This is a genomic window from Rhodococcus wratislaviensis (genome assembly GCF_041228765.1).
Classification (GTDB): domain Bacteria; phylum Actinomycetota; class Actinomycetes; order Mycobacteriales; family Mycobacteriaceae; genus Rhodococcus_F; species Rhodococcus_F wratislaviensis.
The window spans coordinates 8,453,763-8,511,433 of sequence record NZ_CP150488.1 but is presented as its reverse complement, the minus strand read 5'-3'; the positions used below and the strand labels follow the sequence as shown (position 1 = coordinate 8,511,433).

At 68.4% G+C, this 57,671-nt stretch carries 54 protein-coding genes and 1 riboswitch (1 of these 55 only partly in view); of the genes, 38 read left to right on the top strand and 16 right to left on the bottom strand.

Going from position 1 to position 57,671, the window contains the following annotated elements; all coding sequences use genetic code 11:
• Positions 1-5: 5 nt before the first annotated feature.
• A complete protein-coding gene (ehuA, locus tag WKC72_RS38910; RefSeq protein WP_112302053.1) occupies positions 6-767 on the top strand; it encodes an ectoine/hydroxyectoine ABC transporter ATP-binding protein EhuA in 762 nt (253 codons plus the stop codon).
• Positions 768-774: 7 nt separating this feature from the next.
• Here ehuA and WKC72_RS38905 read toward each other — a convergent pair whose 3' ends face one another.
• Complete coding sequence (locus WKC72_RS38905; protein ID WP_037242402.1) at positions 775-1,779, bottom strand: bile acid:sodium symporter family protein; 1,005 nt, start codon at positions 1,777-1,779, stop codon at positions 775-777.
• A gap of 83 nt (positions 1,780-1,862) precedes the next feature.
• Here WKC72_RS38905 and WKC72_RS38900 point away from each other — a divergent pair, with 83 nt between their 5' ends.
• Positions 1,863-2,723, top strand: a complete 861-nt coding sequence (locus tag WKC72_RS38900) for a LysR family transcriptional regulator (protein WP_370181417.1) — start codon at positions 1,863-1,865, stop codon at positions 2,721-2,723.
• Positions 2,724-2,759: 36 nt separating this feature from the next.
• Here the strand turns inward: WKC72_RS38900 and WKC72_RS38895 are convergent, their stop codons facing one another.
• A complete protein-coding gene (locus WKC72_RS38895) occupies positions 2,760-4,331 on the bottom strand; it encodes a hypothetical protein (protein WP_370181416.1) in 1,572 nt (523 codons plus the stop codon).
• 314 nt (positions 4,332-4,645) lie between these two features.
• Between WKC72_RS38895 and WKC72_RS38890 the strand changes: the two genes are divergently transcribed.
• The gene (locus WKC72_RS38890; protein ID WP_370181415.1) at positions 4,646-6,028 is read left to right on the top strand and encodes an MFS transporter; all 1,383 of its coding nucleotides are present in this window, start codon (positions 4,646-4,648) and stop codon (positions 6,026-6,028) included.
• A 3-nt stretch (positions 6,029-6,031) separates the two neighbouring features.
• Here WKC72_RS38890 and WKC72_RS38885 read toward each other — a convergent pair whose 3' ends face one another.
• Entirely contained in the window at positions 6,032-7,723 is a 1,692-nt protein-coding gene (locus WKC72_RS38885) for a PucR family transcriptional regulator (protein WP_370181414.1), read from the bottom strand.
• 178 nt (positions 7,724-7,901) lie between these two features.
• Between WKC72_RS38885 and WKC72_RS38880 the strand changes: the two genes are divergently transcribed.
• From WKC72_RS38880 to WKC72_RS38835, 10 genes are all read left to right on the top strand, one after another.
• Complete coding sequence (locus tag WKC72_RS38880; protein ID WP_005262083.1) at positions 7,902-8,348, top strand: heme-binding protein; 447 nt, start codon at positions 7,902-7,904, stop codon at positions 8,346-8,348.
• Positions 8,349-8,500: 152 nt separating this feature from the next.
• Positions 8,501-9,220 carry a TenA family transcriptional regulator gene (locus tag WKC72_RS38875; protein ID WP_037242390.1) on the top strand — a complete coding sequence of 240 codons (720 nt, stop codon included), beginning with the start codon at positions 8,501-8,503 and terminating at the stop codon, positions 9,218-9,220.
• Between the two features lie 68 nt (positions 9,221-9,288).
• Positions 9,289-9,645, top strand: coding sequence for a Rieske (2Fe-2S) protein (locus tag WKC72_RS38870; protein ID WP_037242388.1), 357 nt, complete (start codon positions 9,289-9,291; stop codon positions 9,643-9,645).
• Between the two features lie 16 nt (positions 9,646-9,661).
• The gene (locus WKC72_RS38865) at positions 9,662-10,903 is read left to right on the top strand and encodes an NAD(P)/FAD-dependent oxidoreductase (RefSeq protein ID WP_370181413.1); all 1,242 of its coding nucleotides are present in this window, start codon (positions 9,662-9,664) and stop codon (positions 10,901-10,903) included.
• Entirely contained in the window at positions 10,900-12,342 is a 1,443-nt protein-coding gene (locus WKC72_RS38860; RefSeq protein ID WP_370181412.1) for an aldehyde dehydrogenase family protein, read from the top strand. The genes WKC72_RS38865 and WKC72_RS38860 overlap by 4 nt, the downstream gene beginning before the upstream one ends.
• A gap of 29 nt (positions 12,343-12,371) precedes the next feature.
• Positions 12,372-12,734, top strand: coding sequence for a non-heme iron oxygenase ferredoxin subunit (locus WKC72_RS38855; RefSeq protein ID WP_005245019.1), 363 nt, complete (start codon positions 12,372-12,374; stop codon positions 12,732-12,734).
• Positions 12,731-14,323, top strand: a complete 1,593-nt coding sequence (locus tag WKC72_RS38850) for a gamma-glutamyltransferase family protein (RefSeq protein WP_370181411.1) — start codon at positions 12,731-12,733, stop codon at positions 14,321-14,323. Before WKC72_RS38855 ends, WKC72_RS38850 begins: the two co-directional genes overlap by 4 nt.
• Positions 14,316-14,756 (top strand): RidA family protein, encoded by a 441-nt coding sequence (locus tag WKC72_RS38845; RefSeq protein WP_112302043.1) that lies wholly within the window; start codon positions 14,316-14,318, stop codon positions 14,754-14,756. Before WKC72_RS38850 ends, WKC72_RS38845 begins: the two co-directional genes overlap by 8 nt.
• 40 nt (positions 14,757-14,796) lie before the next feature.
• Positions 14,797-15,444: a GntR family transcriptional regulator gene (locus tag WKC72_RS38840; protein WP_268791835.1), complete on the top strand. Its 648-nt coding sequence runs from the start codon at positions 14,797-14,799 to the stop codon at positions 15,442-15,444.
• Complete coding sequence (locus WKC72_RS38835; RefSeq protein ID WP_370181410.1) at positions 15,441-16,697, top strand: MFS transporter; 1,257 nt, start codon at positions 15,441-15,443, stop codon at positions 16,695-16,697. The genes WKC72_RS38840 and WKC72_RS38835 overlap by 4 nt, the downstream gene beginning before the upstream one ends.
• Positions 16,698-16,704: 7 nt before the next feature.
• On the opposite strand, the gene WKC72_RS38830 is transcribed toward WKC72_RS38835, so the two are convergent.
• On the bottom strand, positions 16,705-18,021 hold the full coding sequence (locus WKC72_RS38830; RefSeq protein ID WP_174233891.1) for a M1 family metallopeptidase: 1,317 nt from the start codon (positions 18,019-18,021) through the stop codon (positions 16,705-16,707).
• Positions 18,018-21,908, bottom strand: coding sequence for a Pls/PosA family non-ribosomal peptide synthetase (locus tag WKC72_RS38825; protein ID WP_370181409.1), 3,891 nt, complete (start codon positions 21,906-21,908; stop codon positions 18,018-18,020). The genes WKC72_RS38830 and WKC72_RS38825 overlap by 4 nt, the downstream gene beginning before the upstream one ends.
• 220 nt (positions 21,909-22,128) lie before the next feature.
• On the opposite strand from WKC72_RS38825, the gene WKC72_RS38820 reads away from it, so the two are divergent.
• Together WKC72_RS38820 and WKC72_RS38815 are read left to right on the top strand one after the other, a co-directional pair.
• The gene (locus tag WKC72_RS38820; RefSeq protein ID WP_037242369.1) at positions 22,129-22,830 is read left to right on the top strand and encodes a YciI family protein; all 702 of its coding nucleotides are present in this window, start codon (positions 22,129-22,131) and stop codon (positions 22,828-22,830) included.
• Positions 22,830-24,065 (top strand): RNA polymerase sigma factor, encoded by a 1,236-nt coding sequence (locus WKC72_RS38815; protein ID WP_370181408.1) that lies wholly within the window; start codon positions 22,830-22,832, stop codon positions 24,063-24,065. The genes WKC72_RS38820 and WKC72_RS38815 overlap by 1 nt, the downstream gene beginning before the upstream one ends.
• Here the strand turns inward: WKC72_RS38815 and WKC72_RS38810 are convergent.
• The 4 genes from WKC72_RS38810 to WKC72_RS38795 are packed head-to-tail and all read right to left on the bottom strand — an operon-like array spanning position 24,062 to position 28,232.
• Positions 24,062-25,087: an agmatine/peptidylarginine deiminase gene (locus WKC72_RS38810; protein ID WP_370181407.1), complete on the bottom strand. Its 1,026-nt coding sequence runs from the start codon at positions 25,085-25,087 to the stop codon at positions 24,062-24,064. The genes WKC72_RS38815 and WKC72_RS38810 overlap by 4 nt on opposite strands.
• Positions 25,084-26,082, bottom strand: coding sequence for a nitrilase-related carbon-nitrogen hydrolase (locus tag WKC72_RS38805; protein ID WP_037242364.1), 999 nt, complete (start codon positions 26,080-26,082; stop codon positions 25,084-25,086). The genes WKC72_RS38810 and WKC72_RS38805 overlap by 4 nt, the downstream gene beginning before the upstream one ends.
• Positions 26,083-26,084: 2 nt before the next feature.
• A complete protein-coding gene (locus WKC72_RS38800) occupies positions 26,085-26,723 on the bottom strand; it encodes a TetR/AcrR family transcriptional regulator (protein ID WP_112302037.1) in 639 nt (212 codons plus the stop codon).
• A 27-nt stretch (positions 26,724-26,750) separates the two neighbouring features.
• Positions 26,751-28,232 carry a cytosine permease gene (locus tag WKC72_RS38795; protein ID WP_037242518.1) on the bottom strand — a complete coding sequence of 494 codons (1,482 nt, stop codon included), beginning with the start codon at positions 28,230-28,232 and terminating at the stop codon, positions 26,751-26,753.
• Positions 28,233-28,600: 368 nt separating this feature from the next.
• Between WKC72_RS38795 and WKC72_RS38790 the strand changes: the two genes are divergently transcribed.
• The 4 genes from WKC72_RS38790 to WKC72_RS38775 all read left to right on the top strand — a co-directional run bounded on the left by WKC72_RS38790 (position 28,601) and on the right by WKC72_RS38775 (position 31,905).
• A complete protein-coding gene (locus WKC72_RS38790; protein WP_370181406.1) occupies positions 28,601-29,590 on the top strand; it encodes a mammalian cell entry protein in 990 nt (329 codons plus the stop codon).
• Positions 29,591-29,670: 80 nt separating this feature from the next.
• A riboswitch (SAM riboswitch) is annotated at positions 29,671-29,785 on the top strand.
• A gap of 51 nt (positions 29,786-29,836) precedes the next feature.
• The gene (locus tag WKC72_RS38785) at positions 29,837-31,132 is read left to right on the top strand and encodes an aminotransferase class V-fold PLP-dependent enzyme (RefSeq protein ID WP_037242361.1); all 1,296 of its coding nucleotides are present in this window, start codon (positions 29,837-29,839) and stop codon (positions 31,130-31,132) included.
• Positions 31,133-31,136: 4 nt separating this feature from the next.
• Positions 31,137-31,229, top strand: a complete 93-nt coding sequence (locus tag WKC72_RS38780; RefSeq protein ID WP_368681489.1) for a putative leader peptide — start codon at positions 31,137-31,139, stop codon at positions 31,227-31,229.
• Between the two features lie 49 nt (positions 31,230-31,278).
• Complete coding sequence (locus WKC72_RS38775; RefSeq protein ID WP_037242358.1) at positions 31,279-31,905, top strand: hypothetical protein; 627 nt, start codon at positions 31,279-31,281, stop codon at positions 31,903-31,905.
• Between the two features lie 5 nt (positions 31,906-31,910).
• Here the strand turns inward: WKC72_RS38775 and WKC72_RS38770 are convergent, their stop codons facing one another.
• The 3 genes from WKC72_RS38770 to WKC72_RS38760 all read right to left on the bottom strand — a co-directional run bounded on the left by WKC72_RS38770 (position 31,911) and on the right by WKC72_RS38760 (position 34,199).
• On the bottom strand, positions 31,911-32,420 hold the full coding sequence (locus tag WKC72_RS38770) for a flavin reductase family protein (RefSeq protein WP_370184656.1): 510 nt from the start codon (positions 32,418-32,420) through the stop codon (positions 31,911-31,913).
• Positions 32,421-32,599: 179 nt separating this feature from the next.
• Positions 32,600-33,073, bottom strand: a complete 474-nt coding sequence (locus tag WKC72_RS38765; RefSeq protein ID WP_005244991.1) for a YbaK/EbsC family protein — start codon at positions 33,071-33,073, stop codon at positions 32,600-32,602.
• A 34-nt stretch (positions 33,074-33,107) separates the two neighbouring features.
• Complete coding sequence (locus WKC72_RS38760) at positions 33,108-34,199, bottom strand: hypothetical protein (RefSeq protein ID WP_370181405.1); 1,092 nt, start codon at positions 34,197-34,199, stop codon at positions 33,108-33,110.
• A gap of 124 nt (positions 34,200-34,323) precedes the next feature.
• Here WKC72_RS38760 and WKC72_RS38755 point away from each other — a divergent pair, with 124 nt between their 5' ends.
• Positions 34,324-34,902 (top strand): TetR/AcrR family transcriptional regulator, encoded by a 579-nt coding sequence (locus tag WKC72_RS38755; RefSeq protein WP_037242354.1) that lies wholly within the window; start codon positions 34,324-34,326, stop codon positions 34,900-34,902.
• A gap of 2 nt (positions 34,903-34,904) precedes the next feature.
• On the opposite strand, the gene WKC72_RS38750 is transcribed toward WKC72_RS38755, so the two are convergent.
• A complete protein-coding gene (locus WKC72_RS38750; RefSeq protein WP_037242352.1) occupies positions 34,905-35,972 on the bottom strand; it encodes an alpha/beta fold hydrolase in 1,068 nt (355 codons plus the stop codon).
• Positions 35,973-36,047: 75 nt separating this feature from the next.
• Entirely contained in the window at positions 36,048-37,367 is a 1,320-nt protein-coding gene (locus WKC72_RS38745; protein WP_370181404.1) for an FAD-dependent oxidoreductase, read from the bottom strand.
• A gap of 81 nt (positions 37,368-37,448) precedes the next feature.
• Here WKC72_RS38745 and WKC72_RS38740 point away from each other — a divergent pair, with 81 nt between their 5' ends.
• Together WKC72_RS38740 and WKC72_RS38735 are read left to right on the top strand one after the other, a co-directional pair.
• Positions 37,449-38,279, top strand: coding sequence for a crotonase/enoyl-CoA hydratase family protein (locus WKC72_RS38740; protein ID WP_037242348.1), 831 nt, complete (start codon positions 37,449-37,451; stop codon positions 38,277-38,279).
• A gap of 117 nt (positions 38,280-38,396) precedes the next feature.
• The gene (locus tag WKC72_RS38735) at positions 38,397-40,094 is read left to right on the top strand and encodes an MDR family MFS transporter (protein ID WP_370181403.1); all 1,698 of its coding nucleotides are present in this window, start codon (positions 38,397-38,399) and stop codon (positions 40,092-40,094) included.
• Positions 40,095-40,157: 63 nt separating this feature from the next.
• Here WKC72_RS38735 and WKC72_RS38730 read toward each other — a convergent pair whose 3' ends face one another.
• Entirely contained in the window at positions 40,158-40,649 is a 492-nt protein-coding gene (locus tag WKC72_RS38730) for an inorganic diphosphatase (protein ID WP_037242345.1), read from the bottom strand.
• A gap of 131 nt (positions 40,650-40,780) precedes the next feature.
• Between WKC72_RS38730 and dacB the strand changes: the two genes are divergently transcribed.
• From dacB to hpt, 4 genes are read left to right on the top strand one after another with little or no spacing between them, the layout of a single operon-like run.
• Entirely contained in the window at positions 40,781-42,166 is a 1,386-nt protein-coding gene (dacB, locus tag WKC72_RS38725; RefSeq protein WP_112302027.1) for a D-alanyl-D-alanine carboxypeptidase/D-alanyl-D-alanine-endopeptidase, read from the top strand.
• Positions 42,166-43,212, top strand: a complete 1,047-nt coding sequence (locus WKC72_RS38720; RefSeq protein WP_037242339.1) for a zinc-dependent metalloprotease — start codon at positions 42,166-42,168, stop codon at positions 43,210-43,212. The genes dacB and WKC72_RS38720 overlap by 1 nt, the downstream gene beginning before the upstream one ends.
• Before the next feature lie 22 nt (positions 43,213-43,234).
• On the top strand, positions 43,235-44,212 hold the full coding sequence (tilS, locus tag WKC72_RS38715) for a tRNA lysidine(34) synthetase TilS (protein ID WP_037242337.1): 978 nt from the start codon (positions 43,235-43,237) through the stop codon (positions 44,210-44,212).
• 4 nt (positions 44,213-44,216) lie between these two features.
• A complete protein-coding gene (gene hpt / locus WKC72_RS38710; protein WP_005244976.1) occupies positions 44,217-44,771 on the top strand; it encodes a hypoxanthine phosphoribosyltransferase in 555 nt (184 codons plus the stop codon).
• A gap of 15 nt (positions 44,772-44,786) precedes the next feature.
• Here the strand turns inward: hpt and WKC72_RS38705 are convergent, their stop codons facing one another.
• Entirely contained in the window at positions 44,787-46,889 is a 2,103-nt protein-coding gene (locus WKC72_RS38705; RefSeq protein ID WP_037242335.1) for a serine/threonine-protein kinase, read from the bottom strand.
• 164 nt (positions 46,890-47,053) lie between these two features.
• Here WKC72_RS38705 and WKC72_RS38700 point away from each other — a divergent pair, with 164 nt between their 5' ends.
• The 12 genes from WKC72_RS38700 to WKC72_RS38645 all read left to right on the top strand — a co-directional run.
• Positions 47,054-48,400 (top strand): amidase, encoded by a 1,347-nt coding sequence (locus WKC72_RS38700; RefSeq protein ID WP_112302024.1) that lies wholly within the window; start codon positions 47,054-47,056, stop codon positions 48,398-48,400.
• A gap of 211 nt (positions 48,401-48,611) precedes the next feature.
• Positions 48,612-50,882: an ATP-dependent zinc metalloprotease FtsH gene (gene ftsH, locus WKC72_RS38695; RefSeq protein ID WP_370181402.1), complete on the top strand. Its 2,271-nt coding sequence runs from the start codon at positions 48,612-48,614 to the stop codon at positions 50,880-50,882.
• A 60-nt stretch (positions 50,883-50,942) separates the two neighbouring features.
• A complete protein-coding gene (gene folE / locus WKC72_RS38690) occupies positions 50,943-51,560 on the top strand; it encodes a GTP cyclohydrolase I FolE (protein WP_025431746.1) in 618 nt (205 codons plus the stop codon).
• Entirely contained in the window at positions 51,557-52,414 is an 858-nt protein-coding gene (gene folP, locus WKC72_RS38685; protein ID WP_081792704.1) for a dihydropteroate synthase, read from the top strand. The genes folE and folP overlap by 4 nt, the downstream gene beginning before the upstream one ends.
• The gene (gene folB / locus WKC72_RS38680) at positions 52,407-52,769 is read left to right on the top strand and encodes a dihydroneopterin aldolase (RefSeq protein ID WP_037242509.1); all 363 of its coding nucleotides are present in this window, start codon (positions 52,407-52,409) and stop codon (positions 52,767-52,769) included. Before folP ends, folB begins: the two co-directional genes overlap by 8 nt.
• Positions 52,766-53,278, top strand: coding sequence for a 2-amino-4-hydroxy-6-hydroxymethyldihydropteridine diphosphokinase (gene folK / locus WKC72_RS38675; protein WP_112302022.1), 513 nt, complete (start codon positions 52,766-52,768; stop codon positions 53,276-53,278). The genes folB and folK overlap by 4 nt, the downstream gene beginning before the upstream one ends.
• Positions 53,279-53,298: 20 nt before the next feature.
• Complete coding sequence (locus WKC72_RS38670) at positions 53,299-53,766, top strand: DUF3180 domain-containing protein (RefSeq protein ID WP_370181401.1); 468 nt, start codon at positions 53,299-53,301, stop codon at positions 53,764-53,766.
• Positions 53,767-53,835: 69 nt separating this feature from the next.
• Entirely contained in the window at positions 53,836-54,804 is a 969-nt protein-coding gene (locus WKC72_RS38665) for a DUF6779 domain-containing protein (RefSeq protein ID WP_370181400.1), read from the top strand.
• A 147-nt stretch (positions 54,805-54,951) separates the two neighbouring features.
• Positions 54,952-55,878, top strand: a complete 927-nt coding sequence (locus WKC72_RS38660; protein ID WP_037242324.1) for a Rossmann-like and DUF2520 domain-containing protein — start codon at positions 54,952-54,954, stop codon at positions 55,876-55,878.
• A gap of 5 nt (positions 55,879-55,883) precedes the next feature.
• Complete coding sequence (gene panC, locus WKC72_RS38655; protein ID WP_370181399.1) at positions 55,884-56,822, top strand: pantoate--beta-alanine ligase; 939 nt, start codon at positions 55,884-55,886, stop codon at positions 56,820-56,822.
• 18 nt (positions 56,823-56,840) lie between these two features.
• Complete coding sequence (gene panD / locus WKC72_RS38650; protein ID WP_005262154.1) at positions 56,841-57,287, top strand: aspartate 1-decarboxylase; 447 nt, start codon at positions 56,841-56,843, stop codon at positions 57,285-57,287.
• Between the two features lie 3 nt (positions 57,288-57,290).
• Positions 57,291-57,671, top strand: the 5' end (the start) of a protein-coding gene (locus WKC72_RS38645) for a type III pantothenate kinase (protein ID WP_370181398.1). Its footprint extends 435 nt past the window's final position; 381 of the gene's 816 nt are visible here — the first part of the coding sequence; the start codon lies at positions 57,291-57,293; its stop codon lies beyond the right edge, outside the window.

Below are 57,671 nucleotides of genomic sequence, written 5' to 3'. Positions count from 1 at the left end.
CCCCGATGATCCGATTCGACGACGTCGTGAAGCAGTTCGGCGACCACGTAGTGCTCGACCACCTGGACTTCCAGGTCGCGCGCGGCGACCGGGTGACCCTGATCGGTCCGAGCGGTTCGGGCAAGACGACGATCCTGCGACTGCTCATGACCCTCGAGAAGGTGAACGACGGCGTCATCTGGGTGGACGGGACACCTCTGACGCACGAGGAGAAGGGAAGCAAACTCGTGCCGGCGTCGGAGAAGTACGTGCGCCGGATACGACGCCGGATCGGCATGGTCTTCCAGCAGTTCAACCTGTTCCCCAACATGAACGTCATCGAGAACATCACCGAGGCGCCGATCCATGTGCTCGGGATGGACAAGGCCGCGGCCGTGCAGCGGGCACGCGAGTTACTCGAGACGGTCGGTCTTTCGGACAAGGAGACCGCGCACCCGACGCAACTGTCCGGCGGCCAGCAGCAACGGGTCGCGATCGCGAGGGCGCTGGCCATGGATCCCGACATTCTGCTGCTCGACGAGGTCACGTCGGCGCTGGATCCGGAGTTGGTGGCGGACGTCCTCGACGTGCTGAGGAACGTCGCGCGCACCACGGACATCACGATGCTGATCGTCACGCACGAGATGCAGTTCGCGCGGGACGTGTCGAACCGGGTGATGATGTTCGACGCCGGGCGGATCGTGGAGGAAGGCGACCCGGCAACGATCTTCACTGCGCCGAAGAACGAGCGGACCAAGACCTTCCTGAAGGCCGTGCTGGCCGACTGATTCCCGGCTAGCTCGAGCTGGTCGCGAGTTCCGTCTCCTCGGTGGCGGCGCGTCGGGCCAGCCGGCCCGCCATCCACGCGCACACCAGCAGTTGCAGTTGATGGAACAGCATGAGCGGCAGCACGATCAAGCCGATCGGCTGGCTGGCGAACAGGACGGTGGCCATCGGAAGACCGGTGGCGAGGCTCTTCTTCGACCCACAGAACGTGATCGTGATCTGATCGGCCCGGTCGAAACCGAGTCGCTTCGACCCGAACCAGGTGACGGACAGGACGATCGCGAGAAGCACCGCGCACACCGCGAGCAACGCGAGGAGCCGGCCGACGGACAGCGTGCCCCAGATGCCCTCATTCATTCCCTCACTGAATGCGACGTAGACGACCAGCAGGATCGATCCCCGGTCGACGAGCTTGAGCGGTGCGCCGTGCTTCTTCACCCAGGGACCGATCCACCGCCGCACTGCCTGGCCGGCGATGAACGGGAGCAGGAGCATGACGAGGATGCCGATCGCGGAGGACGCGTCGAAGCCTGCCCCCTCGCTCGTCATCAGCAATGCCACGAGGAGTGGGGTGACGAAGATGCCGAGGATGTTGGAGAACGAGGCGCTGACGATCGCGCCGGGCACGTTGCCTCGGGCGATCGACACGAAGGCGATCGACGACTGGACCGTCGACGGCAGCAGGCAGACGTAGAGGAGACCCAGGTACAGCGGCTGGGTCAGGATCGTCGGGACCAGCACGCGCGCAGCCATTCCGAGTAGCGGGAAGATGACGAACGTCGCCGCGAGGATGGTGACGTGCAGACGCCAGTGACGCAGGCCGTGCAGCGCCTCCTGGGTGGACAGTCGGGCGCCGTAGAGGAAGAACAGAAGTCCGACGGCTACCTTCGTGGCCCAGGTGAACGCGGTCAGGGCCGTGCCGTCCGCGGGGACCAGGCTGGCGATCCCGACGGTGATCAGGATGCCGAGAATGAAGGGATCGAGTCTTCCGAGCAGCGGGATCTTCGTCAGCATGGTTCGACCGTAAGCAACACGCGCATATTCCGAAAGGCGATAGGCGCGTTTACTGTAATGCCGAATCGTGATAACAATGGGTGATGTTCGATCCGGTCCATCTGCGAAGCTTCCTCGCAGTCGCGCGCACCCGGAGCTTCACCGCCGCGGCCCGGCGCCTGAACCTGCGGCAATCCACCGTCAGTCAGCACGTGGGGAAACTGGAACTGGCTGCCGGGCGCCGCCTGTTTCTGCGGGACACACACTCGGTCGAGCTGACCGCGGACGGCTCCGTGATGGTGGGTTTCGCGACGTCGATACTCGAGCGGCACTCGGACGCCGAGCGTTACTTCACGCAATCCGGCGTGCGCGGACGGGTCCGGTTCGGGGCGTCCGAAGATCTGGTTCTGCACGAGCTTCCCCGGATTCTGGGCGAGTTCCGCCGCAGCCATCCGCTCGTGGATCTCGAACTGACGGTGGCGTTGAGCGAAGTGTTGTTCCGACAACTGCACGAAGGCCGGCTGGACCTGGTCTTCGGGAAGCGTCGCCGAGGGGACCGGCACGGCGAACTGGTGTGGACCGACCGGTTGGCGTTCTTCTCGGCCCCAGACTTCGTTCCGGATGCAGAGGGGCCGGTGCCCTTGGTGACGTATCCGCCGCCGTCGATCACGAGGGAAGCGGCGCTCGACGTCCTGGAGAAATCCGGGCGCGGTGCGCGGGTGGCCTGTGTGACCGACAGTTTGAACGGGTTGCGGGCCGCCTGTCTCGCGGGGCTCGGCGTCGTGTTCCATGCCGAGACGCTGCCGCCCGCGGGACTGGTGCCGGTGCGGATACGGTCGCGGGACGAGTGGGTGGATGCCGTCGACGTCGAATTCGTGCTGGAGGCCCGCCGGAGTGTTCTCAGCGAACCGGAGCAGGCGCTGCGTGCCGCCATCCTCGAGAATGCGGATCGACTGCGCGCGTGACCTCGGTGGGAAATGCCCACCGAGGCCGTCGAGCTGTCAGAAGATCAGTACGGACACCGCGGTGGAGAGCACCAGACCGGACACCACGGGCACGAAACACTTCCTGGCGAGTTCGAGGACGGGAACCCGGGCGAAGCCGGCCACCGCGATCAACGACGACCAGGCGACCAGCGTTCCACCGCCGGACCAGATGTTCCCCATCTGACCGATCGCCGCCAGGGTTGCGGGGTCCATCCCGACAGCAGGCCCGAGCGCACCCGCGAGTGAACCGGTGAGCGGCAGCCCGGTGAATCCGGAGCCCTCGAGGCCCGCGATCATCCCGATGGCGAGAATCCCGAACGACGTCACGAACGCGTTCTGCGGCAGGTGGGACTGCGCGGCGTTCACCAGGTCGAACAGCAGCGTCGGACCGGTCGCATCCGCGGGAAGCCCGAGAATGGCGGCGGAGAAGTCGCCGTTGCCGATGAAGAAGAATCCGGCGATCGGGATCACGATGCCCATGGCCTTGAATGCGAAGACCAGGCCGTCGATCAGATGCTCGGACGTCGTCTCGAGGAAACCCTTCTTGTCGTTGGTCGCGGCAGCGGCGAACAGGATGAGCGCGGCGATGCCGCCGACCATCGCCGCGGCGTCGCCGCCCTTGAGGTCGGGCACCAGGTCGGTGAACTTGCCGACCATGAGGTAGACGATGAAAGCCAAATAGGCGGTGGGGACGAGGACTGCGAAAGTCTTTGCGGCACGGATGCTCTTGAACGGGTCGTCGATGACTTGCCGCGCGGAGGCCGTGACGGGTTCGGCGAGAACAGCCGTCGACGTCGGGGGCGCCGCACTCGTCGCCGCTTCGGCGGGTACGCGAGCGATCGCGCCGCCGCCGGTGGGGGTCGCACCGCTGTCGGGAGCGTCGACGGGCTTGCCGAAGTCGCTCTCCGCACGTGACTCCCAGTCGGAGAGTAGTTCCGGTGCGGGTCGGCGCATGTGCCTGCGCTGTGTGAAGTAGGCGATGAGCAGGGCGGTGATGCCGACGATCAGGGACATCACCAGGGCGCGGTCCGCGACAACGTCCGGATCGACGCCCGCCGACTTCGCCGACAGGCCCGGCGCCACCTTGATGATGTAGTCCGAGGACAGCGCCATACCCTGCCCGCAAATGGCGATCGCCATGCCGACCGCCATCGGGGGAAGGCCGGCGCGGATGGCGACGGGGATGAGGACCGCTCCGATCAACGGAACCGCGGGGGTCGGCCAGAAGAACAGCGAGATCGTGTAGGTGACGACGGCCAGGACGATGAAGCTGCTGGTGCCGCCGCGCATGACGCGCCGGAACGGGGCGACCATCAGCCGGTCGGCCCCCATCTGCCGGAGGGCGCCGAGCATCGCCGTCACCAACGAGATGATCAGGAAGATGTTGAACAGCTCGCGGGCGGCGACGAGGCTCGCATTGAAGATCGACGCGAGACCGGTGACGAGGCTGTCGGAGAACACGAACGCGGTCAGGAAGGTGCCGATGACGGCGGGGACGACGATGTTCTTCCGCATGAGCATCGTCGCGAGGATGACAATGATTCCTCCGAGATACACCCAATGTGCGGCGGTGAGACTTACATCCACAGTGCGCCCCTTCGAAATAGGTACAGACTAGTGGCACTAGTCACAGTGCAGTGATACTGCGCGGGGCGTTTTCCAGGGTCAACGTCCAGAGTGCACATCGATAACCAGCGTATTTGTGCATTGTGCCCGGCATTTTTCGCCGGGATTGCTTGTTGTCACGCGCAAGTAAAGGAATGCTCGGCAGAAGCCATTTCACGGAATCTTGTGTTCATAATTAGGCTTGCCTAACCAAAGTTTGACGGGCGGGTGCGGCAAGGGTTTCCGGTGCGAACTGGCATCGCCGGAACGCGAACTCTCGGATGAAAGTGGACTCTATGAACACGGCGGTCGGTCAGGCTCAGAGTGCAACCGCGGGTGACGAACGCGGACCCGGCACGTCGCTCGCGCTGGCGGCGCTGCTCGCCGGAACGTTCGTCGGCACCGTCAGCAACAACATCGTCAACGTCCCGTTGAACGCGATCCTCACGGACTTCGACGCCGGCCTCGGCAGCGGCATCTTCGTCGTCGTCGGATTCCTCCTCACCTTCGCGGCGACGATGCCGCTGGCCGGGTGGATCGGGGACCGGTTCGGTCGCAGGCGCGTGTACTGCGCCGCCCTCCTGGGGACGGCGGTCTGTTCGCTCGGCGCGGCCCTCGCGCCGTCCCTGCCCGTGCTCGTGATCTGGCGGTCGCTCGGCGGGATCGCCGCGGCCGCGTTCGCGCCGGCGGTCATGGGACTGATCGCGTGGCTGTTCGGGCCTGCGCGGCGGGCGCGCGCCGTCGGCGCCTGGGCGGCGGTGAACGGAATCGGTCAGGCCGTCGGTCCGTCCATGGGCGGAATCGTCAGCGACTGGTGGGGCTGGCGGTGGGCGTTCGTGCCGCTGGTGCCGGTCGCGCTGATCGGGTTCGCCGCGACCCTCCGCTACATCCCGCGATACCCCGGCAAGAAGATGCGGCTCGACGTGATCGGGGCGTTCGCTGTCACGCTCGGCGCCGTCCTGCTGATCCTCGGCCTCACGACCGTCTCGCAGGAGCAGGTTCCCGCCTGGGTCAGCATCGCGACCATCGGCGGCGGAGTCGTCGTCACGGCGGGATTCGTGGTCCACTGCCGGCGGGCGGCGAACCCGTTCGTGCCCATCGACCTGGTGATCGAATCGCGGTTCCTGCGTAGCGCGCTCGCCGCCTTCACTCAGATGTTCGCGCTGGGGGCCCTGCTACTCGCGCTTCCGCTCTACCTGACGGGCTCGGGCAGTTCGACCACACAGGCGGGGCTGATGCTCTTCGTGCTGCCGGTCGTCATGACGTGCGTGGCGCCGGTCGTCGGGCGTCTCGTCGACAGGATCGGCGCCCGAGTGGTGATGCGGTCCGGGCTGGGTGTCTTGATCAGTAGTGAAGTGGCACTGGCGATCACGTTGTCCGCCGACGTCCGGAACCCGGTCGCGATCGGCGCTGTGCTCGTCGTCGCCGGAGTGGGGATCGGCATGGTCCAGACACCCGCCGCGGCCGGTTCGACCCGATCGCCCGCGGGCGCTGTCGGAACCGGTCTGGGACTGTTCAACCTCATCCGCTTCGGTGGCTCCGCGGTGGGCGCCGCCTGGGTGGGCGTGGCCGCGCACCTGGCGGCCGATCCGTACGGACTGCTGTTCGTGGTGGCGGCCGTCGTCGTGCTCGCCGGATTGGCCGGGACGTTCGCCGGCGAGGACCCGGTGGCCGTCTGAGGGTCAGCGGGTCACGATCTCGTGGTTGACGGTGTCCTGCACCTGGGAGAGCAGATCGAGACGGAGCGCCAGCCACAGGGTGAACTGGTTCTCGGGTTCCCGGATGTCCATGCCGATGAGCCGCGACGTGCGATCGAGCTTGGCGATCATCGTGTTCCGGTGGATTCGGAGGCGCCGTGCGGCGGCGTTGATGTTTCCGCCCTCCTCGAGGTAGGCGAACAGCAACTCCTCGGTGTCGGCATGCGAACTCGACGCTCGAAGGGGCCCGAGGACGTCACGGATGAGCCGTCGGCTCTCGTCGGTGTCGGTGGCGCGGGCGAGCACACTGAACCCGCGCAGGTCGTTGTACGCCACCGAACCGGACAGCCCGAGCCGCTGGGCGATGCCCAGAGTGATGCGGGCCTCGCGGTAGCTTTCCCCGATATCGCGGGCGCCCGCCGCGGGGCGTCCGTGGGCCACCGGAATCCGCTGACCCAGACGGGTTTCGAGATCGAGCGACATGGCGTGCGCATACTCGCTGATCTCGGATTCGACGCCGGGCGTGTCGACGGAGCTCAACGATCGGATCACCACGAGCACGTCGCCGATGACGGTGACGTGTGAACGGACGCCCGGGCGTGGGAGGACGCCGGCGGCGTACCGGGCCAGCCGGACCATGCTCGCTCCGGGCCGTCCCGACGCCCGGTCGACGAGGCCGGGTGCGACGAACACGATGTAGTGCAGGTCCAGATCGATCTCGTGCAGCGCCGCCCGGGTGCGCAGGTCGTGGTCGTTGGCGAAATTGCCGTGCACGAGGGCCTGGACGAAATCGCCGCGCGCCCGCTCCTCGGCCTCGTCCACGCTCCGCTGCCGGAGCATCTCGGTGCCGATGATCGTCCCGGCCTGTTCGACGACCACCCGGTGCTGTGCGATGTCGTGCCGACGCGGGTTCGCCCCGGGCACGACGACCACGATCCAGCCCTCGTAGCGGCCGGCGAGTTGCATTGCCCCGGCGACCGCCGTCGTGGGCGCGAACAGTCCGTCCGGATGCTCCAGGCGGAGCACATGAACGTTGTGCATCCGTGCCGGTGGTGATTCCTCGAGCCGCGGCAGCGCGTTCGCGAGAGCCTCCAGGAGGGCGACGGTCCCCGCGTCCTCGGCGTCCGGGAGACCGGCGTGCGCGAGGAGGCGCCCCCGGACATCCAGGGCGACGGCAACGTCCGAGGTCAGCGCCGCGACCTCGCGGATCAGCATCGGCAGGCCCGCTCCACGGTGCAGCAACCCCGCCAGCGACTGGTGCACGGTGAGGGCATAACGCATCACGTGCGCTTCCTGGGTGAGTGCGCGCTCGGCGAGGAGCCGGTTGAGTGCGGTGAACCCGACGGGAAAACCCAGCTCCACGACCGTGAGTCCGGTCGGCCAGACCGTGTCCGCGGGCGCCGACCCGTCGACGAGAAGGACGCCGGCTCCCCGTGCCACCAGGGATTCGAGTTCACGTCCGTGCGCGGACAGGGTTTCCGGCCGGGTGTACACAGCGACCTCGGCGAGGGAGTCGGGCCGGCTCATCACCTCACCCCACGGCAGGCACCACGTCACCGGACCGCTCAGGGCGTCTGTGCCGGACAGCAGCCGGGCCGACGCGAGCAGGGGCTCTTCCAGCAGGCCGCGTAACGACAACCGCTCGTCCTCCGCGTTCGGTGTCGTGGTGTCGTCCACTACGGACCCTCCTCGGGAGTATCGGATGTGCAGTATGGCGGAGCGCACGCCTGCATTACCTATGCACTATGCCCTGAATTCGCCGAGATTGCCGGATAGTTTGACCATGGTTCCTCCGGTCATCCCGGTGATAGAAATCGGTGCATCACTTCCTCCCGAAAACGCAACGGAGAAGACAATGCATCAGGTTCACCGAATCACCCTCGACGACGCACTCCCACTGCTCGCCGCGGGACGCGCGAAGGCCGAGGAAATCGGCGTCAAGCAGACCCTGTGCGTCTGCGACGACGGTGGCAACGTGCTGGCCCTGCATCGGCTGCCCGGAGCGCGCCTCACCGGCGTCGACATCGCGATCGCCAAAGCGTTCACCGCTGCCGGTCACGAGCGGGCGACACATCTGTTCAACGAGGCTCCCGACGGTCCGGCGTTGCCCGGGAACGAAGCCTTCGGCATCAGCCAGATGCTGCCGGGCAAGTTTGCGGTGTTCGTCGGCGGATTTCCCCTCGTCTTCGACGGCCAGATCGTCGGCGGCATCGGCATCAGCGGAGGAAACGGCAAGCAGGACAAGGCAGTCGGAGCGGCGATGCTGGCCGAGTTCGAAGCCCTCGCCGCGGTACCCAGCTGAAACTCCACGATGTGCCGACAACGTGCACATCGAAACCATTCCAACGCAGTCACTTCGACCGTGGTCGGGCAGACCTCGAGTCGATAACGTCGAATTCACTCCAGTCGGAGCATCCCCAACCATTCTCACACTCGAGGAAGACGAGGCACATCATGACCGAACTTCTAGGCAGGGACGAATTCCGCACAGCTCTGGAGAACGCCATCAAGGGCCGCGAGGCGAAGAACGCGTCGTTCAGCAAGGCGTGGGCCGAGGGCAAGCTCGAGAAGCACCATTTCGCGCGGTGGGCGGAGAACCACTACCACTACGTCGGACCCTTCGCCGACTACCTCGCGAACATCTACTCCAACACCCCCGACACCTTCACCAACGCAAAGGATTTCACCCTCCAGAACATGTACGAGGAGGAACTGGCCGACATCCGGCACACCGACCTCCTCATCAAGTTCGCCGAGGCGTGCGGCACCACGAAGGAGCGCGTCGAGGACCCGTCGAACATGAACGCGATCACCCGCGGACTGCAGTCGTGGTGCTACGCGGTGTCGCAGCGTGAGCACTTCGTCGTGGCCACCGCCGCGCTCGTCGTCGGACTCGAGTCGCAGGTACCGAGCATCTACAAGAAGCAGATCATCCCTCTGCGCGAGGTGTACGGATTCACCGAGGACGAAATCGAGTTCTTCGACCTGCACATCACGTCGGACGTGGTGCACGGTGAGCGTGGATACCAGATCGTGCTCGACCACGCGGATACCCCGCAGCTGCAGCAGCGTTGCCTGCAACTCGTGCAGTGGGGGGCCGAGATGCGCTTCTCGTACACGAAGGGGCTCTACGACACGTACGTGGCAACCGACCTCGAGCTCGCGACCGCCTGACCGTGCGAAGGGAGGGGCCCGCATCGGGCCCCTCCGGACGCAGGCATCCCGCCCGACAGGAGAGAACGATGGAGACGAATTGGACCCGGCTGGTCACCGTGCGTGAGCTCGGCCGCCGCCGGAAGTTTCGCGTCGAGGTCGGGGACACCGCGGTCGCCCTGTTCCAGGCCGACGACCGGATCTATGCCTTTCGTGACCTGTGCATCCATCAGGATCGGTCACTGGCGAAAGGCACCCTGCTGCACGGGCGGGTCATCTGTCCGGGCCACCAGTGGGCGTTCGACCTCGACACCGGCTACGAGGAGGACCAGGACCTGTGCCAGCCGACCTACGCGGTGAAGGTCGAGGACGACGTCGTCTACGTGGATCTCACCCGCAGCCCCGATTACGCCGAGACCGTGACTTCGCCGGCCGAAGTCGACTGAGAGAGCGAGTGACCCCATGACGCTGAACACCATCGTCACCATCGGCGCCGGCCAGACCGCTGCCGTCGCGGCGCGCACGCTGCGGCGCCGAGGGTTCGACGGCAGGATCCTCCTCGTCGGCGACGAGCCGCACGCGCCGTATCAGCGCCCACCGCTGTCCAAGGAATTCCTTGCTGGGCAGGAGGATCGCGAGTCGCTGATGCTGCTGCCCGACGCGTGGCGAGACACGCAGAACGTCGAACTCCTCACCGGCACGACGGTGACCCGGATCGACGCGAGTGGCGGTTCGGTCGAACTGTCCGACGGCCGAAGCCTTGCGGCCGACGCGGTACTCGTCGCGACCGGCGGCAGGCCGCGCACGATACCGGTGAACGGTCCGGCACCCGAACGGGTGCACTACCTGCGGACGATCGACGACGCCGAACGGCTCGCCGCCCACCTCCGCCCCGGCGTCGGTCTGGTGCTGATCGGCGGGGGCTTCGTCGGACTCGAAATTGCCGCCACCGCAAGAACCCTGGGAGCGGACGTGACCGTCCTCGAAGCGGACGCGTTACCTCTCGCCCGAATTCTCGGACCCGAGATGGGTGAGGTCTGCACTCGGCTGCAGCGGGACAACGGAGTCACCGTCCGCGGCGGCGTCCGGGTCGACACCGTGACGACCCGGACGGACGGCGTGCTCATCGCCCTCGAGGGCGGAGAGGTGCTTCAGGCCGACGTCGTGGTGGTGGGTATCGGCATCGTCCCCAACGTCGAGGTCGCGCAGGCCTCCGGACTTGCCGTCGACGGCGGAATCCTCGTGGACGCACAGGGGCGGACATCGGTTCCGCACGTCTACGCCGCCGGCGACGTGGCAGCGCGATTCTCCGACGCAGCAGGACGACACGTTCGCGTCGAACACTTCGACAACGCGAGCAAGCAGGGGGCGGCGACCGCGAACCTCATGCTCGGACGCGTCGGGGTGGTGGACCCCGCGCACTGGTTCTGGTCCGATCAGTTCGGCAAGAACATCCAGTTCACCGGCACCGCCCGCTACACCGACCTGGTTCTCCGCGGCAGCGCCGGCGACGGCGAGTTCACCGCCTTCTATCTGGACAGCGGTGTCGTGCGCGGCGCCTTCACGCTCGACCGCGGCGACGAGATCAGCGCAGCCAGAGAACTGATCGGCCGGTCGATCGCGCCGGCCCGGTTGGCGGATCAGGACGTCGACCTGTTCGACCTGATGGACGAGGACGACGAGGAATTGGTGACGGTGTCATGATCGAGGGTCTCAATCTCATTGACGGGCAGTGGGTCCCGTCGTCCACCGGAGCGACGTTCGAGCGACGAAATCCTGCCGACCACGACGACGTGATCGGCGTGTTCCCGGACTCGACCGCGGCGGACGTGGATGCCGCCGTCAGCGCGGTGGCCAAGGCGGCGCCGCAGTGGGCCGCGACGCCCCCGGAACGCCGCGCGGCGATCCTGGAAGCCGCGGCCGCGCACCTCGAGGCGCGGGCAGACGACCTCGTCGGCGAACTCGTCCGGGAGGAGGGCAAGACCCGGGCAGAGGCGGCCATGGAAGTCGGCCGCACGCCGATGAACCTGCGCTTCTACGCGGGCGAGGCGCTGCGCACCACGGGCAGCACGTATCCCACGCCGGGGGAGGGCCTCGTCATCACCCTGCGCGAACCCGTCGGAATCGTCGGGGCGATCACCCCCTGGAACTTTCCGCTCAACATTCCGTCGCGCAAACTCGGACCGGCCCTGGCCGCCGGAAATGTCGTGGTGTTCAAACCGTCCGAGCTCACGCCGTTGATGGGACAGCGGCTGGTCGAGGCACTGCTCGCCGGGGGACTTCCGGCCGGGGCCCTCGCCCTGGTCCAGGGCTCCGGTCGTGCCGGTGCCGCGGTCGCGGCGGACGAGCGCGTCGATGCCGTGACGTTCACGGGCTCCACCCAGGTGGGCCGCGCGATTCACGCGGCGGTTGGTCCGTCTCGTCGCAGTCAGCTCGAGATGGGCGGCAAGAACCCCGTCGTGGTTCTCGACGACGCCGACGTCGACAAGGCCGCTGCGCTGATCGTCAAGGGCGCCTTCGGGTTGTCGGGGCAGGCGTGCACGGGTACCAGCCGGGTGATCGCCGTGGACGAGATCCACGACCGGTTGCTGGACCGCGTGGTGGAGCTCGCCGAAGGGATCACCGTGGGCCCGGGCGCGGACCCTGGTGTGGGCATGGGGGCTCTCGCGAGCGAGGGGCAGCTCGCCAAATTCCTCGAGTACGTGCAGATCGGCCGCGACGAAGGGGCCGAACTGGTCTGTGGTGGAGTACGTCTCGACAGTGGGACCGGCTATTTCGCCGTCCCGACCGTGTTCGCCGGCGGCAGCCCGGACATGCGGGTGGTCACGGAAGAAGTGTTCGGCCCACTGCTGGTCTTCCTGCGGGCGTCCGGCTTCGACGAGGCGGTCGCACTCGCGAACGACACGGAATTCGGGCTCAGCGCGGGAATCGTCACCAACGACGTGACCAAGGCGCTCGCGTTCGCGGGCCGTTCCGAATCGGGTCTGGTGAAGATCAACCAGCCCACCACCGGCATGAGCATGAACGCGCCGTTCGGCGGATACAAGGCATCGAGTACGCAGACCCACAAGGAACAGGCCGGGGACTCGATGATGCAGTTCTACCAAGCCGAAAAGACCGTCTACCTCAGCCCTTCGGCCTGAGATCTACCTGTCGACAGAGGGAGAAGACCATGGAATTCACTCGCGTTGCGCGCTCCGGACAGGTTTCCGAAGGCATCGTGCGCCGCTTCTTCGCCGGCGAACACGAGTTCGCCGTGGCCCGCCTGAACGGGAAGGCCTACGCCACGTCCAACTACTGCACACACCTGGACTGCCTGCTCTCGTCCGGGAAACTCGTCGACGACGGCATCGGATGCTCCTGCCACGGAAGCGTGTTCGATCTCGAGACCGGGGAACCCGTGTGCCCACCGGCGACGGTGGCCATCAAGACCTACCCGGTCGAGGAACGTGACGGCGAGATCTTCGTCGGCATCGACCCCGACGACACCAGCTCCATCCCGCGCCGGCGGGCCGCCCGGGGGTGCATGAAGTGAACCCGCGACCGTCCACTCTCTCCGCCGACGGCATGGTCTCGTCCAGTCATCCCGCGGCGAGCACCGTAGGTGCCCGAGTACTGGCCGACGGCGGCAACGCCATCGACGCGACGCTCGCCATGGCCGCGATGACCTGGCTGACGTTGCCGGGGCAGTGCGGGATCGGCGGTGACGCGTTCGCCGTCGTCCGCGAACCGGACGGATCGGTGTGGACGGTCGGGGGCAGCGGGTTCGGGCCCGACGGCGGTGACGTGGACTTCTACGCAGAACGTGGGCTGCGGTCGATTCCCCTCGACGGGGCGCTGGCGGTGGCGGTTCCCGGAGCGCCGGCGGCCCTCGGCGCGCTGCACGCGGGCGGCGCCACCCGCTCGCTGACGGATCTGTGGGCGCCGGCGGTGCGCGCGGCGGAGAAGGGGCTTCCCTGCTCGGCCAAGACGCGTGACGACGTGAGAGAAGCGCAGACCGCGATCGCCGCCGACCCCGGCCTGCGCGCGGTGTATCTCCCGGGCGGACGGTTGCCGCAGGTCGGGGAGCTGCTGCCGCAGCACGACCTGGCCCGGTCCATTCGTGAGCTCGCGCGCGACGTGCACGGTTTCTACACCGGCTCGTTCGCTCGGCGGGCTGTCGAGGCCCTCCGCGCCGGTGGGGCGCCGTTCGGCGGGGACGAGTGGTCGGCAGGCGCCGACGCGCGACCGGAGTCGGCGATCACCGGGCACTACGCCGGTGCAGTCGTTCACCAGACACCCCTGCCCACGCCGGGGTGGATGGTGCTCCAGCAGGCGGCGCTGAACGACGGCGTCGTCGGATTTTCCCCCTGGCTCACCGCTCCGGCAGTCGATCGCATGGCGAGGGCGGCGCGTCTGGCCTTCGAGGACCGGTTCGCGACCTGCGGCGCCGGCAACGACGGGTGGAAGGCCGTGCTCGAGCCGGCCGCGATCGGGGCGGCGAGAGACCGGCTGGACGGCCGCCGGGCGTCGGCGGGCGCCTTCGGTGTGAGCGCCGGAGACACCACCTCGACCGTCGCGGTGGACTCCGACGGCCGTGCCGTCAGTTTCATCCACTCGCTCGCCTTCACGTTCGGCGCCAAGATGACCGTTCCCGGCACCGGAGTTGTGCTGAACAACCGATACGGCCGCGGGGCCTACCTGATTCCGGGACATCCCAACGCCGCGGCGCCGCGGCGTAAACCGCTGCACACCCTCAACGCGTGGGTGATCACCGATACGGCCGGGAATCTCCTGCACGTCGGAAACACCCCGGGCGGGGACGGGCAGGTGCAATGGAACATGCAACTGATCTCGCACCTGCTCGATCACGGGCTCGACCCGGCGGAGGCCGTCGCGGCACCCCGCTTCACGGTCTTCCCCGGCAGCGACGCCGATGTGGTCGGTCGCCCGGCGGAACTGCGGTGCGAGTCCCGCATTCCGGAAGAGGTGCGCACCGAGTTGGGGCGTCTGGGTCACGACGTCGCACTGCATGGTCCGTGGGCAGCCGGTGGAAGCGCGCAGATCATCTCCCTCGACGCAGCGCGCGGGCTGCTGTCCGGCGCCGCCGACCCCCGCCAGGAAGGAATTGCACTCGGTGTCTGAGCAGGAATCCGTCGCTACCGCTCCACGGCCCCAGGGCCGCTACGTTCCCGCTGTCGTGCACGACGGGATCGCGTACAGCGCCGGGATGACGCCACGCCGTGACGGTGTGCTGACGGTTACCGGTGTCGTCGGACGGGACCTGGACATCCCGCGGGCCCGGGAGGCGGCCGGGTTGGCGGCGAGGAATGCCGTCGCCGCCGTCGCCGCGGCCGTCGGCGGCACGGCGGCCATCTCCAGGTGCCTGCGCATGAGCGTCTTCGTCGCGTGTACCCCGGACTTCCGCGAACTGTCCGCGGTGGCCGACGGCGCGTCGGATGTGCTGGTCGAATGCCTGGGACCCGACGCGCTGCCGGTGCGCAGCGCGATCGGTGTGTACGCCCTGCCGTCCGGCGCACCTGTGGAGATAGAGCTCACAGTGGCTGTCTCTGCATAGACCCGAATCCGTCTCCGGAGTATAAATACATCTTGTGTCTATGTTGTATTCCGCCGCGGAGCAGGCCTATCGCGAGGTCAAAGAGCTCATCCTGTCGGGCGGTCTGCCCGGCGGTGAGCTGATCAGCGAGGGCGAGATCGCCGGACGCATGGGGCTCAGCCGCACCCCGGTGCGCGAAGCGTTCCTCCGGCTCGAGGCCGAGGGCTGGATGCGGCTCTACCCGAAGCGCGGCGCGCTCATCGTGCCCGTCGCCGACGGCGAGGCAGAGCACGTCGTCGACGCCCGGCAACTCGTCGAGACGCACAGCGTCCGGGTGCTGGCCGACCAGCCACACGCCCGTGAACTCCTCGTCGCCCGCCTGCGCGAGAACCTCGCGGAGCAGCGGACGATCGCCGAGCGCGGCGACGTCGCCGCCTTCAGCGCGGCCGACGCCGACTTCCATCGGATGATCGTCGAGGCCGGCGAGAACCCGCTGCTCGCGACGTTCTACTCCAGCATTCGCGAGCGTCAGCGCCGCATGACGGCACACTCGATCACCCGCGACCCGGGACAGCTGCCCAGGATCATCGCCGACCACGAGCAGCTGACCGAACTCGTCGAGGCGGGTGACGTCGCCGGGTACGACACCGCCGTACTCGTCCACATGCGCCAGGTCCACGCCCTCAACCCGAGAGGAGTTGCGCGATGACCGTCGTCCGCGAATCCCCGAGGGAGGCGCCGGAGGCCCTCGCGTCGCCCCGCGCCTGGCTGCTCGTGGCCGCGACCATGTTCGCGGTCGCGTGGGGCGGCAACGAATTCACGCCGCTCCTCGGCATGTACCGCGCCGACCACGGTTTCTCCCCGGTCACGGTCGATCTGTTCCTGTTCGCCTACGTTGTCGGGATCGTGCCCGCCCTGCTCCTCGGCGGACCCCTCTCCGACCGGCTGGGACGGCGGCCGATCCTGCTCCCGGCACCGTTCCTGACGATCGCCGGTTCCGCGCTCCTGGCCCTCGGCGCCGACTCCGCGGCGATGCTCATCGTCGGCCGCGCCCTGTGCGGTATCGCGCTCGGCCTCGGCATGGCCGTCGGTGGCAGCTGGGTGAAGGAACTGTCGTCCGCGCCGTGGGATCCCACGGTCACGGACGGTGCCGGTGCGCGACGGGCAGCGATGAGTCTGACCGGCGGCTTCGGCCTCGGCGCGGGCGTCGCCGGCGTTCTCGCGCAGTGGGCGCCACTGCCGAGCGTCCTGTCGTACGTCGTGCACAGCGCGATCGCCGTCGCCGCTGCCGTCGCACTGTGGCGGGCCCCGGAGACCCGCGCGGCCCAGCCGGTCGCCGAGCGCGTCTCGCTCGCCCGCGACCTCGCGATCCCGTCCGCCGCACACAAGCGATTCCTGTTCGTGATCGCGCCGCTCGCACCGTGGGTGTTCGGGACGGCGGCCGCCGCCTACGCGGTGCTGCCGTCGCTGATGTCCGGGAACACCGGTGGGCTGCCGCTCGCGTTCTCGGCGCTCATGTGCGCGGTCGGCCTCGGGGCGGGATTCGCGATCCAGGCACTCGGCCGCAAAATCGACACCCCCCGCAACGCGCGTGCCGTCGTGGTGTCACTCGTCGTCGTCCTCGCCGGAATGGGCGTCGCCGCCGTCGCAGCGTCGGCGCTGACCGTTCCGCTCGCGCTCGCCGCCGCCGTCGTGCTCGGCTGCGGATACGGCATGGCCATGGTGTCCGGACTGCAGGAGATTCAGCGGATCGCAGGACCGGACGACCTCGCCGGACTGACCGCCGTCTTCTACTCGCTCACCTACCTGGGATTCGGGACACCCGCCGTGATGGCCTACCTGTCCGAGACGTTCCCGGCGGTGACGTACCCGAGAATGTTCGTCTTCGGCGCGGTCGCAGCCGCCGGCTGCCTCGCGCTCGCACTCACGAAGTGGCGCGCGCACCTGCCGAACCCGCAGTGACCGCAGCTCACATCGGCGGCAGGGTCTTCTCGCCGAGCCAGGAATCCCACAGCCGGCGCAGCGGCTCGTCGGTGTAGTGGGTGGCCAGGTCGGTGAACTGCTCGCTCGTGACGGTCGAGTGGCGATGGGCCAGCGTCCACTGCCGAAGCAACCCGAAGAACTTGTCGTCGCCGAGCCGGCGTCGCAAAGCGTGGAGTGTGAGAGCGCCGCGCTTGTAGACGCGGTCGTCGAACATCAGCTGCGGTCCCGGATCGGCGATCACCAGGTCCTGCGGTTTGCGGGACAGGCCCTGATGCGCCTGCAGGGCGAGCTGGTGCGCGGAATGTCCACCGGAGTTCTCCGACCAGATCCACTCCGCGTAACAGGCGAAGCCTTCGTGCAGCCAGATGTCGCGCCACTGGCCGAGCGTCAGGCTGTTGCCGAACCACTGATGAGCCAGTTCGTGCGCCACCAGGCGTTCGGACCAGCGCCGGCCGGTGCAATGGTTGGCGCCGAAAATCGACAGCCCCTGCGCCTCGAGCGGGATCTCCAACTCGTCGTCCGTCACGACCACCGTGTAGTCGGCGAACGGGTACGGGCCGAACAATCGGGAGAACACGTCCATCATCTGAGGCTGCCGGCCGAAGTCCACGTCGAACGGCGCGCGCAATCGAGGCGGATGGACGGCGAACATGGGGACACCGCCGGAACCGAGGCTCCGGCGTTCGTACGGCCCGATCTGGATGGTGGCCAGATAACTCGCCATCGGCTCGGTCTGCTCGTACACCCACGTCGTCTGGCTGGCCCGAGTCTGCTTGCTGACCAGCGCACCGTTGGCCACCGTGTAGTACGGCGAATCGGTCGTGATCGCGATGCGGTAACTGGCCTTCGAACTCGGGTGGTCGTCGCACGGGAACCAGGACGCCGCCCCGTTGGGCTGACTGGCGACGAGCGCGCCCTCGGACAACTCCTCCCAGCCGACCTCACCCCACACACTGCGGATCGGTTTCGGCGAACCCCCGTACTGGACGGTGAGCACGAGGGCGCCGCCCGCGGGGACGGTCTGCGCGGGCGTGACGATCAGCTTGCCGTTCCGGTGCAGCCACTTCGTGTTCCGGGAACCGTTGGTCGCGACCTTCGTGACGTGCAGGTTGGCCGCCAGATCGAGGGCGAACCGCGAGCGAGCCTCGGTGGTGACCGCGGTGATCGTGGCCTTGCCTGTCAGCCGGTTGCTGTGAACCTTGTAGGTGAGGTCGAGTTCGTACCGGGACACCCGGTATCCGCGGTTGCCGTTCTGGGGGAGGTACGGGTCGACCGGCTCGTCGATCCCCTTCTCGGACTTCACCTCGCCGCCCAGGGGGCGATCGGATTCCCCTGCCAGCGCGTGGACTGCGGCACGGTGTCGCCGCGCATGACGAGTGAGGCAGGGCCGACCGTGGCGCCTTCGCCGATCCGGGCGGCGGGCAACGCGACACAATGCGGCCCGAGGGTGGCGCCGGCCCCGAGGATGACGGTGTCCATGGACATGATCCGATCATGGAACAGGTGAGTCTGCACGACACACCCCCGTTCCACGGTCGCGCCGTCGCCCAGCGTCACGAGATCCGCCTCGGGGAGCCAATAGGTTTCACACCACACGCCCTTGCCGATGGTGGCGCCGAGACCCCGCAACCAGACGTTGAGCACGGCGGTGCCGGTGGCGGCACGGGCGAACCAGGGTGCGGCGACGGTCTCCACGAAGGCGTCCGACACCTCGTTCCGCCACACGAACGAACTCCACAGCGGGTGCTCGATCTTCCCGATCCGACCCACCACCAGCCACTTCGCGATCACGGAGATCAGCCCGGCGACCGCGCCCGCGACGAGGAGGACGACACCGCTGGCCAGCGCCGCGAGCCAGAAGCCGATGTGGTGAGCCATCACCTGCAGCGCGAACAGCACGCCGAGGCCGATTCCGAACGTCACCGTCACCGGGATGAGGCGGCACGTCTCCACGACCGCACGGGCGATCTTGAGCCGGACCGGGGGACGGAATGTGCGGGAGGCGTCGGCGTCGCCGGGCGCCCTGCGGAGCCGGACCGGGGGACTGCCCAGCCAGGAGGAACCGGATTTCGCCTTCGACGGCGTGGCCGAGAGCACGGCGACGAGGCCGTTCTTGGGCACGCGCCGACCGGGTCCGGTCATCCCGGAGTTGCCGAGGAAGGCGCGCTTGCCGACCTTCGCGTGTTCGATGTGCATCCAGCCGCCGCCGAGTTCGTAACTCGCGATCATCGTGTCGTCGGCGAGGAACGCGCCGTCCGCCACGGTGGTGAACTTCGGCAGCATGAGGACGGTCGACGCTTCGACGTTCTTGCCGATCCGGGCGCCGAGCAACCGCAGCCATCCCGGCGTCAGGAGACTCGCATACAGCGGGAACAGGAACGTGCGGGCGGAGTCCATGAGTCGTTCGGTGGCCCACACCTGCCAGCCGATGCGACTGCGGACCGGGTGGTAGCCCTCACGCAGCCCGATGGACAGCAGCCGGACGGACACGACGGTGAGGAGGGCGAACACGGCGAGGCTGACGAGCGTCGCGACGGGAAGGATCACCAGCGACTGGAGTACGGCGGATCCGATCGTGCCTGCGTCGCGGATCCACCAGCCGATGACCACGATGCCGGCGACGAGGGCGAAGATCGGCAGTCCGGCGATGAGCATCGACGTCACGCCGAACGCGGGAACCCAGTAAGCCGCGCGGCGCGGGGTCTCCTCGGGCCACGGGTGGACGGCCTTGCCGACCTTGACCGCCGGTGAACCGGCCCAGTGCTGATTGGCCTTGACGCGTCCGAACACGGCGGAACCGGCCTCGACTTCGGCGTTTCGGCCTATGGTGGCGCCGGGAATCAGCGTGGACCGGGCTCCCACCGACGCACCCGGACCGATCTTGATCGCACCGATGTGGACGACGTCGCCGTCCACCCAGTGCCCCGACAGGTCGACCTCGGGTTCGATGGAGCAACCGTCGCCGAGTTCGAGCATGCCGGTGACCGGCGGGAGCGTGTGCAGGTCGACCCCCTTGCCGACCTTGGCGCCGAGCGCCCGCGCGTAGTAGAGCATCCACGGCGCGCCAGACAGGTTCGCGGCGCCGCTGGCCTCGGTCAGGCGCAACGCCACCCACAGTCGCAGGTGTTCGCTGCCGCCTCGGGGATACGTTCCCGGCTCGAGTCCGCGCAGCAGGATCCGTGAGCCGATCACCGAGATCGCCATCCGGCCGACCGGGCTGATGAACACGAAGAACGCGAGCAGAATCCACCACCACGACACCGTGGGCGCCCACGACACCGTCGTGAACCACGAGAAGGCGTTGTTCGCGATGGCCAGCCACGTGACCCACTGCAGGCCAGTGAGCGTGGTGAGCGGAACCGTGGCCGCGATCTGCGCGAGCTGGCTCCGACGCGGAGTCGGCGTGACGATGCGGGGTTCGGCGGCGTCGATCGGCGCCAGCTCGTCGAGGTATTCCGCGAGCGAACCGAGCCTCGGATGGTCGTAGAGCTGCGCGACCGTCACTTCGGGGAACCGTTCGCGCAGTGCCGTGACCAGCTGGGCTGCCGAGAGGGATCCGCCGCCGAGCTCGAAGAAGTCGTCGTCGGGGCCCGTGATCTCGGCACCGAGGATCGCCGTCCACAGCCCCGCGACCCAGGCCTGTGTGCCCTCGAGGCCCAGTTTCTCCGCGGCATCGTCGATACCCGGCGGGGGCCAGGGCAGGGCGTTCCGGTCGACCTTGCCCGACGTGCGGGTGGGCAGTTCGTCGACGAGGACCAGCCGGGGAACCAGCGCCGCCGGGAGTTGCTCCGTGAGCGCGGTGTGCGCCGCCTTGAGGTCGAAGTCGGGGTTGGTGCTGGCCAGATAGCCGACGAGGATCTGGTGCCCGGCTCCGGTCCGGCGCACGGCCGCGGCGGCGCCGCCGACGCCGGGAAGGTTCTGCAGGGCGTTGTCGACCTCTCCCAGTTCGATCCGCCTGCCACCGAGTTTCACCTGATCGTCCGCGCGACCCTGGAACAGCAGTCCGCGGCGGTCGAGGCGGACGAGGTCGCCGCTGCGGTACGCGCGGTCCCAGCCGAGTGTCGGCATCGGGGCGTACTTCTCGGCGTCCTTATCCGGGTCGAGGTACCGGGCCAGGCCGACGCCGCCGATGACCAGTTCGCCCACCTCGCCCTCCGGGACGGGTTCACCGGTTCCGTCGACCACTGCGAGGTCCCAGCCGTCCAGCGGGAGACCGATGCTGACCGGACTCCTGCCGTCCATCAGGGCGCCGCAGGCCACGACGGTCGCCTCGGTGGGCCCGTACGTGTTCCATACCTCGCGTCCGTCGACGGCGAGTCGCTCCGCGAGCTCCGGTGGGCAGGCCTCGCCGCCGAAGATCAGCAGGCGCACGGCCTCGAGGGCCTCGGCGGGCCACAGCGACGCGAGGGTCGGCACGGTCGAGACGATGCTGACGTCGCGCGCGACGAGCCACGGGCCGAGGTCCATGCCGCTGCGCACCAGGGACCGGGGTGCGGGCACGAGGCAGGCGCCGTGACGCCACGCGAGCCACATCTCCTCGCAGGATGCGTCGAACGCGACCGACAGTCCGGCCAGCACCCGATCGCCGGGCCGGATCGGGTCTTCCTGCAGGAACATCCGGGCTTCGGCATCCACGAACGCCGCCGCGTTGCGATGGTTCACCGCGACCCCCTTGGGGGTGCCGGTGGAACCGGAGGTGAAGATGATCCAGGCGTCGTCGTCGACGGTCGGCGGACGGGCGCTCGGCGACTCGGCCCTGTCGGGGGCGGTGCCTGCGGTGATCCCGGCGCCGGTCATCACGCACCGGACCTGCGCCTCACCGAACACGAGTTCGGCGCGTTCCTCGGGGTCGTCCGCGTCGACCGGCACGTAGGCGGCGCCGACGGCGAGCGTCGCCAGGATCGCGACGTAGAGCGAGCAGGATCCGGACGGCATGCGGATTCCGACGCGATCGCCGGCCCCGACTCCCGATTCGGCCAGGACCTCCGCGGTCTGCCGGATCTCCTCGAGCAGTTCCTGGTAGGTGAGCGACGTCGAGCCGTCGTCGATCGCCGGGGCTTCGGGGTTCGCCTCGGCCGTCGCGACCAGGATGTCGACGAGTGTGCGCGGCGCCGGTGCGAATTCACGGCGGAGGAATTCCCGGGGTATACGGAGCGACAGGTCCGAATCCGTCGGCGACTGGAGAGACAATCCAGAATTCCTTCTCTGAGCGGGTGGTGGTGCGTACGGCTCGTTATCTCACGATCAAGTGGCCAGATGGTGAACAGTTGGTGGTCGGTAGGGCTTCTTCGACCATTCTTCACCCGCAGTTGCCGGTTCTCGCACCGCGCATGTAGAAGTTCGCTTCTCTTCTTCGTCGTCTGGTCAGAAGGAGCACCCGGGTTCCTTCGATTAGAGGAAGGATGACCTCATGTACTACCTGGCATTGCTGGCGGACGAGAAGAACGCCACCGAGTGGGCACCGGACAGTCCGGAGTTCGCGGTGGCCGTTGCGCGCCACCAGGCGTTCACGGAAAGAGCGGGCTCCGCGATCGTCGGAGGTGGTGCCCTGTATCCGAGCGCGGAGGCGGCGACCATCCGGAACGAGGGCGGCCGCACACTGATCACGGACGGTCCGTTCGCGGAGACCGCGGAGGTGATCGGTGGTTTCTACGTCCTCGAGGGACCGGACCTGGACGAGGTGCTGAATGTGGCGCGGCACATCCCCGAGGCGATCATCGAGTTGTGGCCGATGTTCGAGTGGATGCCCGTGACCGATCAAAAGGGCTGCTGGATGGCGCTGCTCCGCGAACCGGTGGCGGCGGCGGTGGCGCCGGGCACACCCCAGTGGGACGAGGGAATGGCCGAGCACGAGAAGTTCGGTCGCCTCGCCGGGTCCGCGGTGCGTGGCGGCGGCGCCCTCTATCCGCCGGACTCCGCGACGACGATCCGCGTCCGGGACGGGGAACTCCTTCTCACCGACGGCCCCTTCGCCGAGACAGCCGAGGTCGCGAACGGCCTGTACGTGCTCGCGGCCGACGACCGGGAGAGCGCGATCGCGTTGTCGGCGAAGATCCCGGTGACGCCGAAGGGCTGCATCGAACTCCGGCAGATCGTCGCCTACACCGAGTAATGGACGGCGACACGCTGGGCCGCGTCTTCCGGGAGGAGTCCGGTCGGGCGCTGGCGACCGTGGCACGGATGGTCGGCGACCTGTCCCTCGCGGAAGATGCGGTCCAGGAGGCGTTCGCCGAGGCGATCCGCAGCTGGCCGGAGGCGGGGCTGCCGAGGAACCCGGGAGCCTGGATCACGACCGTCGCACGCAACCGGGCCCTGGACCGGTTGCGCCGGGAGTCGTTGCGCGGCGACAAGGAGCACGATGCGGCGCGGCTCGTTCCGCCTCCGGACGAGGAAGAGGTGTGGCCGGTGCGTGACGACCAGTTGCGGCTCATGTTCACGTGCTGCCATCCCGCGCTGTCCCCGGAGTCGCAGGTCGCGTTGACCCTCCGCCTGGTGGCCGGGCTGAGGCCCGCGGAGATCGCCCGGTTGTTCCTTGCCCCGGAACCGACCGTGTCCCAACGGCTCAGCCGCGCGAAGTCGAAGATCCGGACCGCCGGTATCCCCTTCCGGGTCCCGCCCGACCATCTGCTGCCGGAGCGCACCCCGCAGGTGCTCGCCTGCATCTATCTGGTGTTCACCGAGGGCTATTCGGCGACGTCGGGCGACACCGCGATCCGGGACGAACTCTGCGAGGAGGCGCTGCGGCTCGGCCGGTTGCTGTGCGAGCTGATGCCGGACGAGGGTGAGGCGTGGGCGCTGATGGCGCTCATGCTGTTTCACGACAGTAGGCGCGCCCAGCGAACGGACGGCGCTGGCGATCTCGTCTCCCTCGAGGACCAGGACCGTCGGCGCTGGGACCGGGCGAAGATCGAGGAAGGCGTCGTGTGCCTGCGGGCCGCACGGCGCAGGGGAGGCGGTCCGTACAGCGCGCAGGCCACGATCGCGGCCGCCCACGCGACGGCGCCGAACTGGGCGGCCACCGAGTGGAACGCCGTCGTCGCCGGATACGACGAACTCGGGACGTACGGTGACTCACCTGCAGTCCGTCTCAATCGCGCTGTCGCAGTGAGCTTCCGCGACGGCCCCGACGCCGGCCTCGCCGAGTTGGACGCACTCGCCGGGGAGCCGAGGCTGGCGCGGACGCACACCGTGCACGCGACGCGCGCCGACCTGCTGCGCCGAGCGGGCAGGCCCGCGGAGGCGAGAGCGGAGTACCGCGCCGCGATCGGCCTGGCGGCGAACGAACCGACCCGGCGATTCCTGGCGAGGCGGCTCGCGGAAGTGGACAGTGAGAACAGTGCCCGCTAGATCCGGCCGCGAGGCTGGTGCTGGGTGATGCAGTGGATGCCGCCGCCCCGCGCGAAGATCTGCCGGGCGTCGACCGTGACGACGCGGCGACCGGGGTAGACGCTCGACAGGATGTCGCGGGCGAGGGCATCGTGGGGGTCGTCGAAGCCGCACGCGATGACGCCGCCGTTGACGACGAGATGATTGATGTAGCTGTAATCCACCCAGCCCTCCTCGTCACGCAGGACCGTCGGGGCAGGCACCTCCACGATCCGCCACGACGCACCGGAACGGTCACGGCTGTCGGAGAGAACTTTCAGGATCTCGGCGGTCACCTCGTGGTCGGGGTGGGATCGGTCGCGCTGGGAGTGCACGAGAGCCACCCCGGGTGCGGGCAACGCCGCGACGATGTCGACGTGGCCCTTGGTGCCGAACTTCTCGGAATCCCGCGTGAGGCCGCGGGGGAGCCAGACGACGTGCTCGGCGCCGATCGTGCGCGCGAGTTCGGCCTCGACTCCCGCCGCGTCCAGGCCGGGGTTGCGCAGCGGGTCGAGTTGCACGGTCTCGGTGACGAGCACGGTGCCGTGACCGTCGACCTGGATCCCGCCGCCCTCGTTGACCATCGACGACGGGACCGGCTGGGCACCGGACCACCGGGTGACGGCCGCGCCGATCGACCGGTCGCAGTCCCAGGTGGCCCACTCCTGTTGTCCCCAGCCGTTGAACGTCCAGTCGACGGCACCGAGGCGGTCGTTCTCGTCGAGGACGAATGTGGGTCCGATGTCGCGCATCCAGGCGTCGTCGAGGGGAGCCTCGACCACATCGACGTCCGGGGACAGGTACTGCCGGGCGACGTCCCGGTCCGCCGGATCGACGACCATGGTGACCGGTTCGAATTCGGTGATCGCGTGGGCGACGGCCGTCCACGCGGTCCGCGCCTCGTGCGCGTCGTCCGCTGTCGCGGTCATCGAGGCCCCGAGGGGCGGGAACGCCATCCACACCCGTTCCTGAGGTTCGGTCTCGCTGGGCATACGCCAGGTCATGACCGGGTCTCCGCGGCCGATACGGTCGTCGGGAGCCCGTAGGGGTGCTCGTGGTCCACGGGATCCGTCAGCCGGGTGTACGTGTCCGGCCTGCGGGTGGTCAGGAACGGGAAGAGATCGAGCCAGTCCTTCCGCTGATCGAGGTCGAGATCGGCCACCAGGACCGCCTCCTCGTCGCGGGGCGCCGACACGAGCACCCGGCCGTACGGGTCGGAGATGAACGAGGAACCGTAGAAGTCGATGCCGCCCTCGTTGCCGCAGCGGTTCGGGACCACCATGAATGTGCCACTGGTGATGCCGTTTCCGACGATCACGTGCTGCCAGATCGGCTGGGTGTCGAAAGACGGGGCGCTCGGCTCCGACCCGATCGCGGTGGGGTAGACGAGGATCTCGGCGCCGCCGAGTGAATACATCCGCGCGACTTCGGGGAACCACTCGTCCCAGCACGTCGGCAAACCGAGTGCGGCACCGTTCAGTTCGGCGGGGCGGTAGACGGGATAGGCGTCGTCGGCGGGACCGCCGCGGAAGTAGGTGTCCTCGTAGTAGCCGGCGCTGACGGGGATGTGCAGCTTGCGGGTCCGGGAGAGCAGTTCACCGGACGGGGACACGAGGATGGCGGTGTTGAAGCCGAGACCGTCCGGGCCGTCGGCTCGTTCGTAGAGGGAGGCGTGGACGCAGACCCCGTGCCGGGCAGCGGCGGCGGCCGCGAAAGTGTAGGTGGGCCCGGTCGTGAGGTTCTCGGCGTCGCGGCCGGGGGTCCCGGTCGCGCGGGTGTCGGCGGGGTACTTCGACAACGTGAGTTCCGGCAGGAACACCACGGCAGCGCCGAGGGCGGCGGCCTCGCCGATCGCGTCGGTCAGCTCGGTGCGGAGTGCGTCGGCATCGGGACGCCAGCGGTGCTGCACCAGCCCGACCCGCAGCGGCGTGCGGGCGGATTCGGTGAAGCGCGCCGGTGAGGACGGAGCGGGCAGTGCGGTGATCGTGCGAATGGTCATCGTTATTCCTTCGGTCTGGATGTGATGGGGGTGTCGGAAATGTGGTGGGTCGGATCGGAGTGGTGGGTGGGCTCGGACATCACGACGTCGATCGCGCCGAGCAGATGGGAGCGGGCGTCCTCGGTGGAGATCTCCTTGCAGAGCCACCGCCCGGACAGGCCCTCCACGAGGGCGGTCATGGTGACCGCGGTGCGCCGGGGGTCGAGGGAGGGGGCGATCTCACCGGTGCCCTGCGCCTGCGCGATCGCGTCGGCGATTTCCGACACCCACGCGGCGGTGGTCCGTGCGAGGGGCTCCCGTAACGCCTCCTCGTACACGGCGGATGCGCGTAACTCGTTCCAGGCCAGCGAGTTCTCCACGACCTCGGGACGGTCCTGGATCTCGCCGAGGAGGGAGCGGGTGAGGCGGTCGCGGGCGGAGTCGCCGGATCCCTCGCCCTCGCCGCGGTAGGCGCGGGCACGGTCGTTGATGTAGTTCAGGGCGGCCTCGAGGAGGCCGATGCGATCCTTGAAGTGGTAGTACAGCAGGCCCGGCGACACGCCCGCGACCTCCGCGACATCGTTGACGCGAAGCCCGCGGATGCCTCGTTGGGCAATGGCCGTCGCGCTGGCCTTCAGAATCGCATCGCGTCGCTCGCTCATCGGTGAATCTCCTTCGGTCGTGTCGTCCTAGGACGTCGGCGCCTCGACCGGGGCCACGTGTTCGGGCCACAGTCGCAGCGCGACGAGGTAGCCGGCCACGGCGATGGCCGACGATCCGACAAGACTGACATCGACACCGTGCGCGATGTCGGCAAGGGGCCCGGAGTACAGCGAGGTGTCCACGGCGAGGACGCCGAAGACCGATCCGGCCGCCCAGGGGATGACGGCGCGCAGATTCCAGCCGCCGGTGAACCAGTACCGCCCACCCTTGCGGCCCAGGTTGAAGACCTGGAGGTCGACCGCGTCGTACTGCCCTCGCCTCGCAACCAGGAAACCAGCGACGTTGATCGCCACCCACGGCGCGGCGAAACCGTTGAGCACCAGGGTCATCGCGGTGATCGAATCGACGGCGTCGACGACGAAGACACCGATGTAGAGCAGGGCCACCGCGAGCGCCGACGTGATCAACGTGGTGTGGACGCGGCGCAACCGGGGGATCAGAGCCTCCAGGTCGAGGCCGCTGGCGTAGACGTTGAGGACGCCCTGGCCCAGTCCTCCCGCGAGTGCGACGAGGACGATCGGCAGCACGTACCAACCGGGCGCCTCCGCCACCAGGTCGGCAACGTAGGAGTCGCTCAGCGTGGTGAACGTCGACGCGGTGAACGATCCGAAAGCTGCCGTCAGGAACAGCCCGAAGAAGATACCTGCCATGGTGGCCGCGACGATCGAACGGTCGCTGAACCGCACTCGGGAGATCCGCCTGCTGTAGTCGCCGAGCGTCGGGGCATACGACAGCGGACCGCCGACGGCGAGCACCACGGCCAGAATCCAGGTGGGCCAGAATCCGCCGAGGAGATAGTCGCCGCTGCCCGCTCCGCCGTCGAAGCGACCCGCGAATGCGAAGACACCGAGCAGGAGCAGCGCGGCGACGACGGGCAGCACGAACTTCTGGAGCGCGACCACCGTGCCGTGGCCGAACAGCGCGACGGCCACGATCTCGGCGGCGATGATGCCGTAACCCAGGGCGAGCATGCCGTTGTCGACCGGCGTGCCGAGCAGGCGGTGGGCGGCCGCGATCAGCGCGTCACCCGACGTCCAGACCGCGATCGCGGCGTATGCGAGGGCGAAGAGCAGGGTGAGCCCCGAGCCGATCATCCGTCCGCTCACTCCGAAGTGCGCACCACTCGACACGGTGTTGTTCGTGCCGGTGCGCGGGCCCAGAAGTGACAGAGGGGCGATGAGGAGCGTGCCGAGTCCGATGCCGACCGCGCTGGCCGCGATCGCACTGCCGAACCCGAGTCCGAACGTGATCGGGAGCCAGCCGAACACGATCACCGAGAACGCCAGGTTGCCGCCGAAGAACACGGCGAGCATGTTGAGCGGTCGCGAATCGCGTTCCGCTTCGGGGATGTACTCCACGCCGATCGTCTCGACGTGTCCGAAACGGTCCTCCGGCGGGGAGGGGGCGGTGTCGTCGAGGGGCGTCGTCGGGTCGAGATTCGTGGACACTGCGGACCTCACATTCTCGGCGGAGGTGACCGTCATCACGTCCTGTTGAGTACCGAAGATATTCCAAACTGAAAATTCAGTCAAGACCTGCGCGTGACGTGCACCACCGCGGGTGGTGCGGAGTTTGCGCTGCTACGGCTACCGGACTAGATATATGTGTAACTGTTCGTCTCATGTATCCCTCTGCCATCGGAGTACCTGTGCCTGTCGCTGCCATCAACAGTCGTTTCGCGAATCGGTGCCGGCTCGCCGCAGCGGGGACGGCGTTCGCTCGACGCGGGATCGAGGGTGGACGGTGAGGTCGCCGCTCGTCCGGTGGCAGCTGATCGGATTCGTTCTCGTGGCCCTCATGGGCCTCGTCTACGTGGGTGCGACCCGGCATTCCCGCGTCCGCGAAAGCCCTCGTGGCGAACAGGTCGGCGATCGGCGAGCAGTACGTCGACCTTCAGCCCGCCACCGATCGCGGGCCGTTCCTGGCGAACGGGTCCCGTATCGCCGCCGAGGATGCGTCGACGCCGGTGCCCGTCGAAGAGTTGCTTGCCGGCACGCAGGGGTTGACGGAATCCGTGCCGATCGACGCGCTCCACACGGTCGTGACGGAACTCGGCGCGGCGTTCGACGGCAAGGGTGAAGACCTGCAATCGCTCGCGGATTCGTTCTCCGGGCTGTCGGCATCGGGCGCCGAATCGCTCGATCGGACAATGGCTTTGGTGCGCGACAGTCGCGCAGTGCTGGACACGCAGTCCGAACAGTCCTCTGCAATCAGGGATTTCAGTGCCGACCTGGACTCGCTTGCGGATCGGCTGCGCAGCAGCGACCCCGACGTCCGGCGGCTGATCGACAACGGAAACTCGGCGAGTGATCAACTGGGGCAACTTGTCTCGGCGGTCGCACCGAGTGTCACGACGAACCTTGCCAACCTGTCCGCCACGACGAAGGCGATCGCGGTGCAGGCCACGGCCCTGCAGACCCTGTTCGTGTACCTGCCGGGGGTGGCGGCGGCGTCGTCGACCATTGCGCCCGGCGACGGAACCGTTCACCTGGGCCTGGTGGCCGAGACCAACAATCCGCCGTCGTGCACCGTCGGCTACGAGGGCACCCAGGCGATCCTCGAGGAGATGAAGCGGAAGGACCCGAACTTCGACGACACGCAGCAGGACTTCCCGCAGAACACCGCGGCGTCCTGTGCGGCTCCGCAGGGCAGTCTCACCGGCGTCCGCAGTGCGAACCGGATCGTGTTCGGCGACCCCGCCACCGTGCAGCCGTGGGACTCGAAGCCGAAGAAGGACCCGAACAGGCTGGACCTCAACCCGATTGCGAACCAGCTCGCCCCGCTCCTCGGGGTGACCCCGAACTGACGCGGGTTCTTGCGCCCGGATGCCGGATCCTCCCGGGTTCGGGTTGACAACCGCGCGTCGATCCTGCAATCTTCGAAACAGGTCACGAGTACCAGCGTCAAGCCCCGGCTAGCTGGTCGGCAACCCTCCACCGCGGCGGGGTGCTCCGGGTGACGACCAGGCTGAGGTTCATACCGAACCCGGCAAGCGCGGACTCCGAGAGGGCACCGACCCTGCGACGAGTCCCTGACTACGAGGGATGTCGTGATGACTGCTGTATTGACCGCTGACGTGTGTGTTGCCCCCCTGGCCCAGGTTTCGGGCTCCGACCTGCGGGTTCCGCTCGTTCAGGGCGGCGACTGCGCCTACGTCAACTTCGACTACGCCGCCAGTGCCCCGGCGTTGGCGCAGGTGACCGACCGAATTGCGGCACTGCTTCCGACGTACTCCAGCGTGCACCGCGGCGCCGGCTACGCGTCGCGAGTGTCGACCGAGTGCTACGAGAAGGCCCGCGACTCGGTCGCCCGGTTCGTCGGAGCGGGCGAGGACCAGGTGGTGGTCTTCACCCGGAACACGACCGACTCGCTGAATCTGCTCGCCGGCTGCGTCCCCGGCAGCACCGTGGTCCTCGACATCGAGCATCACGCGAACCTGCTGCCGTGGAAGAACTCTCGCGTCGTGAGGGCGGCGGACACGCTGGACGAGACGGTCCGCCTGCTCGTCGCCGAACTGTGCTCCAAGCCCACCGCCCTACTCGCGGTGACGGGTGCGTCCAACGTGACCGGCGAGGTGCTGCCCATCGCCACCCTCGCCGAGGTGGCGCATCGTTGCGGCGCACGGATTCTCGTCGACGCCGCTCAGCTTGCACCGCACCGCCGCATCGATGTCGAAAAGTGGGGCGTCGACTACCTCGCATTCTCCGGACACAAGTTGTATGCCCCCTTCGGCTCGGGCGTGCTGGTCGGCCGCCGGGACTGGCTCGACGCCGCCGAGCCCTACCTCGCGGGCGGCGGAGCAGTCCGGAACGTGACCGTCGAATCCACCCAGTGGGCGCCCGCCCCTGCCCGGCACGAGGCGGGAACCCCCAACGTGCTCGGCGCGGCGGCGCTCGCCGCCGCGTGCGATGCGCTGTCCGAGCTGGACTTCGGCACGGTGGCCGAACACGAGGCGGCGCTCACCGGCCGGCTCCTCGACGGCCTCGGCTCCGTCGACGGCCTGGAGTTCCTGCGGCTGTGGTCGGACGCCCCCGACACCGTGGGGATCGTGACGTTCACGATCGACGGGTTCGAGCCGGGAGAGATCGCCGCCTACCTGTCCGCCGAACACGGAATCGGAGTTCGCGACGGGCGTTTCTGCGCCCATCCGCTGCTGGGACGCCTCGGCAGGCCCGACGGCGCCGTGCGGGTGAGTGTGGGTCTCGGAAGCTGCTCCGAGGACGTGGATCGGCTGGTCGACGCGGTGCGCACTCTGGTGGCGGGGCGTCGGAGCTGGACCTACGCCAACGAGAGCGGCCAGTGGAATCCGGTGCCGGAGACACGTTTTTCGCAGGACGCGCTAGTATGACCGCATGGCATCGCAGGCTGGGAGCGCAATGATTGCTCACTGGTGCCGTCGGCATGTCGATCTGTGCCGAACCGCCTCGGGTATGTGTTCGAGCTGACCGTTCTTCCAGCTCCGTTTCATTCACACGTCATTCCCGAGGAACCCCTATGTCTCGAGACAATGCCTTCGTTTCCCGTCCCCTCCGCGTCGCCGTCGAACTGACCGGATCGGGCCACCACCCGGCGGCCGAGGGCGCCGCAGGCACGCGGCCGATCAACGGTGCGGACTACTGGGTGGACCTGACCGCCGACTCGACGGATCAGCTCGACCTCACATCGTTCCCGCCGAACGTCGTTCGGATCCGGGCATCCGATCTGCGTGAGGCGCAGCAGGAACGCGCGCGGATCCGCGCCGAACTCGTCGCCGACGGTCGCGACCCCGACGGCGTCACCGTCCTGGTGGACCTCGAGGTGCTCATCGCCGGAGAGGCCCGCGCCGCACGCAAGGAGCTGGCCCTCCTCGACAGCGCCCTGGAGACACCGCGTGCTCCGGTGTCGTTGCAGTACATCGGAACTCCGGTCGGCCTCGCCGGACTCATCGCCGACATCCAGGCGGCAGGCGTCGCCGACGGTGTGACCCTGCTGCCGCTGTCGCTGCCCAGGGTTCTGGAGCAGCTCGTCGACGGCACCCTCCCGTGGCTGGAGGAGCGCGGTCTCGTCACCTCCGCCGACGCCGTCGACGAAGCGCTGCGTCGCTTCGAGCTCCCCCTCCGCGAGCGGGTGCTGGCGTCCTGACCAGGTCAGCTGCCGTTGTTCGCTGAGCCGAGCGGAGTGGGCCGGTAGTACCGGCCTTCGTGATACAGCAGGGGAGCCGAAGCGGAATCGTCGTCTGCCTCGGCATGGACGCGGGTGACGAGGCCGATGACGAGCGTGTGATCGCCGACGGGAATCAACTGGTCCACGATGACCCGCAACCAGCTGGGAGTTCCGTGGAGGACCGGTTCGCCGGTGTCGAGTCGCGCCCAGAGGGACACGTCGGCGAACCGCTGGTCGGCGCTCCGGGAGAATCGCTGAGCCAGGTGCTGCTGGTGCTCTCCGAGAAGGTGGATCACCAGCGAATCCGCGGAATGAAGTGCATCGATGCTGGACGAGGTGTTCGCGATGTTGAACGACACCAACGGCGGGTCCAGTGAGACGGAGGAGAACGAGGACGCGGTGAAGCCGACCGGGCCGGACCCCGAGTCGAGGGTCACGATGGTGACCCCGGCCGGGTGACGGCGGAGGGCTGCGCGGTAGTCGTCCGCGCAGATTCCGGGGGCGAGTTGAGGGTCGCGGGGGAGGTCCGAACCATCGACGGTTTCGGCGTTCTCGGCTCTGTCGGACAAATCATTCTCCGGGTCGGCCCGTCTGGGCACTGTGTCATTCTCGTTCACGTCACTCTCGTTCACGAGATCTGACGTCAACTATAGGGGCGTGGACCGACCGGGATTCAGTCGACGTCGATCGCCAGGCCCGCGGTGATCCGCACCAACTCCGAGAACGACGTGCGGAAGACGGTGTCCGGGTGGCCGGCGGCCGCCCACAGTTCGGCGTACTCGGACAGGGCGTTGTCGACGTACGTCGGAAGGTTCGTGGGATGTCCGAGCGGGGCGATACCCCCGATCGGCTGGCCGGTCGCGATCCGCACCATGTCGAGGGGTGCCCGGGTCAGATTTCCCTGCAGTCGCTTGCCCGTGTTCGCCAGATCCACCTCGTGCGCCCCCGACACCAGGAGCAGGATCGGATCGTCGTCCAGGAGGAACACCAGCGACTTGGTGATTGCCCCGATATCGACCCCCAGAGACTCCGCCGCCTCCGCCGCGGAGTGGGTGGAGTCGGGCTGGGTCACGATCACCCCGTGGTGTCCTCGCGCGATCAGAGTCTCGGCGACATGCGCGGCGTGGGGGTGCAGGGGCGTCGGCATGAACCAAGAGTAGGTCCATTCCTCCGGTACGACATCAAGAAGCGTCGTCCGACACGACATCGGAACGGGGCGTAGTCGATTCCGGCTTCCGGAGGCGCCGGACGGTGAACCCGAACAGCAGTCCGAGCCCGACCGCCGAGTAGAGCGCGAGGGCGAGGGCGGGCTGCCCCAGTCCGACGTCGTCGAAGTACACGATGCTGCGAATTCCCTCGGTGCCTGCGCCCGGGGTGATCCAGCGTCCGATGGCCGCGTAGAAGGTGGGGATGACGTTCGAACCGAACGCACCGCCTGCGCTGGGATTGCCGAGAATGACGAAGACGGCGATCGCGAGGGGCACTGCGAGGACGCCGACCGAGGCGCGCAACCCCAGCGTGAACACGGCGGTGCCGAAGACGACACCTGTTCCGAGAAGCCACAGCGGGAACCAGTGGCCCGCGAACGTGCCGAGCACGTGAGTGGTGATCAGGGCGCCGAGGGCACCGGACAGCACGGCGTACCCGAACAGGACAGCCGTGTGCACGGAGGCCTGACGCAGGGTCCGCGGGGCGCCGATGAACAGGCCGATCGCCGCCGCGAGCAGGTAGCCGCCGACCACCCATCCGACCGCCAGATAGAAACCGGACAGTCCGCGGTTGTCGTGCGCGCCTACCGGAATTTCGTCGCGCACCGTGAACTGGCGACCTTGGCTGTTCTCCACCTCCGCGAAGACCGATTCGAGCGCGCTGGAGATCGAGCTGCCGCCTGCACTCGCCGTGATCAGGGTGTCGGGGCCGACGGGATTCATGACGAATGCGCCCTGGATCTCACGGTCGTGGAGGAGTCGCCGGGCTTCCGCGGTGTCCGAGACGACACAGCCGCGCAGCGGCCTGCCGTCGATTGCATCGAGCCGGTCGGCGACCTGCTGGTCCGTGCCTGCGGGCAGTCCCTCCGCCGCGACGACACCGATCTCGATGTCGCGGGGCGTGGGCTGATGGAACGCGGCCACGTAGCTGAGGATGAAGCCGAGCTGGAGGAGGAGAACGCCGAAGACCAGCGCGACCATCACCCTGGGAGCGCCGTACTTCGACACCGGACTGTCGTGGTGCACGGGAGCCGGGGTGGGGGATTCGCTGTCGGTCATGGTCATCGGACGTCCTCGATCCTTGTCGATACCGTAGGTATTGAATACCCTAGGTATCGTGACTGAAGATCGTCAACCGGACAGTCGTCACACCGAATGGGCGCCGACGACGCGTCCCGGTCGTGATGTCGTGCGTCAGCGCCTCCTCGACGCGGCGGCGGAGGAATTCGCGGAGCGGGGCTTCAGCGCGGCCAGGCTCGCCGAGGTCGCGCGCCGGGCCGGGTTCACCAAGGGGGCTGTCTACTCGAACTTCGAGTCGAAGCAGGACCTGTTCGCCGAACTCTTCGCGGCGCGCTCACTCGAACTGGCGGGACGGGTCCTCGCCGAGATCGCCGGCCTGAACCCGTCGGACGCCGCGGGCAAAGGCGGCGAGGCCATAGCGTCGTGGATGGTGCGCGAGCCGGGCTGGTCGCTGCTGGTGCTCGAATTCGGCGTGCTCGCCGCACGTGACCCGCAGATCGCCCAGGCGTACCTGCGGGAGCGGCGGCAACTGCGGGGAAAGCTCGTCGAACTGATCGGTGAACGCGCACGGGAGTGGGGGGTCGACGACACGTTCGACGTCCGCATCACGGCCATCTCGCTGATGGCCCTCATCTCCGGCCTCGTGCTCGAACACTCCGTCGACCCCGAGGAAGTGGATCGGTCGACGATGGGCGCCGCGGTCACCGCACTGTTCGCGGGGGCCGTCGCGAGGGCCGGGCTGACCTGATCTCAGGCGGTCTGTGCGACGACACCGTCGAGGAAGCCGTCGATGTGGGCCCACGTGGACTCCTTGGCCTTCGGGCCTGCGACAAGTCCGAGGTGGCTGCCCGGCGCGGACTCGAACCGCACCGACGGAGAACCGGTGAAGACGTCCGTCGCCGCCCGGACCGACGGGATCGGCGCGATGACGTCCTCGGTGCCGCCGATCGCGAGAACCGGCACCGCGAGATCGGCCAGCGTGATCGAACCGTTCCGGGTATCGAAGCTCCCCGCGGCGAGCGTGTTCCCGAGGATCAGCTCGGTGCAGACCTGGCGGAAGAACCGGGCCGGATAACCCGGCATGTCGGCCATGAACCGGTCGATGGACTCCATCCGTGCGAGGGTCTCGGTGTCGTGCAGGTTCCGGGCGATGAACCACGGCTTGGTGAGCTCGCGCTGAAGTGCGGTGAAGCGGTAGCTTGCCTGGACCAGCGGCGCGGGCAGCCCGCCCATCGCCCGCGTCGCGGTGGTGAGGGGGCGATCGCCGGTGAACCGGCCGACCATGCGCAGCGGCGCGATCATGGTCACCGACTCGTAGTCGATCGGCGTGCCGATCGCCGTCACCGAGCCGATCGGCAGATAGTTCCGGCCCGCAGCCGTGAGCAGCGACATCGTTCCCCCGAGACTCCAGCCGATCAGGTCGACGGGTGCACCGTCGTGGAGTCGGGACACGCGGTCGACGGCCGCCGGGATGAAGTCGTCGATCCAGTCCTCGAATCCGAGGCCGCGGTCGGAGTAGCCCATGGTGCCGTAGTCGAGGAGATACGCCGCCTTCCCAGAATCGGCGAGGTGTGCGGCCAGGCTCTGGCCCGGACGGAGGTCGAAGCAGTGTGCGGGCGCCGCGAGCGGGGGCACGAGGAGGACGGGCCGGCCGCCGTCGGTCTCGGTGGTGTCGAATCGGTACAGGTCCTGATGGGGAGCCTCGTGGATGCGCGTCGACGGGGTTCGCTGGACCGGCGCGATTCCGCCGCCGAAGGACAGTCGCCAGGCGTTGCGGGTGAGCGTGTTCAGCGTCGGGTTCCAGGCGATGTCGAGCACGGATTTCCTCTCGTGGCGGCGCAGATCCTTCAGGTATCTGTGACGTCAACATACAGGTAATCTCGCGGTCGTCCGTCAGCGGGCGGCGAGCAGAACCCGCAGCACCGTCGCCGGCCGGAGCAGCGTCCCCGGACGCTCGAGAAGATGCGTCACCCGGAGGAACGCGGACCCCACCGCCGGGTCGACGGCCGCCGCCCGATCGAGCCGGGACGTGTACGCATTGACCAACCGGACCCGCGCCGACCGCCGTCCGGGCACGGCCGGAATCCGGAGGTCGTTGTCGACGGTGAGCGTCCACGCGGCGTCGATGCACCGGTTCGCCCCGCGGAGAAACCGGCGAGCGAGATGCGTCCGACCCGACCGCAGGCAGTCCCGCAGGATCGTCGCCTCCACCGCGGCGACGCTCATGCCCTGGCCGTAGATCGGGTTGAACGAGCAGATGGCGTCCGCGAACGGCAGATAATTCGACGGCAGATCGTCCGCGGAATAGTGCCGCCGGACCGTCGTCGGGATCCGGTACCGCACGCCGTCGTCCACCGGCTCGGCCGTGCGCAGTGCGTCGTACATGTCCGGGGCGGGGAACGACTTCACGAAGTCGAGGAATCCGTCCGGATCCAGTGGCGGCACGTCGTCCCCGTACCCGGCGAGAGTGACGATCCAGGTGCCGTCCTCCTGCACACCCATGAATCCACTGCGCGGACTCGACGGTCCCGGCGCCATCCCGATGCCGGAATCCCCGTCCAGGTGCGGCGGGTCGAGCCGGAAGTGTCGCGTCGCGTAGCTGACGTCCACTGCCAGCTGCGACTCGGCCGGTGGCGCGAACCCCAGTTCGCCGAGCCGGGCGACGGTCTGCGAACTGCGGCCGGACGAGTCCACGACGAGATCGGTCTCGACGACCTCCGGTGGGACGCCGCCCCGGTGCTGCACGGTCACCCCGGTCACCCGCCCGCCGTCGACGGTGAGACCGGTGACGTCGGAGCGGTCCAGTATCCGCACATTCGGCAGGGCCTCGACCCGCCTGCGCATCTGCCACTCCACGAGCGGCCTGCTCGCGAGAATGCCGGGGACCCCACTGATCTCGCGGGCCATCCGGTGCCCGTCGACGATCCACCGGATGTCGCCCAGCGCGTCGCCTGCGGTGGCGCCGAGGGCCAGGAGTTCGGACACGAACCCCGGCAGGAGGTCCTCCATCGCGGCCTGCCCGCCGGCGAGAAGGGCGTGCACGTGCCGGGCCTGCGGCACGCACCTGCGCGCGGTGGCCGTATCGGGCAGGACGTCGCGGTCGAGGACGACGACGCTCCGGAACGAGCCGGTGAGAGCCGCCGCGGCAAGCAGTCCCCCCATTCCGGCGCCGACGACTACGGCGTTGCCAACCGGGGTCGTCCGGTGCGTCATGCGGCTGTCCGTTCACAAGACGGTGCAGAGACCTCCAGGGTATTTCGCCTGACCTCGATCAGCGGTGGTTACTCTTGAGTAATGACCGAACAGAAGACCTGGAATGCGTTCACCGTCGAGCGCAAGGATCACGTCGCGCAGGTGACGCTCATCGGACCCGGAAAGGGCAACGCGATGGGCCCGGATTTCTGGAGCGAGCTCCCCGAGATCTTCCGTGAACTCGACACCGATCCGGACGTGCGCGCGGTGGTGATCGCCGGCTCCGGCAAGAACTTCTCCTTCGGTCTGGACCTGCCCGCCATGAGCGGCAGCTTCGGCTCCGTCCTCGCGGACAAGGCGCAGGCCGGCCCGCGTACCGCGTTCCACGACATGATCAAGCGGATGCAGTCCGGCATCAACGCGGTCGCCGACTGCCGCAAACCGGTGGTCGCGGCCATCCAGGGCTGGTGCATCGGCGGCGGCGTCGACCTGATCTCCGCGTGCGACATCCGCTACGCCAGCACCGACGCGAAGTTCAGCATCCGTGAGGTCAAGGTCGCGATCGTCGCCGACATGGGCAGCTTCGCCAGGCTTCCCGCCATCATCGGCGACGGTCATCTGCGGGAACTCGCGCTCACCGGCAAGGACATCGACTCCGGGCGCGCCGAGAAGATCGGTCTCGTCAACGGCGTCTTCGCGGACGCCGACGCCGTCCTCGCCGCCGCGCACGAGACCGCGGCCGAGATCGCGGCGAACCCGCCGCTCGTCGTCCACGGCATCAAGGACGTCCTCGACCACTCCCGCGCGGCCGCCGTCGACGACAGCCTGCGCTACGTCGCCGCGTGGAACGCCGCGTTCCTGCCGTCGCAGGACCTGACCGAGGCGATCACCGCCGTCTTCGAGAAGCGCGCCCCCGAGTTCAAGGGCGAATAAACCGTCCGTCGGTACAGCCGCACTTCCGGAGCGGGTGCGGTTGTACCGGTCGCAGACGCTTATCCGCAGGTAAAGCCCAGTTCATCAGTTGCCCGAAACCTCGCCGCGCTCGCATACTTGCGGACTACAAGTAAACGACAGCGCAGCGAGGAAACAGTGTCGAATTCGGTCGAAACGCCGGTGGCCTACACCCACCGGCAGATCCTGGCTGTACTCAGTGGATTGATGCTCGGTATGTTCCTCGCCGCGCTCGATCAGACGATCGTGGCAACGGCGATCCGGACCATCGCCGACGACCTCGACGGGTACTCGCTGCAGGCGTGGGCAACCACCGCGTACCTCGTCACCGCCACCCTGGCGACGCCGCTCTACGGCAAACTGTCCGACATCTACGGCCGCAAGCCGTTCTTCATGTTCGCGATCACGGTGTTCGTGATCGGCTCGGTCCTGTGCACGTTCTCGACGTCGATGTACATGCTCGCGGCCTTCCGTGCGGTCCAGGGACTCGGTGCGGGCGGCCTGTTCTCGTTGGCGCTCACCATCATCGGCGACATCGTCTCCCCGCGTGAACGGGCCAAGTACCAGGGCTACTTCCTGGCCGTGTTCGGCACGTCCAGCGTCCTCGGTCCGGTCCTCGGCGGCGTGTTCGCCGGACAGGACGAGATCCTCGGAATCGACGGCTGGCGTTGGGTTTTCCTCGTCAACGTGCCGGTGGGGCTGGTCGCGCTCACCGTCGTCTCCCGCGTGCTGCACCTCCCGCGACGACCGAGCGGAAGCCGGCGGATCGACTGGTGGGGCGCGATCGCCCTCGCGGTGGGTGTGGTGCCGTTGCTCGTGGTCGCCGAACAGGGGCACAGTTGGGGATGGGGCAGCTCGAAGTCGTTGGTGTGCTACGTGATCGGCGTCATCGGTGTGCTGGCCTTCGTGCTCGTGGAACTGGCGATGAAGGACGACGCGCTCATCCCGATGCGCTTCTTCCGCAACAGCACGTTCGCGCTCGGCGTCGTGATCAGTCTCGTCGTGGGCGCTGTCATGTTCGGCGGCATCACCCTGCTACCGCAGTACCTGCAGGTGGTGAAGGGCTCGAGCCCCACCCTGGCCGGGTTCCAGATCCTGCCGATGGTCCTCGGGCTCATGGCCGGTTCGGTGGTCAGCGGACAGATGATCTCGCGGACCGGGCGGTACCGGTACTTCCCGATCCTGGGCACCGCCCTGATCGTGGTCGGCGCGTTCCTGCTGCACACGCTGGCCGCCGACACCCCGATGCCCGTCGTGATGGTGTTCATGCTGATCCTCGGACTCGGTCTCGGAAACCTGATGCAGCCCCTCACCCTCGCCATTCAGAACGCGCTGCCCCCGCAGGACATGGGGGTGTCGACCGGAGCGGCCACGTTCTTCCGGCAGATCGGCGGCACCGCCGGCGTCGCGATCTTCCTGTCGATCCTCTTCTCCCGCCTCACCCCGGCCATCGGTGAGCGAGTGACGGCCGCCGCAGGCACACCCGACTTCCGTCGAGCCGTGGTGGCAGCCGCACAGAGCAACGACCCCGCCGAGGCCGCCATGGGGCAGGGGATCCTCAGCCCCGACCACGCCGGAGTCAGCGGAGTCCTCACGGACAGCTCGGTGATCGGGAAACTCGACGACGTGCTGGCCCTGCCCTTCCGCGAAGGATTCGCCGACGCCATCGGTTCCGTCTTCCTCAGCGTGTCGATTCTCGCGGTCGTCGCCTTCGTCCTCACCGTGCTGTGGAAGGAAGTACCCCTCCGCAGCGAGTCCGGACTCCAGGCCGCGGCGCGGGGAGCCGCGGAGGAGTGAGACGACAACGGCGCCCGACCCCGAAACCGGAGTTGGACGCCGTTGGCGTAAACGGCGAACCGCTCAGTGCCCGCCGTTGTCCTTCAGACGCTTGAACGAAGCCTCGACCTCGGCCGTCGCCTCGGCGAGCCCGACCCAGTCGGCGGCCTCGACGTGCTTGCCCGGCTCGAGGTCCTTGTAGTGGACGAAGAAGTGCTTGATGGCGTCCAGTTCGAACTGCGGGACGTCCCCGATGTCCTGGATGTGATCCCAGCGCGGGTCGCCGGCCGGCACACACAGCACCTTGTCGTCGCCGCCGGCCTCGTCGACCATCTTGAACATGCCGACGGGACGTGCCTCGACGATGACGCCGGGGAACACGGACTCGGGGAGCAGGACCAGCGCGTCCAGCGGGTCGCCGTCCTCGCCGAGGGTGTTCTCGATGAAGCCGTAGTCGGCCGGGTAGCCGAACGCGGTGTAGAGGTAGCGGTCCAGCTTCACGCGACCGGTCACGTGGTCGACCTCGTACTTGTTTCGCTGACCCTTGGGGATCTCGATGGTGACGTCGAACTCCACGCCGATTCCTCGCTGTCGTGTCGATGATGATTCGGGGAGAGGATATCGGGTCGAGGATAAGGTTGGTTGTCTGACCACCCACGAATCACAGTGAAGACGGAGGCGCGTTGCCGGGCCAGGGAAAGAAGAAGATGGGCTCGTTGGCGGGACGCCACCGTCGGAACATGCGAATTCTGTTCGCGTCGGTCGTCGTCGTGGTGCTCGCGATGGCGGCTGTTCTGGTGGTCGCGGTGACCGCGCACAACGCGTCGGCGGGCCGCGGCGAACTGACGATCGCGCCGGAACCTGCGCCGATCACGGCGGCCCCGCAGGTCACGCCGGTGCCGGACGACGCACCGATGCCGACGGCGCAGGGGATCGCCGCCGCGGTCGGTCCGGCCGCCGCCAACCCCGACCTCGGCAAGTTCAGCGGAACGGTCGCCGACGCGGTCACCGGTCAGGTCCTGTGGAGCGTCAACCCGCAGACCCCGATGACCCCCGCGTCGACCACCAAGGTCCTCACCGCGGGATCCGCGCTGCTGGCGCTGCCGTCCGACCGGCGCGTGACGACGAAGGTGGTGCAGGGAGCGACTCCCGGCGAGATCGTCCTCGTCGCCGGTGGTGATCCCACTCTCACCGCGAAGCCGGTCGGCGAGAACGGCTACTACCCGGGTGCGGCGCACATCTCGCAGCTGGTCGACCAGATCCGGAACGCGGGCATCCAGGTGACGAGCATCGTGGTCGACACGAGCATCTACTCGGGCGACACGATGGCGCAGGGGTGGTTCCCGACGGACGTCGGCGCCGGATTCATCACTCCCACCGAACCGATCATGATCGACGGCGGACGCGCCGACCCGCTCGTGGACGAGTCGCCGCGCAGTTCGACGCCCGCGCTCGACGCCGGGCGAACGCTCGCCGGTGCGCTCGGCGTCGCCCCGTCGGCGGTCACGTCGGGGGTCGCGGCGCCCGGTGCGGCTACCGTGGCGAGTGTGCAGTCCGCGCCGCTGCGCGACCGGTTGCGGCAGATGATGGAACACTCGGACAATGTGCTTGCCGAAGCGATCGGGCGGGAGGTTGCCATGAATGCCGGCGCGGAAGCATCGTTCACGGGCGCCGTCGCGACCATCGGCCAAACGCTGACCGCGGCCGGATTCGATCTGTCGGGTTTCACGCTGCACGACGCGAGCGGGTTGTCCGTCGACGACCGCATCGCCCCGCACACACTCGACCAGGTTCTGACGGCCGCCGCGGGCGAGGGCAATCCCGCCCTGCGGCCGATGCTCGACTACCTGCCGGTGGCCGGTGCCACGGGCAGCCTCTCGGACCGGTACGCGTCGGGGAACCGCACGGGCGCCGGCTGGGTGCGGGCGAAAACCGGCACCCTGTCCACGGCCAGCGCGCTCGCCGGCTATGTGGTGGACCAGAACGGGCGCGTCCTCACGTTCGCGTTGATGTCCAACGACCGCCCGCCGGAGGTCAGCCGACCCGCTCTCGACGCACTGGCGGCAGCGCTCCGCACGTGCGGGTGCCAGTGATGGCCGCCGAGGGAAATGCCTTCAGCGGTGCCGTCGACTGGAAACTCGCAGCCCGGACGGGGGTGAAGCTCGCGCGCAGCGGACCCGTGACGTCGCGGTACACGGCGGAAACCGTGGTCGCGGAACTGGCCGACGCGTCGATGCGCGCGGAACTGCCCGTCCGGGAAGTCACCGGCCTCGCCGACGGGCTTCCGGTGCCTACCGCCCAGATCCTCGACCGGGCCGGGTGGATCCACGCCGCCGCGCATTCGATGTCGCAGCTCACGGGCGGCGACGCCGCTCCCGGCATGCTGGTCGGCAAGCCGGCGGGCATTCAGGCCGGGGCGATGCTCGCGTACCTGTCGTCGGCGATCCTCGGTCAGTACGACCCGTTCACCGGCGACAACGGAACCCTGCTGCTCGTGGCGCCCAACGTGGTGTCCGTCGAGCGCACACTGCGCGTGCGGCCCAGCGACTTCCGGCTCTGGGTGTGCCTCCACGAGGTGACACACCGGGTGCAGTTCTCGTCCTCACCGTGGCTCACCGGGTACATGCAGGAGTCGGTGGAGACCCTCGGGTCCGCCGAGGACGAGTCCGTCACCGACATGGTCGGCCGGTTGACCTCCGCGCTGCGCGACCGCGGGCGCACGGAGGCGGACGAGTCGGGCGCACCGGGCGGCATCGTCGGACTGCTGCGCGCGACCCAGGCCGAGCCGCAGCGTGAGGCACTCGACCGTCTGCTGGTGCTCGGCACCCTCCTCGAAGGACATGCGGACCACGTGATGGACGCCGTCGGTCCGGCGGTCGTGCCGTCGGTGGCCGCGATCCGGGCGGCGTTCGATCAGCGGCGCCGGCGCAAGAGCAACCCGGTGCAACGCCTCATCCGGGCGCTGCTCGGAATGGACGCCAAGATGGCGCAGTACGTGCGCGGCAAGGCGTTCGTCGACGCGGTCGTGGACAAGGTCGGGATGGACCGGTTCAACGTCGTGTGGACCGGCCCCGACACGTTGCCCAGGCTCGCGGAGATCGATGCGCCGGACGCCTGGGTGTCCCGGGTACTGGGCTGATTCGAGAAGGGCTGAGCCGGTGATGGTGCTTCCCGAGGAGCCGGCGATCCTCGAGGTTCGTCACGCCGTGCGGCGCTGGATCGTGGCGCACGCCCCGGACGGTGAGATCGCGGTCGCGTTGTCCGGTGGCGCCGACTCACTGGCGCTGACGGCGGCGGCCGCCGCCGAAGCGCGATCGGTGCGTGCCCTCGTCGTCGATCATCGGCTGCAGCCGGGTTCGGCGGACGTGGCGGACGAGGCGGCAGCCCGTGCCCGGACTCTCGGCTGCACGTCCGCCGAGGTGCTTCCCGTCGACGTGACCGGGTCGGGCGGGCTGGAGGCGGCTGCCCGGCAGGCCCGTTACCGCGCCCTCGACTCGGCGCGCGGAACCCGCCCGGTGCTGTTGGGGCACACCCTCGACGACCAGGCCGAAACGGTCTTGCTGGGGTTGTCGCGCGGTTCGGGTGGTCGATCCATCTGGGGGATGAGCGCGTACGACAGCCCGTGGGGGCGGCCGCTGCTGGACGTGCGGCGCGCGGTGACCCGGCAGGCCTGCGCGGAACTGGGACTCGGCCCGCACGAGGATCCGCACAACGCCTCACCCGACTTCGTGCGGGTGCGGCTGCGCACCGAGGTGCTGCCGCTGCTCGAGGACGTCCTGGGCGGCGGCGTCGCCGGGGCCCTCGCCCGCACCGGGGAACACCTGCGCGAGGAAGGGGCGGTCCTCGACGCTATGGCCGCCGACGCCGAAGCGAAAGTCGAGGTGGACGGTGAAATCGACGCAGCCCTGCTCGCACTGTCGGCGCCGCCCGTCCGCCGGCGCGTGCTGCGCAGCTGGCTCCTTGCAGCCGGTGCGCGCGGTCTCGGAGACACCCAGCTGCGGGCCGTGGACGACCTCGTCGCACGGTGGCGCGGACAGGGACAGGTGGCGATCGGGGGCGGAACACCGGACGCGAGGTTGGTGGTCCGCCGACGACGTGGCAGGCTGAACGTCGGATTGGACGACCGACGAAGGGTTTGATCGCGTGTACGAAGGCGACATCGCATCGGTACTGATCTCCGAGGACGAGATCCGTCGACGTACCGTCGAACTGGCCGAGGAGATCGCCAAGCGCTACCCGGAGGGTGCCCCGGAAGGGGATCTGCTTCTGGTGGGTGTCCTCAAGGGCGCCATCTTTTTCATGACCGACTTCGCGCGGGCCCTCCCCATCCCCACCCAGATGGAGTTCATGGCCGTCAGCTCCTACGGTTCGTCCACGTCGTCCTCCGGCGTCGTGCGCATCCTCAAGGACCTCGACAAGGACATCGCCGGCCGCCACGTGCTGATCGTCGAGGACATCATCGACTCCGGTCTGACGCTGTCCTGGCTGATGCGCAACCTGTCGAGCCGCAACCCCGCCTCACTCGAGGTCGTCACGCTGCTGCGCAAGCCCGACGCCATCAAGGTCGACGTCAACGTCGCGAACGTCGGCTTCGACATCCCCAACGAATTCGTCGTCGGGTACGGCCTCGACTACGCCGAGCGGTACCGCGACCTGCCGTACATCGGGACCCTCGAGCCTTCCGTCTACGGCGGCTGATCTCCGCTCTGCTCGTCAGCGGACGGGTTCGTGGGACACGGCGAGCTCCAGTGCCCGCAGGTCCTGTTCCAGTTGCCGGAACAGCCAGTACACGCCCACGAACGCGAAGATGCCGCCGACGCACAGGATGCGGACTGCGATGATCACCAGCGTGATCTCGTCGGGTGACAGGAACGTCACCCCGGCCACCCCGGCCAGCGGAACCGAGGCGGCCACCGCGAGATACAGCGTGCTCCGGCGGTCGAGGCCCCGCAGTTTGTGGGCGTCGGCGCTGCTGGCGATGTCCTGCGGCAGCAGGGTCGGGTAGATACAGCGCACCGCGAAGAACGCCACCACGAAGAACGGGTACGCCACCGACACGGCGCCGCACACGATCAGGGATGCGATGAAGTGCACGTACGCGCCCGGCGGCACATTCCCCGCCGCGAGCTGCAGGGAAATCGGATAGGCGATGCCCGCGATGACCCACAACCCGAACACCACCAGCACGACGCGGTCGCCGAGCAGCAGCGTGTCGGTGCGGGCCCGGGCCAGCGTCTGGCGGTCGTACGTTTTCCCCTTGCGCAGACCCCGGGGAACGAGCAGCGGATATCGGCACCAGTAGAGCAGCATGATCGCACCCAACGGGAACGCGATCGAATTGATGACCAACTGGATCCCCTCGAACGAGTGCTGCGCCTCCGGCGTCAGATTGCTGATGATCAGCATCTTGTTGTGGTGGTAGTTGTAGGCGCCGGCGAGCGCGTTCGGCACCGCGATACCGATCACCAGAATCGGCAGCGCGAAGCGGCGCAGCCGCATGCGCCAACTGTTCGGCGGTGGATCGACGAGGTCGCGGGCCCGGGGATTCAGGCACAGGTCGAACTGCTGGGCCAGTTCGGCACCGGACGACCACCGGTCCTCCGGCTTCGGTGCCAGACACGTCAGCAGTACCCGTCGCAGGGACGGCGGACAGTCGTAGGGCAACTGGTCGAGAAACTCCGGGTCGATGTCGCGGCTGCGGCGGTCCAGCATCGCTTCGAGTGCGACGAGCGACTCGCTGGACACGTCCTCGTCCTCGAACGGACGCCGACCGCACATCAGCTCCCACAGCATCACGCCGAGCGCGAAGATGTCGCTGCGGGTGTCGAGGTCCGCCGCCGTCCCCGGCATTCCGCGGTGACACGCCTCGAGCTGTTCGGGGGACATGTAGGCCAGGGACCCGCCGAAGTAGGCGAGCGGTGACGCCCCGGTGACGGTGTCGCTGAAACTGATGTTGAAATCGGCGAGCTTCGGCACCCCCTCGGCCGTCAGCAGGATGTTGGCGGGTTTGATGTCGCGGTGCAGGACGCCGCGCTTACCGGCGTAGTCGAGGGCATCCGCCAGCCGCCGCCCCAGCCACGCGATCGTCTCGGGCCAGGTCAGTGAACTGATCTCGTCCCGCACACTCGAGTCGGTGGGCCTGATCTCGCCCTTCTCCCGCATCTCCTCGTCGACCACGTCCAGCAGCAGGCTGCCCGTCCGGTCCTGTTCCGGGGTGACGCGCACGCGGCGCAGAACCCGCAGCAGGGTGCCACCCGGCAGGTACTGCATGTAGAGAAGGCGCAGTTGGCGGTCCTCGAGTAACCGCTGGTCGAACACGCGCACGATGTAGTTGTGGTCGAGCTGTGCGAGGGTCTGCGGCTCGTTCCCCTTGTCGTGGGAGATCTTCACCGCGACGAGGCGCTGCATCGACCGCTGCCGTGCCAGGAACACGCGGCCGAACGCGCCGCTGCCCAGGCCCATCAGCAGATCGAAGTCGTCGACCTGCTGACCGACCTCCACATCGTCGAGAGCCGCATTGCCCGGCGGCCTGGTGATGAGCGTGTCCGGCTGCCGGGCGGTCACGGTCGGACCGGCGGCCGCGGTCTGGTCGGCGTCCGCGGTCTGCTCGGCGGCCGCGGTCTGCTCGGCGTCCGCGGTCTGCTCGGCGGTCAGCGTCCGTGCGGACACGGTTTGCTCAGCTACCACCGTCGACGGTCCGGCCGCGACCGTCGATTCGCTGCTCTCGTGTTCGGAGTTCGTGACTCCGGCGGTCCGTTCGGCAGAGTCCGATCCAGCGGCCGATCCGTCTCTGCCCGACCCGTTTCCTCTGGTCATTGCACATCGAGGGTTCTACTGGGCGGGTTCTCTGGGCACATCGAGGTTGTCTGGAGCGGTGTGAAGAGTCCCATCCAGGGACAAGCGAATGGTAACCCCGCAGACCTACCGTATCCAGCGCGAATACTCGAAATGACTGCATCCCTGCGCCATATACTCGGATGATGGGGGACTCCCCGTTCACCTCAGCCGTCGTCGTCGCCGAGCAGGTTCGCTCGGGCGTCTCGAGCCCGATGGAGCATGTCGAGGCCGCGCTCGCGGCCATCGACGAGCGGGAACCGAAGATTCAGGCGTTCGTCACGGTCCTCGCCGAACAGGCCCGAGCCGCCGCGCTCGCCCTCTCCCGCCGGCCGGATCTGTCCACACTTCCGCTGGCAGGAGTGCCCGTCGCGATCAAGGACGTCATCCCGGTGGCCGGACTGCCGATGCGTGAGGGATCGGGCGCGACCAGTGCCGAACCGAAGGTTTCCGACCACCCGGTCGTCGCGCGGCTGCGGGCGGCCGGTGCGGTGGTCGTGGGCCTGACCACCCTCCCCGAACTGGCGGTGTGGGGAACCACCGACGCGCCCGGCCACATCACCCGCAATCCGTGGAATCCGTCGCGGACCTGCGGGGGTTCGTCCGGGGGAGCGGCCGCCGCCGTCGCCGCGGGGATGGTGCCCCTGGCCCACGGGACCGACGGTCTGGGTTCGATCCGCATCCCCTCGGCGAACTGCGGAGTGTTCGGCATCAAACCGGGCAGGGGAGTCGTGCCCTCCGAACTCGGCGCCACCTCGTGGTTCGGCATGGCCGAGAACGGGCCCATCGCCACCACCGTCGACGACGCCGCCCTCATGTTGTCCGTCCTCGCCGACCGACCCGAACTCGCGCGGATCGGAGCATCGGAACCACTGCGGATCGCGGTCGCGGCAGGGTCGCCGACGTTCCTGGCCACGGTCGATCCGCAGTGGCGGGACGCGGCCCTGCGCGCGGGCACGGAACTGACCGGCTCGGGCCACGACGTCGAGCCTGCGACGTTGCCGTACCCGGTCAACCTGCTTCCCGTCCTCGCCCGCTGGACCGCGGGAACGGCCGCCGACGCGAAGGGGCTCGATGTGCGGCAACTGCAGCCGCGGACCCGCAGACACGTCGCGGTGGGCCGGGCGCTGGGCCGATTCGTCCGTCCCGAGCAGGTGGGCAGGCTCGAAGAGTCGCTGCGCACATTCTTCGAGAACTACGACGTCGTGATCACACCCGCTCTCGCGCAGCCGCCGCTCGCGGCGACGACGTGGAGCGAGCGGTCGTGGCTGTCGAACGTCGTGGCCAACGTGCGGTATGCCCCGTTCAGCGCGCTGTGGAATCTCGTCGGGTGGCCGGCGGCGAGTGTGCCGGTCGGCACGCACTCGCATTCGGGCACCCCGCTGGCCGTGCAGATCGCGGCGCCGCCCGGGGGAGAGGCCCGGATCCTGGCCCTGGCCGCTCACATCGAGCGGGTGGGCGGCGGCTGGCCGAGGGTCGCGCCCGCGCGGTGAACTCCCGCACATTCGGACCCGGATCGAGTCCGGGGGAACCGATGGGACACCGCATGCGTTGAAAGAAAAGAGACCGCTCCCAACGGCGGTTGGCTGCTACCTGGAGTCGCCGGGGTGCCTTCGCGGTAACCTGGTTTGTCCGGTTGGCAGCCGGAAGGCGCACCCGGCAGACCCGCACTCTCGAAAGGACCGGCCATATCGGCCGACCTGTATGAACCGTAAGACTGTGTTTCGAAACCTGGCGATAGTTGCCGTCATCCTGCTGGTGATCTACGCCTTCAGCTACTTCGGCAACGACACGCGCGGATTCCAGGGTGTCGACACCTCCGTGGCGATCGCGCAGCTCGACGCGAACAACGTCGACAAGGCGCAGATCGACGACCGGGAGCAGCAGGTCCGCCTGTGGCTGAAGGACGGGAACGACGCGACGGACGGCAAGACCGAGATCCTCGCGAAGTATCCGGCGTCGGCGTCCGAGCAGATCTTCAACGAGATCTCCGACAAGGGCCTGCAGAGCTACAACACCACGGTCACGCAGGAGAGCTGGCTCACGTCCATCCTGCTGTTCGTCCTGCCGATGGTGATCCTGCTGGGCATCTTCTTCTTCGTGATGAGCCGCATGCAGGGTGGCGGTCGCGGCGGCGTCATGGGCTTCGGCAAGTCGAAGGCCAAGCAGCTCAACAAGGACATGCCGAAGACCACGTTCGCCGACGTCGCGGGTGCGGACGAGGCCGTCGAAGAGCTGTACGAGATCAAGGACTTCCTGCAGAACCCGATGCGCTACCAGTCGCTGGGAGCGAAGATCCCGCGCGGTGTGCTGCTGTACGGGCCGCCCGGAACCGGTAAGACCCTGCTCGCCCGCGCGGTGGCAGGCGAGGCCGGTGTTCCCTTCTTCACGATCTCCGGTTCGGACTTCGTCGAGATGTTCGTCGGTGTGGGTGCGTCCCGCGTGCGCGACATGTTCGACCAGGCCAAGCAGAACAGCCCCTGCATCATCTTCGTCGACGAGATCGACGCCGTCGGACGCCAGCGTGGCGCCGGCCTCGGCGGCGGCCACGACGAGCGTGAGCAGACCCTCAACCAGTTGCTGGTCGAGATGGACGGTTTCGGCGACCGCACCGGCGTCATCCTCATCGCCGCCACCAACCGCCCCGACATCCTGGACCCGGCGTTGCTGCGTCCGGGCCGCTTCGACCGGCAGATCCCGGTCGGCGCCCCCGACCTCGCCGGTCGTCGCGCCATCCTGAAGGTTCACTCGCAGGGTAAGCCGATCGATCAGCACGCCGACCTCGAAGGTCTGGCCAAGCGCACCGTCGGAATGTCGGGTGCAGATCTGGCCAACGTCATCAACGAGGCCGCGCTGCTCACGGCCCGCGAGAACGGGACCGTCATCACGGAGGCCGCGCTCGAGGAGTCCGTCGACCGTGTCGTCGGCGGTCCCCGACGCAAGAGCCGCATCATCAGTGAGCACGAGAAGAAGATCACCGCGTACCACGAGGGCGGGCACACGCTCGCCGCGTGGGCGATGCCCGACATCGAGCCCGTCTACAAGGTCACCATCCTCGCCCGCGGCCGCACCGGCGGTCACGCGATGACGGTGCCCGAGGACGACAAGGGTCTGATGACGCGGTCCGAGATGATCGCTCGACTCGTCATGGCGATGGGTGGCCGCGCGGCCGAGGAACTCGTGTTCCACGAGCCGACCACCGGGGCGTCCTCCGACATCGACATGGCGACGAAGATCGCCCGGTCGATGGTCACCGAGTACGGCATGAGCGCCAAGCTGGGTGCCGTGCGCTACGGCCAGGAGGGTGGAGACCCGTTCCTGGGCCGGTCGATGGGTCAGCAGTCCGACTACTCCCACGAGGTCGCGCGCGAGATCGACGAAGAGGTCCGCAACCTCATCGAGGCCGCGCACACCGAGGCGTGGGCGATCCTCAACGAGTACCGCGACGTGCTGGACATCCTGGCCACCGAACTGCTCGAACGCGAGACGCTCACCCGCAAGGATCTCGAGAAGATCTTCCACAGCGTCGAGAAGCGCCCGCGCATCACCGCGTTCAACGACTTCGGCCACCGGACGCCGTCCGACAAGCCGCCGGTCAAGACGCCGCGGGAACTCGCGGTCGAGCGCGGCGAGCCGTGGCCCCAGCAGCCCGAGCCGGTGTTCGCCCAGCAGCAGTCGCAGCAGGCTTCGCCGCAGCAGCAGTACCCACAGCCGGCGCCCGCCAACGGTTACTCGCAGCCGGCACCGGCCCGGCCGCAGGGTGGGATGACGCAGCCGCGTCCGGACTATGGCGCCCCCGCGGGTTGGTCGGCTCCGGGCTGGCCGCCTCGCGATCCGGGCAACCAGAACCCGGAGGGTCAGTACTCCGGGAACCAGGGTCCGGGCAATCAGTGGAACCCGCCGCACGAGCAGCGTGGCACCGGCGACGACGACGCGCAGACGAGGGCCTGGAAAGGACCGGACGGATCGAACTGATCCGCCCGACACTAGGCTGTTGCTTCGGGACGATCGGTCCCGGTACTGGAGGAGTTTCGGTTGTCGGTGAATCATCTCGGTAGTGAGCCAGTGGCACTCGAGACAGGCCGGGTGTTTGATCAGCCGCGTGCCGAAGCTGCGGTGCGCGAACTGCTGATCGCGATCGGTGAAAATCCGGACCGTCCCGGACTGCGGGATACGCCCGCCCGCGTGGCGCGGTCGTACCGCGAGGTCTTCGCGGGCCTCTACACCGACCCGGACACCGTGCTGAACACGACGTTCGACGAGGGGCACCAGGAGCTGGTGCTCGTTCGCGACATTCCGCTGTACTCCACGTGTGAGCACCACCTCGTGTCGTTCCACGGGGTCGCCCACGTCGGGTACATCCCCGGTAAGACGGGCAAGGTGACCGGGCTGTCGAAGCTGGCGCGCGTGGTCGACCTGTACGCCAAGCGTCCGCAGGTCCAGGAGCGTCTGACCAGTCAGATCGCCGACGCGGTCATGCGGAAGCTCGACCCGCGCGGTGCGATCGTGGTCATCGAGGCCGAGCACCTGTGCATGGCGATGCGGGGGATCCGCAAGCCTGGCGCGAGTACCACCACCTCCGCGGTGCGTGGCCTGCTCCAGTCCAGCGCGGCCTCACGTTCCGAGGCTCTGGACCTTATTCTGCGGAAGTGACCGTGATCGAGTTGCCCTCGCCAGGCCGAACCGTGGTGATGGGCGTCCTGAACGTCACCACCGATTCCTTCTCCGACGGCGGACGTTTCCTGGACCGTGACGCGGCGCTCGCGCGCGGTCTGGAACTGAAGCGTCTCGGCGTCGACATCGTCGACGTCGGCGGCGAGTCCACCCGGCCGGGCGCGGCGCGGGTCGATCCCGACGTCGAAGCCGGTCGCGTCGCACCCGTGATCGCGGACCTGGTGAGCGAGGGCATCTGCGTCAGCGTCGACACGATGCGGGCGTCCGTCGCGCAGGCCGCGATCGAGGCGGGTGCGTCGATCATCAACGACGTCGCCGGTGGCCGCGCGGATGCGGCGATGGCCTCGGTCGTCGCGGAAGCCGGAGTTCCGTGGATCCTGATGCACTGGCGTTCGGCCGCCGACTATGTGCACCGCGGCACCGCCGACCATTACGAAGACGTGGTCCGTGAGGTCCGGGACGAACTGATGGTCCAGGTCGACCTGGCCGTGAAGGCAGGGGTGGATCCGGGTTCGCTGGTGCTGGATCCGGGTCTCGGTTTCGCGAAGAACGCCGACCACAACTGGGCGCTGCTGAAGGCGCTGCCCGAGTTCAACGAGCTGGGATTCCCCGTCCTGATCGGCGCGTCCCGCAAGCGGTTCCTGGGTTCGCTGCTGGCGGATTCGGACGGGGAGCCGCGCCCGCCCGCCGGACGGGAGATCGCGACCGCCGTCGTCTCGGCGCTCGCCGCGACCCACGGAGCGTGGGGAGTGCGTGTGCACGATGCGCAGGGTTCCCTCGACGCGATTGCGGTCGCCGAGGCCTGGGCAAAGGGTGCAGCCGGACGTGAGTGATCGAATCGAGTTGCGCGGGTTGAAGGTTCGTGGCAATCACGGCGTCTTCGAGCACGAGAAGCGGGACGGTCAGGACTTCTACGTCGACATCACCGTGTGGATGGACCTCGCCCCGGCCGCCGCATCGGACGACCTCGACGACACCCTGGACTACGGCGGACTGGCCGAGCGCGCGGCCGCGATCGTGGCGGGACCCTCACGGGACCTCATCGAGACCGTCGCCGCGGAGATCGCGGACGGGGTGATGACCGATCCTCGCGTCCGGAGCACCGAGGTGGTGTTGCACAAGCCGTCCGCGCCGATCCCGCTGACGTTCGCGGACGTCGCGGTGGTCGCGCACAGGTCGCGGCCATGAGTCGCGCGGTGTTGTCGATCGGATCGAACGTCGGCGACAGCCTTGCCCATCTGCAGTCCGTTCTGGACGGTCTCGGTGACGCGGTCGTCGCGGTCTCGCCGGTGTATTCGACGGCGCCGTGGGGCGGTGTCGAGCAGCAGGACTTCCTCAACGCGGTCCTCGTCGTCGACGATCCCGCACTCGACGGCTACGGCTGGCTGCGGCGCGGGCAGGAACTCGAGGCCGCCGCCGACCGGGTGCGGATCGAACGGTGGGGTCCGCGCACGCTCGACGTCGACGTCGTCACGTGCGACGACATCCGCAGCGACGACCCGGAATTGACGTTGCCGCACCCGAGAGCGCACGAACGTGCCTTCGTGCTGATTCCGTGGCTGGATGTCGAACCCGAGGCGGTGTTGCCGGTCGACGGGACGACGACCCGGGTGGACGCGCTGCTGCCGCTGCTGGACGACGAGGAACGGGCCGGTGTGCACCGGACGCGGCTCGTTCTGGACCGGCGGTCGCGATGAAGCCGGAACCGACGGGCACGATGAAACCCACGCGCATCTGGGATCTGCTGTTCCTGTCCGCGCTCGCCGTCGCCGCCACCTGGATTCTGGTCCGCGTGTTCTACGGATCGTTTCCGCCGATTCCCGTGTACGCCGGGGCGTCGCTGTATCCGGTTGCGCTGATCGAGGTCGTGCTCGCGTTCATGGTGCGGTCCCGGATCAGCAACCATCAGCTGGGCGACGGACCGCGTCAGCTGCACCCGATCACCGCCGCCCGGGTGGCGGCGCTGGCCAAGGCATCCGCGCTCGTCGGTGCCGCGACGGCCGGGGTATGGGGCGGGTTCCTGCTGTACCTGCTTCCGCAGCGTTCGGTGCTCCGGGCCGCGGTCTCGGACACTCCCGGCGCGTGGGTGGGTCTCGTCGCCGCGCTTGCGCTCGTCGGCGCGGCGCTGTGGCTGGAACACTGCTGCCGCACCCCCGACGACCCGTCGGACGAGCCGGCGCATTAGGGCACCAAGGATCGCCGCAGGTCCGAACGAATGCGCGGTGCACCCTTCGCGGCCAAGTACCCTGGCACCATGACGAATCCTGGTCGCCTCAAGTCTGCGCGCCGCAACAGGCGCAGCGCGAGCCAGATGATCGTTGCGGGGTTACTCGCACTCGCGGTGATCGCGTCCCTCTTCCTGATCTTCAGCGACAGTGTCCAACTCCTGCGGGTGGGCCTGGTGGCCGCGCTGTGGGCTGCCACGGTCGGCGCCATCGCCATGACGAAGTACCGGCGCGAGTCGGCGCTCGACAAGGCGAAGGTCAACGACCTGCAGACCGTCTACGAGTTGCAGCTCGAGCGGGAGATCTCGGCACGGCGCGAATACGAGCTCACCGTCGAGAAGAGGGTGCGCAGCGAGGTGCGCGCCGACGCCGAGGAACTCGCCGCGCTGCGTGCCGAACTCTCGTCGCTCCGCAAGAATCTCGAGGCCCTGTTCGACGGCGCGATGCCGACCGAGCGGATCGCGCTGCGGGCGGATTCGACTCGGGTGCAGGAACTCGCAGGCGGCTCGTACAGCAGCTACCAGCCTGCGGCGTCGGGCCTGTACATCCCGGGTGCGGGGCATGCCGCCGGTGCCGGGCATCAGAGTGGTTCCGCCCAGTCGTCTCACCATTTCGCGAATCCGGACGACGATCCGGTCACCGCGGAGACGTCCATCGTGGAACCCGCGTACGCCGGACATACCGAACCCGAGATCGAGGTCGAACCGGAACCGGAACCCGAGCCGGTTGCCGAGACCCGGCCGGCGCCCGAGCCGGAGCCGGTCGCGGAGGTCGAGCCCGAACCTGTCGCAGAACCCGAACCTGAGCCCGAGCCCGACTCCGAGTCAGAGGAAGAGGCAGAGCCCGAAGCGCGGCGGGGCCGCCGGCGGGCGCCCGAGGACGACGAACCGTCGGGTGCGCACTCGAACGGGCTGTCCGTCGCCGAGATCATGGCCAACATGCAGTCGGCGTCCGGGACCGCCCAGAGCGCCGGAGGCAGGCGTCGCCGGGCCGAATAAGGCCGGACGCGCCCGAGGATCAATCCGCATCGTGTGAGGCATATATCACTCCGCCGGCGCATGGCGGGGTGAGTTCGAGCCGGGCTATCCTCACTCGAGAACGTCTGGTACCCGCCGAGCGGGACTGGAACGAACGAGAGGACGAAGGTGACCTCTTTCGGGATCACTAATGGCCCTGCGCCTGCGAGGTTGACGGTAGGAATCGTCTCCGCCGGCCGGGTCGGTACAGCAATCGGTGCCGCGTTGGAGCGGGCAGGTCACGTCGTCGTCGCCTGCTCGGCGGTCTCCGACGCGTCACGTCACCGGGCACGCACCCGGCTTCCCGAGACCGAGATTCTGCCGGTGGCAGAGGTCGCGGCCCGCTCCGAACTGCTCATTCTCGCCGTCCCCGACGCCGAACTGCCGTCATTGATCGCGGGGCTGGCCTCCACCCGTGCGGTGCCGAGCCGCGCGATCGTGGCCCACACGTCCGGCGCGAACGGCATCGGGATCCTCGACCCCCTCACCGAGCAGGGAGTCGTTCCGCTCGCGATTCACCCCGCGATGACGTTCACCGGGCACGACGAGGACACCGTCCGTCTCGCGTCCGCCTGTTTCGGCATCACCGCGGCCGACGACATCGGTTACGCGATCGCACAGTCGCTGGTCCTCGAGATCGGTGGCGAGCCTGTCCGGGTCCGTGAGGACATGCGGCCGCTCTACCACGCCGCACTCGCTCACGGCAGCAACCACCTGGTCACGCTCGTCGTCGACGCCGTTGCCGCGCTGCGCGTCGCCCTCGAGGGCCAGGAACTGCTCGGCCAGGAGCTGATCGGCGACGATCCGAACGGCCTGGCCGAACGCGTCCTCCAGCCGCTGCTGTCCGCGGCCCTCGACAACGCTCTGCGCCGCGGGCCGTCGGCACTGACCGGGCCGGTCGCGCGGGGGGACTCGGAAGCGGTGGCGACGCATCTGCGGGTACTCGAAGAGGTCGATCCTCGGATCGCGGCCGGCTACCGCGCCCTCTCTCTGCGATCGGCGCAACGCGCCGGCGCGACACCTGAACTGCTGGAAATCCTGGAAGACCGGAGGTGAGTTCCGTGAGCGATCTGCAGGGCGGATACAAGCGCGGCGAACTGACCGTGCACCACGACCCGAACGTGCTGACCCGGGTCTCGAAGGCGCTTCGCGGCGTCGGCCGCCAAGTCGCACTCGTGCCGACGATGGGGGCTCTCCACACGGGTCACCTCGAGCTGGTGCGGCAGGCCAAGCTCACCGGCGCGGTAGTGATCGTCTCGATCTTCGTCAACCCGTTGCAGTTCGGGGCCGGCGAAGACCTCGACGCCTACCCGCGCACCCTCGACGCCGATCTCGAACTGCTGCGCGAGGCCGGGGTCGAGCTGGCGTTCGTACCCACCGCAGCCACCATGTACCCGGCAGGACCGCGGACGACGATCCATCCCGGCCCGCTCGGCGCCGAGTTGGAGGGCGCGTCCCGGCCGACGCACTTCGCGGGGATGCTCACCGTCGTCGCCAAGCTGCTGCAGATCGCAGCGCCGAACGTCGCGTATTTCGGCGAGAAGGACTACCAGCAGCTGACGTTGATCCGGCAGATGGTGACCGACCTGAACTTCGACGTCCGGATCTTCGGCGTGCCCACGGTACGCGAGCACGACGGACTGGCACTGTCCTCGCGCAACCGCTACCTCGACGAGGCGCAGCGCAACGCGGCGACGGCACTGTCCGCGGCCCTGATCGCCGGCGCCCACGCCGCCGCCGGTGGCGCCGAGGCGATCCTCGCCACCGCCCGCGACGTGCTGGCGTCCGTCCCGGAGATCGAGGTCGACTACCTCGAAGTACGGGGCGTCGATCTCGGCCCCGCCCCCGAACGAGGCGACGGCCGGCTGCTCGTCGCAGCCAGGCTCGGGACCACCCGGTTGATCGACAACGTCGGTGTCGCCGTCGGCGCCGGATTCCTCGAACGCGATGCCGAACCACCGTCCGACGCGTCGGACGCAGACGAACTTCTTTCCCGCTAGAAGAGTAAGGACCGGAACATGTTTCGCACCATGATGAAGTCGAAGATCCATCGCGCCACCGTCACACACGCCGACCTGCACTACGTGGGCTCGGTGACGGTCGACCAGGATCTGATGGACGCCGCCGACCTCCTCGAGGGCGAGCAGGTGTGCATCGTCGACATCGACAACGGCGCGCGGCTCGAAACCTACGTGATCGCCGGTGAGCGGGGAAGCGGCGTCATCGGGATCAACGGTGCGGCAGCGCATCTGGTCAAGCCCGGCGACCTCGTCATCCTCATCGCCTACGGCGTCATGAACGAGCAGGAGGTGCGCGACTACGAACCGCGCGTCGTGTTCGTCGACGCCGCCAACTCGCCGATCGAGCTCGGCGCCGACCCGGCGCACGCCCCGGAGGGCTCCGGTCTCATCACCCCGCGCATGCTGTCGACGCTCGACGCCGAGCGCGAATCCAGTTTGGTGTAACCCATGCTCCTCACCGTCGACGTCCGGAACACGAACATCGTTCTCGGACTGTTCACCGGTACCGGTGAACACTCGAAGTTGGTGCAGGACTGGCGGATGCGCACCGACGCGCGCATGACGGCCGACGAGTTGGCCCTCATCTTCCGGGGGCTCCTCGGCGCGCACACCGATCAGATCACCGGTGTGTCCGCGCTGTCGACGGTGCCGTCGGTGCTGCGGGAGATCCGCGTGATGCTGACGCGGTACTGGGGGCACGTCCCGCACGTGCTGGTGGAACCCGGGGTGCGAACCGGTGTTCCGCTGCTCGTCGACAACCCCAAGGAGGTGGGCGCCGACCGGATCGTGAACAGTCTTGCGGCGCATCACCTCTACGACGCACCGTGC

Coding starts and splice junctions, on each gene's coding strand:
- WKC72_RS38800 (WP_112302037.1), bottom strand. CDS start 26,723: ATGAGCGAGCGACGCGATGCGATTCTGAAGGCCAGCGCGACGGCCATT.
- WKC72_RS38865 (WP_370181413.1), top strand. CDS start 9,662: ATGACGCTGAACACCATCGTCACCATCGGCGCCGGCCAGACCGCTGCC.
- WKC72_RS38840 (WP_268791835.1), top strand. CDS start 14,797: ATGTTGTATTCCGCCGCGGAGCAGGCCTATCGCGAGGTCAAAGAGCTC.
- WKC72_RS38815 (WP_370181408.1), top strand. CDS start 22,830: ATGGACGGCGACACGCTGGGCCGCGTCTTCCGGGAGGAGTCCGGTCGG.
- WKC72_RS38700 (WP_112302024.1), top strand. CDS start 47,054: ATGGGGGACTCCCCGTTCACCTCAGCCGTCGTCGTCGCCGAGCAGGTT.
- folK (WP_112302022.1), top strand. CDS start 52,766: ATGAGTCGCGCGGTGTTGTCGATCGGATCGAACGTCGGCGACAGCCTT.
- WKC72_RS38820 (WP_037242369.1), top strand. CDS start 22,129: ATGTACTACCTGGCATTGCTGGCGGACGAGAAGAACGCCACCGAGTGG.
- WKC72_RS38870 (WP_037242388.1), top strand. CDS start 9,289: ATGGAGACGAATTGGACCCGGCTGGTCACCGTGCGTGAGCTCGGCCGC.
- WKC72_RS38765 (WP_005244991.1), bottom strand. CDS start 33,073: ATGCCGACGCCCCTGCACCCCCACGCCGCGCATGTCGCCGAGACTCTG.
- WKC72_RS38670 (WP_370181401.1), top strand. CDS start 53,299: ATGAAACCCACGCGCATCTGGGATCTGCTGTTCCTGTCCGCGCTCGCC.
- ehuA (WP_112302053.1), top strand. CDS start 6: ATGATCCGATTCGACGACGTCGTGAAGCAGTTCGGCGACCACGTAGTG.
- WKC72_RS38805 (WP_037242364.1), bottom strand. CDS start 26,082: ATGACCATTCGCACGATCACCGCACTGCCCGCTCCGTCCTCACCGGCG.
- WKC72_RS38665 (WP_370181400.1), top strand. CDS start 53,836: ATGACGAATCCTGGTCGCCTCAAGTCTGCGCGCCGCAACAGGCGCAGC.
- ftsH (WP_370181402.1), top strand. CDS start 48,612: ATGAACCGTAAGACTGTGTTTCGAAACCTGGCGATAGTTGCCGTCATC.
- panD (WP_005262154.1), top strand. CDS start 56,841: ATGTTTCGCACCATGATGAAGTCGAAGATCCATCGCGCCACCGTCACA.
- WKC72_RS38810 (WP_370181407.1), bottom strand. CDS start 25,087: ATGACCTGGCGTATGCCCAGCGAGACCGAACCTCAGGAACGGGTGTGG.
- WKC72_RS38740 (WP_037242348.1), top strand. CDS start 37,449: ATGACCGAACAGAAGACCTGGAATGCGTTCACCGTCGAGCGCAAGGAT.
- WKC72_RS38860 (WP_370181412.1), top strand. CDS start 10,900: ATGATCGAGGGTCTCAATCTCATTGACGGGCAGTGGGTCCCGTCGTCC.
- WKC72_RS38705 (WP_037242335.1), bottom strand. CDS start 46,889: ATGACCAGAGGAAACGGGTCGGGCAGAGACGGATCGGCCGCTGGATCG.
- WKC72_RS38745 (WP_370181404.1), bottom strand. CDS start 37,367: ATGACGCACCGGACGACCCCGGTTGGCAACGCCGTAGTCGTCGGCGCC.
- WKC72_RS38720 (WP_037242339.1), top strand. CDS start 42,166: ATGGCCGCCGAGGGAAATGCCTTCAGCGGTGCCGTCGACTGGAAACTC.
- WKC72_RS38785 (WP_037242361.1), top strand. CDS start 29,837: ATGACTGCTGTATTGACCGCTGACGTGTGTGTTGCCCCCCTGGCCCAG.
- dacB (WP_112302027.1), top strand. CDS start 40,781: ATGGGCTCGTTGGCGGGACGCCACCGTCGGAACATGCGAATTCTGTTC.
- tilS (WP_037242337.1), top strand. CDS start 43,235: ATGGTGCTTCCCGAGGAGCCGGCGATCCTCGAGGTTCGTCACGCCGTG.
- WKC72_RS38905 (WP_037242402.1), bottom strand. CDS start 1,779: ATGCTGACGAAGATCCCGCTGCTCGGAAGACTCGATCCCTTCATTCTC.
- WKC72_RS38760 (WP_370181405.1), bottom strand. CDS start 34,199: ATGACCATGACCGACAGCGAATCCCCCACCCCGGCTCCCGTGCACCAC.
- WKC72_RS38775 (WP_037242358.1), top strand. CDS start 31,279: ATGTCTCGAGACAATGCCTTCGTTTCCCGTCCCCTCCGCGTCGCCGTC.
- WKC72_RS38780 (WP_368681489.1), top strand. CDS start 31,137: ATGGCATCGCAGGCTGGGAGCGCAATGATTGCTCACTGGTGCCGTCGG.
- WKC72_RS38900 (WP_370181417.1), top strand. CDS start 1,863: ATGTTCGATCCGGTCCATCTGCGAAGCTTCCTCGCAGTCGCGCGCACC.
- WKC72_RS38890 (WP_370181415.1), top strand. CDS start 4,646: ATGAACACGGCGGTCGGTCAGGCTCAGAGTGCAACCGCGGGTGACGAA.
- WKC72_RS38855 (WP_005245019.1), top strand. CDS start 12,372: ATGGAATTCACTCGCGTTGCGCGCTCCGGACAGGTTTCCGAAGGCATC.
- WKC72_RS38835 (WP_370181410.1), top strand. CDS start 15,441: ATGACCGTCGTCCGCGAATCCCCGAGGGAGGCGCCGGAGGCCCTCGCG.
- WKC72_RS38875 (WP_037242390.1), top strand. CDS start 8,501: ATGACCGAACTTCTAGGCAGGGACGAATTCCGCACAGCTCTGGAGAAC.
- WKC72_RS38880 (WP_005262083.1), top strand. CDS start 7,902: ATGCATCAGGTTCACCGAATCACCCTCGACGACGCACTCCCACTGCTC.